The 57,671-nt window shown below is 32.9% G+C and carries 50 protein-coding genes, 2 tRNA genes and 1 pseudogene (2 of these 53 cut by a window edge); 33 read left to right on the top strand and 20 right to left on the bottom strand.

Annotation, left to right across the window (positions count from 1 at the left end; translation table 11 throughout):
* The 3 genes in view from ACZ0AH_RS04065 to ACZ0AH_RS04075 are tightly spaced (at most 20 nt apart) and all read left to right on the top strand, a layout consistent with a single transcriptional unit that may run on beyond the window.
* Nucleotides 1-231, top strand: partial view of a type II toxin-antitoxin system RelE family toxin gene (locus tag ACZ0AH_RS04065; protein ID WP_463474577.1) — the 3' portion only. It extends 36 nt beyond the left edge of the window; 231 of the gene's 267 nt are visible here — the last part of the coding sequence; the start codon falls outside the window, past its left edge; the stop codon is at nucleotides 229-231.
* Nucleotides 232-251: 20 nt separating this feature from the next.
* The gene (locus ACZ0AH_RS04070) at nucleotides 252-1,811 is read left to right on the top strand and encodes an NAD(P)/FAD-dependent oxidoreductase (protein ID WP_463474578.1); all 1,560 of its coding nucleotides are present in this window, start codon (nucleotides 252-254) and stop codon (nucleotides 1,809-1,811) included.
* Nucleotides 1,812-1,820: 9 nt separating this feature from the next.
* The gene (locus ACZ0AH_RS04075; RefSeq protein WP_463474579.1) at nucleotides 1,821-2,909 is read left to right on the top strand and encodes a DUF6630 family protein; all 1,089 of its coding nucleotides are present in this window, start codon (nucleotides 1,821-1,823) and stop codon (nucleotides 2,907-2,909) included.
* A 24-nt stretch (nucleotides 2,910-2,933) separates the two neighbouring features.
* Here the strand turns inward: ACZ0AH_RS04075 and ACZ0AH_RS04080 are convergent, their stop codons facing one another.
* The 5 genes from ACZ0AH_RS04080 to msrB form a co-directional block, all read right to left on the bottom strand.
* Nucleotides 2,934-5,096: a UvrD-helicase domain-containing protein gene (locus ACZ0AH_RS04080; protein WP_463474580.1), complete on the bottom strand. Its 2,163-nt coding sequence runs from the start codon at nucleotides 5,094-5,096 to the stop codon at nucleotides 2,934-2,936.
* Between the two features lie 376 nt (nucleotides 5,097-5,472).
* Complete coding sequence (locus ACZ0AH_RS04085; protein WP_463474581.1) at nucleotides 5,473-6,432, bottom strand: quinone oxidoreductase family protein; 960 nt, start codon at nucleotides 6,430-6,432, stop codon at nucleotides 5,473-5,475.
* Between the two features lie 265 nt (nucleotides 6,433-6,697).
* Nucleotides 6,698-8,113 (bottom strand): aminopeptidase P N-terminal domain-containing protein, encoded by a 1,416-nt coding sequence (locus ACZ0AH_RS04090; protein ID WP_463474582.1) that lies wholly within the window; start codon nucleotides 8,111-8,113, stop codon nucleotides 6,698-6,700.
* A 204-nt stretch (nucleotides 8,114-8,317) separates the two neighbouring features.
* Nucleotides 8,318-8,935: a peptide-methionine (S)-S-oxide reductase MsrA gene (msrA, locus tag ACZ0AH_RS04095; RefSeq protein ID WP_463474583.1), complete on the bottom strand. Its 618-nt coding sequence runs from the start codon at nucleotides 8,933-8,935 to the stop codon at nucleotides 8,318-8,320.
* Nucleotides 8,936-8,943: 8 nt separating this feature from the next.
* Nucleotides 8,944-9,507 carry a peptide-methionine (R)-S-oxide reductase MsrB gene (gene msrB / locus ACZ0AH_RS04100; protein ID WP_463474584.1) on the bottom strand — a complete coding sequence of 188 codons (564 nt, stop codon included), beginning with the start codon at nucleotides 9,505-9,507 and terminating at the stop codon, nucleotides 8,944-8,946.
* Between the two features lie 285 nt (nucleotides 9,508-9,792).
* Here msrB and idi point away from each other — a divergent pair, with 285 nt between their 5' ends.
* The 9 genes from idi to ACZ0AH_RS04145 all read left to right on the top strand — a co-directional run bounded on the left by idi (nucleotide 9,793) and on the right by ACZ0AH_RS04145 (nucleotide 13,988).
* A complete protein-coding gene (gene idi / locus ACZ0AH_RS04105; protein ID WP_463474585.1) occupies nucleotides 9,793-10,329 on the top strand; it encodes an isopentenyl-diphosphate Delta-isomerase in 537 nt (178 codons plus the stop codon).
* Between the two features lie 11 nt (nucleotides 10,330-10,340).
* On the top strand, nucleotides 10,341-10,754 hold the full coding sequence (locus tag ACZ0AH_RS04110; RefSeq protein WP_463474586.1) for a 6-pyruvoyl trahydropterin synthase family protein: 414 nt from the start codon (nucleotides 10,341-10,343) through the stop codon (nucleotides 10,752-10,754).
* Nucleotides 10,755-11,213 (top strand): peroxiredoxin, encoded by a 459-nt coding sequence (locus ACZ0AH_RS04115; protein WP_463474587.1) that lies wholly within the window; start codon nucleotides 10,755-10,757, stop codon nucleotides 11,211-11,213.
* Between the two features lie 57 nt (nucleotides 11,214-11,270).
* A complete protein-coding gene (locus tag ACZ0AH_RS04120; protein ID WP_463474588.1) occupies nucleotides 11,271-12,239 on the top strand; it encodes a type I phosphomannose isomerase catalytic subunit in 969 nt (322 codons plus the stop codon).
* A 57-nt stretch (nucleotides 12,240-12,296) separates the two neighbouring features.
* The gene (locus tag ACZ0AH_RS04125; protein ID WP_026982865.1) at nucleotides 12,297-12,563 is read left to right on the top strand and encodes a hypothetical protein; all 267 of its coding nucleotides are present in this window, start codon (nucleotides 12,297-12,299) and stop codon (nucleotides 12,561-12,563) included.
* A gap of 78 nt (nucleotides 12,564-12,641) precedes the next feature.
* Nucleotides 12,642-12,715 (top strand) — tRNA-Thr (locus ACZ0AH_RS04130).
* Nucleotides 12,716-12,820: 105 nt separating this feature from the next.
* Nucleotides 12,821-12,894, top strand: a tRNA-Thr gene (locus tag ACZ0AH_RS04135).
* 189 nt (nucleotides 12,895-13,083) lie between these two features.
* Nucleotides 13,084-13,539 (top strand): hypothetical protein, encoded by a 456-nt coding sequence (locus ACZ0AH_RS04140; protein ID WP_463474589.1) that lies wholly within the window; start codon nucleotides 13,084-13,086, stop codon nucleotides 13,537-13,539.
* Between the two features lie 125 nt (nucleotides 13,540-13,664).
* Nucleotides 13,665-13,988: a hypothetical protein gene (locus ACZ0AH_RS04145; protein WP_463474590.1), complete on the top strand. Its 324-nt coding sequence runs from the start codon at nucleotides 13,665-13,667 to the stop codon at nucleotides 13,986-13,988.
* A 63-nt stretch (nucleotides 13,989-14,051) separates the two neighbouring features.
* Here ACZ0AH_RS04145 and ACZ0AH_RS04150 read toward each other — a convergent pair whose 3' ends face one another.
* The 4 genes from ACZ0AH_RS04150 to htpG all read right to left on the bottom strand — a co-directional run bounded on the left by ACZ0AH_RS04150 (nucleotide 14,052) and on the right by htpG (nucleotide 19,218).
* The gene (locus tag ACZ0AH_RS04150; RefSeq protein WP_463474591.1) at nucleotides 14,052-14,771 is read right to left on the bottom strand and encodes a DUF4369 domain-containing protein; all 720 of its coding nucleotides are present in this window, start codon (nucleotides 14,769-14,771) and stop codon (nucleotides 14,052-14,054) included.
* 133 nt (nucleotides 14,772-14,904) lie between these two features.
* On the bottom strand, nucleotides 14,905-15,744 hold the full coding sequence (locus ACZ0AH_RS04155) for a hypothetical protein (protein ID WP_463474592.1): 840 nt from the start codon (nucleotides 15,742-15,744) through the stop codon (nucleotides 14,905-14,907).
* A gap of 136 nt (nucleotides 15,745-15,880) precedes the next feature.
* Nucleotides 15,881-17,146: a patatin-like phospholipase family protein gene (locus ACZ0AH_RS04160; protein WP_463474593.1), complete on the bottom strand. Its 1,266-nt coding sequence runs from the start codon at nucleotides 17,144-17,146 to the stop codon at nucleotides 15,881-15,883.
* A 188-nt stretch (nucleotides 17,147-17,334) separates the two neighbouring features.
* Nucleotides 17,335-19,218, bottom strand: coding sequence for a molecular chaperone HtpG (htpG, locus tag ACZ0AH_RS04165; RefSeq protein WP_463474594.1), 1,884 nt, complete (start codon nucleotides 19,216-19,218; stop codon nucleotides 17,335-17,337).
* 204 nt (nucleotides 19,219-19,422) lie between these two features.
* Between htpG and ACZ0AH_RS04170 the strand changes: the two genes are divergently transcribed.
* The 6 genes from ACZ0AH_RS04170 to ACZ0AH_RS04195 all read left to right on the top strand — a co-directional run bounded on the left by ACZ0AH_RS04170 (nucleotide 19,423) and on the right by ACZ0AH_RS04195 (nucleotide 24,727).
* Complete coding sequence (locus ACZ0AH_RS04170; RefSeq protein WP_463474595.1) at nucleotides 19,423-19,923, top strand: lipocalin family protein; 501 nt, start codon at nucleotides 19,423-19,425, stop codon at nucleotides 19,921-19,923.
* A 29-nt stretch (nucleotides 19,924-19,952) separates the two neighbouring features.
* Nucleotides 19,953-20,648: an OmpA family protein gene (locus ACZ0AH_RS04175; protein ID WP_463474596.1), complete on the top strand. Its 696-nt coding sequence runs from the start codon at nucleotides 19,953-19,955 to the stop codon at nucleotides 20,646-20,648.
* Nucleotides 20,649-20,754: 106 nt separating this feature from the next.
* Nucleotides 20,755-21,705 carry an ABC transporter ATP-binding protein gene (locus tag ACZ0AH_RS04180; protein WP_463478085.1) on the top strand — a complete coding sequence of 317 codons (951 nt, stop codon included), beginning with the start codon at nucleotides 20,755-20,757 and terminating at the stop codon, nucleotides 21,703-21,705.
* Between the two features lie 374 nt (nucleotides 21,706-22,079).
* Nucleotides 22,080-23,087 carry a 3-oxoacyl-ACP synthase III family protein gene (locus ACZ0AH_RS04185; protein ID WP_463474597.1) on the top strand — a complete coding sequence of 336 codons (1,008 nt, stop codon included), beginning with the start codon at nucleotides 22,080-22,082 and terminating at the stop codon, nucleotides 23,085-23,087.
* Nucleotides 23,088-23,530: 443 nt separating this feature from the next.
* A complete protein-coding gene (locus ACZ0AH_RS04190) occupies nucleotides 23,531-23,854 on the top strand; it encodes a GIY-YIG nuclease family protein (RefSeq protein WP_463474598.1) in 324 nt (107 codons plus the stop codon).
* A 201-nt stretch (nucleotides 23,855-24,055) separates the two neighbouring features.
* A complete protein-coding gene (locus ACZ0AH_RS04195; protein ID WP_463474599.1) occupies nucleotides 24,056-24,727 on the top strand; it encodes a copper homeostasis protein CutC in 672 nt (223 codons plus the stop codon).
* Nucleotides 24,728-24,817: 90 nt separating this feature from the next.
* Here ACZ0AH_RS04195 and ACZ0AH_RS04200 read toward each other — a convergent pair.
* Nucleotides 24,818-27,236, bottom strand: a pseudogene (locus ACZ0AH_RS04200) (TonB-dependent receptor).
* Nucleotides 27,237-27,557: 321 nt separating this feature from the next.
* Here ACZ0AH_RS04200 and argS point away from each other — a divergent pair.
* From argS to ACZ0AH_RS04215, 3 genes are all read left to right on the top strand, one after another.
* Nucleotides 27,558-29,339: an arginine--tRNA ligase gene (gene argS, locus ACZ0AH_RS04205; RefSeq protein ID WP_463474600.1), complete on the top strand. Its 1,782-nt coding sequence runs from the start codon at nucleotides 27,558-27,560 to the stop codon at nucleotides 29,337-29,339.
* A 709-nt stretch (nucleotides 29,340-30,048) separates the two neighbouring features.
* Complete coding sequence (locus tag ACZ0AH_RS04210) at nucleotides 30,049-33,279, top strand: SusC/RagA family TonB-linked outer membrane protein (protein ID WP_463474601.1); 3,231 nt, start codon at nucleotides 30,049-30,051, stop codon at nucleotides 33,277-33,279.
* 12 nt (nucleotides 33,280-33,291) lie between these two features.
* Complete coding sequence (locus ACZ0AH_RS04215) at nucleotides 33,292-34,794, top strand: SusD/RagB family nutrient-binding outer membrane lipoprotein (RefSeq protein WP_463474602.1); 1,503 nt, start codon at nucleotides 33,292-33,294, stop codon at nucleotides 34,792-34,794.
* 196 nt (nucleotides 34,795-34,990) lie between these two features.
* Here the strand turns inward: ACZ0AH_RS04215 and ACZ0AH_RS04220 are convergent, their stop codons facing one another.
* Nucleotides 34,991-35,893: a DUF6607 family protein gene (locus tag ACZ0AH_RS04220; RefSeq protein ID WP_463474603.1), complete on the bottom strand. Its 903-nt coding sequence runs from the start codon at nucleotides 35,891-35,893 to the stop codon at nucleotides 34,991-34,993.
* A gap of 104 nt (nucleotides 35,894-35,997) precedes the next feature.
* On the opposite strand from ACZ0AH_RS04220, the gene ACZ0AH_RS04225 reads away from it, so the two are divergent.
* The 7 genes from ACZ0AH_RS04225 to ACZ0AH_RS04255 all read left to right on the top strand — a co-directional run bounded on the left by ACZ0AH_RS04225 (nucleotide 35,998) and on the right by ACZ0AH_RS04255 (nucleotide 44,954).
* Nucleotides 35,998-38,109, top strand: coding sequence for a TonB-dependent receptor plug domain-containing protein (locus tag ACZ0AH_RS04225; protein ID WP_463474604.1), 2,112 nt, complete (start codon nucleotides 35,998-36,000; stop codon nucleotides 38,107-38,109).
* Nucleotides 38,110-38,124: 15 nt separating this feature from the next.
* Nucleotides 38,125-39,204, top strand: a complete 1,080-nt coding sequence (locus ACZ0AH_RS04230) for an HmuY family protein (protein ID WP_463474605.1) — start codon at nucleotides 38,125-38,127, stop codon at nucleotides 39,202-39,204.
* Nucleotides 39,205-39,576: 372 nt separating this feature from the next.
* Nucleotides 39,577-40,929, top strand: a complete 1,353-nt coding sequence (gene ffh, locus ACZ0AH_RS04235; protein WP_099709438.1) for a signal recognition particle protein — start codon at nucleotides 39,577-39,579, stop codon at nucleotides 40,927-40,929.
* A 129-nt stretch (nucleotides 40,930-41,058) separates the two neighbouring features.
* Entirely contained in the window at nucleotides 41,059-41,943 is an 885-nt protein-coding gene (locus tag ACZ0AH_RS04240) for a bifunctional 5,10-methylenetetrahydrofolate dehydrogenase/5,10-methenyltetrahydrofolate cyclohydrolase (RefSeq protein WP_463474606.1), read from the top strand.
* A gap of 651 nt (nucleotides 41,944-42,594) precedes the next feature.
* Entirely contained in the window at nucleotides 42,595-43,209 is a 615-nt protein-coding gene (locus ACZ0AH_RS04245; RefSeq protein ID WP_463474607.1) for a hypothetical protein, read from the top strand.
* A gap of 4 nt (nucleotides 43,210-43,213) precedes the next feature.
* On the top strand, nucleotides 43,214-43,510 hold the full coding sequence (locus ACZ0AH_RS04250) for a winged helix-turn-helix domain-containing protein (RefSeq protein WP_463474608.1): 297 nt from the start codon (nucleotides 43,214-43,216) through the stop codon (nucleotides 43,508-43,510).
* A 52-nt stretch (nucleotides 43,511-43,562) separates the two neighbouring features.
* On the top strand, nucleotides 43,563-44,954 hold the full coding sequence (locus tag ACZ0AH_RS04255; protein WP_463474609.1) for a DUF4153 domain-containing protein: 1,392 nt from the start codon (nucleotides 43,563-43,565) through the stop codon (nucleotides 44,952-44,954).
* Between the two features lie 71 nt (nucleotides 44,955-45,025).
* Here the strand turns inward: ACZ0AH_RS04255 and rluF are convergent, their stop codons facing one another.
* The 3 genes from rluF to ACZ0AH_RS04270 all read right to left on the bottom strand — a co-directional run bounded on the left by rluF (nucleotide 45,026) and on the right by ACZ0AH_RS04270 (nucleotide 47,536).
* A complete protein-coding gene (rluF, locus tag ACZ0AH_RS04260) occupies nucleotides 45,026-45,877 on the bottom strand; it encodes a 23S rRNA pseudouridine(2604) synthase RluF (RefSeq protein WP_463474610.1) in 852 nt (283 codons plus the stop codon).
* A gap of 147 nt (nucleotides 45,878-46,024) precedes the next feature.
* On the bottom strand, nucleotides 46,025-46,369 hold the full coding sequence (locus ACZ0AH_RS04265) for an antibiotic biosynthesis monooxygenase family protein (RefSeq protein ID WP_463474611.1): 345 nt from the start codon (nucleotides 46,367-46,369) through the stop codon (nucleotides 46,025-46,027).
* 15 nt (nucleotides 46,370-46,384) lie between these two features.
* On the bottom strand, nucleotides 46,385-47,536 hold the full coding sequence (locus ACZ0AH_RS04270; RefSeq protein WP_463474612.1) for a cytochrome P450: 1,152 nt from the start codon (nucleotides 47,534-47,536) through the stop codon (nucleotides 46,385-46,387).
* Between the two features lie 63 nt (nucleotides 47,537-47,599).
* Here ACZ0AH_RS04270 and ACZ0AH_RS04275 point away from each other — a divergent pair, with 63 nt between their 5' ends.
* On the top strand, nucleotides 47,600-48,280 hold the full coding sequence (locus ACZ0AH_RS04275; RefSeq protein ID WP_463474613.1) for an ArsR/SmtB family transcription factor: 681 nt from the start codon (nucleotides 47,600-47,602) through the stop codon (nucleotides 48,278-48,280).
* A gap of 162 nt (nucleotides 48,281-48,442) precedes the next feature.
* Here ACZ0AH_RS04275 and ACZ0AH_RS04280 read toward each other — a convergent pair whose 3' ends face one another.
* From ACZ0AH_RS04280 to ACZ0AH_RS04290, 3 genes are all read right to left on the bottom strand, one after another.
* Entirely contained in the window at nucleotides 48,443-49,300 is an 858-nt protein-coding gene (locus ACZ0AH_RS04280) for an alpha/beta fold hydrolase (RefSeq protein ID WP_463474614.1), read from the bottom strand.
* Between the two features lie 179 nt (nucleotides 49,301-49,479).
* On the bottom strand, nucleotides 49,480-50,259 hold the full coding sequence (locus ACZ0AH_RS04285; RefSeq protein WP_463474615.1) for a zinc ribbon domain-containing protein: 780 nt from the start codon (nucleotides 50,257-50,259) through the stop codon (nucleotides 49,480-49,482).
* A 3-nt stretch (nucleotides 50,260-50,262) separates the two neighbouring features.
* Nucleotides 50,263-51,357, bottom strand: coding sequence for a Nif3-like dinuclear metal center hexameric protein (locus tag ACZ0AH_RS04290; RefSeq protein ID WP_463474616.1), 1,095 nt, complete (start codon nucleotides 51,355-51,357; stop codon nucleotides 50,263-50,265).
* A gap of 175 nt (nucleotides 51,358-51,532) precedes the next feature.
* Between ACZ0AH_RS04290 and ACZ0AH_RS04295 the strand changes: the two genes are divergently transcribed.
* Genes ACZ0AH_RS04295 through lpxK form a run of 3 tightly spaced genes read left to right on the top strand, consistent with a single transcriptional unit; the run spans nucleotide 51,533 to nucleotide 53,065 of the window.
* Nucleotides 51,533-51,781: a DUF2683 family protein gene (locus ACZ0AH_RS04295; protein WP_463474617.1), complete on the top strand. Its 249-nt coding sequence runs from the start codon at nucleotides 51,533-51,535 to the stop codon at nucleotides 51,779-51,781.
* A complete protein-coding gene (locus tag ACZ0AH_RS04300) occupies nucleotides 51,757-52,038 on the top strand; it encodes a Txe/YoeB family addiction module toxin (protein ID WP_463474618.1) in 282 nt (93 codons plus the stop codon). The genes ACZ0AH_RS04295 and ACZ0AH_RS04300 overlap by 25 nt, the downstream gene beginning before the upstream one ends.
* Nucleotides 52,039-52,042: 4 nt before the next feature.
* Nucleotides 52,043-53,065 (top strand): tetraacyldisaccharide 4'-kinase, encoded by a 1,023-nt coding sequence (gene lpxK / locus ACZ0AH_RS04305; protein ID WP_463474619.1) that lies wholly within the window; start codon nucleotides 52,043-52,045, stop codon nucleotides 53,063-53,065.
* A 30-nt stretch (nucleotides 53,066-53,095) separates the two neighbouring features.
* Here lpxK and ACZ0AH_RS04310 read toward each other — a convergent pair whose 3' ends face one another.
* The 3 genes from ACZ0AH_RS04310 to lipA all read right to left on the bottom strand — a co-directional run bounded on the left by ACZ0AH_RS04310 (nucleotide 53,096) and on the right by lipA (nucleotide 57,240).
* Entirely contained in the window at nucleotides 53,096-55,267 is a 2,172-nt protein-coding gene (locus tag ACZ0AH_RS04310) for a tetratricopeptide repeat-containing hybrid sensor histidine kinase/response regulator (RefSeq protein WP_463474620.1), read from the bottom strand.
* Nucleotides 55,268-55,293: 26 nt separating this feature from the next.
* Complete coding sequence (gene gap / locus ACZ0AH_RS04315; protein WP_463474621.1) at nucleotides 55,294-56,292, bottom strand: type I glyceraldehyde-3-phosphate dehydrogenase; 999 nt, start codon at nucleotides 56,290-56,292, stop codon at nucleotides 55,294-55,296.
* A gap of 81 nt (nucleotides 56,293-56,373) precedes the next feature.
* Nucleotides 56,374-57,240 (bottom strand): lipoyl synthase, encoded by an 867-nt coding sequence (gene lipA, locus ACZ0AH_RS04320; protein ID WP_047774095.1) that lies wholly within the window; start codon nucleotides 57,238-57,240, stop codon nucleotides 56,374-56,376.
* A 328-nt stretch (nucleotides 57,241-57,568) separates the two neighbouring features.
* Between lipA and ACZ0AH_RS04325 the strand changes: the two genes are divergently transcribed.
* On the top strand, nucleotides 57,569-57,671 hold the 5' end (the start) of the coding sequence (locus ACZ0AH_RS04325) for a M48 family metalloprotease (RefSeq protein WP_463474622.1). It continues 776 nt past the right edge of the window; only the first 103 of its 879 coding nucleotides appear in the window; it begins with the start codon at nucleotides 57,569-57,571; its stop codon lies beyond the right edge, outside the window.

Below are 57,671 nucleotides of genomic sequence, written 5' to 3' on the forward strand. Positions count from 1 at the left end.
TTACTAAAAATTAATGATGAGACTTTAAAGAATAATTTATTTGAAGTTATCATTTTGCTAAAAGAAACCGAAAATTTAAATCTTCTATCGAATGTCAAAAAGCTGAAAGGTAATACTGAAGCCTATAGACTTAGGATTGGGAAATATAGATTAGGTTTTTTTTTCGATGGTGAAGTAATAGAACTTGCCCGATTTGCAAAACGAGAAGATATTTATAAATTATTTCCATAAGATTTCAGAACATATACAACATGCCAAAAGAACTTTTATTACAAGTTTCTCCCGATATAGCTGCAAATGAATTGTTGCTTAAAGACTATTTGTCTAAACAAATAAAGGTTTCTCCACCGGAAATTCAGCATATTACAATTTTAAAACGATCAATTGATGCGCGCCAAAAAGCGATAAAAATCAATTTGAAAGTTAATATATATTTAAAAGGCGAACCTTTTCAGGAAACTAAAATAGAGTTACCTATATATAAAGATGTTTCTTCGGCGCAGGAAGTGATCGTGGTTGGCGCAGGTCCAGCCGGACTTTTTGCTGCTTTGCAATTAATAGAATTAGGCTTAAAGCCAATTGTAATCGAACGCGGAAAAGATGTTCGTGGACGCCGACGTGATTTAAAAGCCATAAACGTAGAACATATCGTAAACGAAGATTCGAACTATTGCTTTGGAGAAGGCGGAGCAGGAACGTATTCTGACGGAAAATTATACACACGTTCTAAAAAACGTGGCGATGTTACGAGAATTTTAGAGCTTTTGGTAGCTTTTGGAGCTTCAGAAGATATTTTGGTGGAAGCACATCCGCATATTGGGACGAATAAATTGCCTAAAATCATTGAAGACATTCGAAACAAAATCATCGAGTTTGGTGGTCAGGTTTTGTTTGATACCAAAGTAACTGATATTTTGGTAAAAAATAATGAAGTTGAAGGAATCGTAACTCAAAGCGGAGACAAAATTCTGGCGAGTAAATTAATATTGGCAACCGGACATTCGGCGAGAGATATTTTTGAATTATTAGATAAAAAGAAAATCTTTATCGAAGCCAAACCTTTTGCTTTGGGAGTTCGTGCAGAGCATTCACAGCAATTAATCGATAGTATTCAATACAGCTGCGATTATCGTGGTGAACATTTACCACCGGCGCCATATTCTATAGTGAAGCAAGTTAACGGCCGCGGAATGTATTCATTCTGCATGTGTCCGGGTGGCGTAATTGCGCCTTGTGCGACAAGTCCGGGCGAAGTGGTTACAAATGGCTGGTCGCCATCTAAGCGTGATCAGGTTACAGCAAATTCAGGAATTGTGATTGAATTAAAATTGGAAGATTTTAAACCTTTTGCAAAATTTGGAGCTTTGGCCGGAATGGAATTCCAAAAAAGTATCGAACAAAAAGCGTGGCATTTGGCTGGAGAAACTCAAAAAGTTCCGGCACAAAGAATGGTCGATTTTACACAGAATAAAGTTTCTGCAGATATACCAAAAACGTCTTATGTTCCAGGAACAACTTCGGTAGAAATGGGACAAGTTTTTCCAGGGTTTTTATCGCAGATATTACGTGAAGGTTTTACTGAATTCGGAAAATCTATGCGTGGATATTTAACTAACGAAGCCATTTTGCATGCTCCGGAAAGCAGAACTTCATCGCCGGTTCGTATTCCGAGAGATCCTATCACTTATGAGCATTTACAAATTAAAGGTTTGTATCCGTGTGGAGAAGGAGCGGGTTATGCGGGTGGAATTATTTCTGCAGCCATTGACGGCGAGAAATGCGCTTTGATGATTGCGGAAACTTTGAAATAATTTAAGCGAATGAAAGACTTCTTTTCTAATTTATTTGGTCGAAATAATGACGCGAAATCTATTGCTTCTTTTGATATCATAAATGCCATTTATTCGTATTTATATAATGAAGAAGATCACATTCATTTCAAAATGAAAGGCGTTCACAATATTGTTTCGGCTAATTTATTTACTTTTCCTGGTTCATTTGATTACGACGAAGCCAGAAATGAAGTGGAGAAAAATGGTTTTAAAAATCCGTATGAACTTTTAAATGAACTTTATAAAAAAATAAATATCGGACCTATTTCTCAAGATCAAATTGAGGAAAGACTGGAATTTGATTATTTGCATATTCAGTTCTATTCTGAGCCGCCAGCGAGAATAAAAAAAGATCTAAAACATATTTTTCATAATTTCATTATCTTCTTTTGCTGTACAAATAGTTTAGAAACCAATGATTTCAGGATTCTGTACAACAATGACTATTTTCTGGATTATACAAAAGGAATTCTGAATACGGAGTATATTGATATAAAAGATCCCAAAAATGATCTTCAGGAAATAGGTTTTAAAGAGTTTGAAAAAGTGCTGCAAGCCATTTGTCAATATATAAATATTGAAATTCCTGAAAGTGTAGAACTTCCTTCATCAGAAAATTTAATCGAAACCGAAGAGGCTACAATTGAAACTTTTGAGGAATTTATTAAGTTGGTTTCCAAAGGAAATGTGGATGAAAAATTACTTCAGAAACAATCGAAAAAGCTTTTTAAGGATTTTAAAAAAGAAACAAAAGACTATCATGCAAAAGTAGAAGGGCATTGGAACTTTTTTGAAAGTGTGAATTGCTGGAACAGCGATTGGAAATTCGATCCTGAAGATGCTGAATATTTCATCTCAGAAATGATTGGCGAAGATCTCAATTTTGAATATCCCGAAGAAACGTATAGCCATGATTTGTTCCCTTACATTCAATTGGCTTTAGAGAAACATGATCTTGAATTGATGACTTATGATACGCAAGGAGATAATTATTTGTTTTTTGTGGCAAATAAAAATGATGTTGCCAGAATTTTAGAATTATCTGAATTGACAAAGATTGAGGTTAATCAGTTGTAGAGTTTTGTCAAAAACAACATTTTTTTAGTCTTCCGGGGAGCTTTTTTCAATAACTTTTTGTCCACAATATGGACAATAAACATGCAGCTTTTCTAGTTGACTGTAGCATTTTTCACAGATAATAACTTTCTCAACAATTGAATTAGATGTATCTGTTGTTCTTACAGTAAATGCTGATGGAATTTCTTTTAAAAAACTCGATTCATTACCTTTCTCGGTAATTAAAAACAATTTGTCTTTTGCTCTTGTAATTGCAACATAAAATAATCTTCTTTCTTCTTCTAATAATAAATCGTGATTTGCTTTCTTTATTACCTGAAAAATCCGGTCTTCAAGCCAAATGTCAGGAAAGCCACCATTGCCTTCTGTAAGACCAAGAATAAATACAATTTTTGCCTCAAGTCCTTTAGAAGCGTGGATCGTTTTTGCCTGAACTTTGACGCCTGCATTTTTAAATTTGGAAAAGTAGTTGTAATACATTTTACTTCTTCGATAAAGAAACAAAATCTCATCATTTTGGACACCATCTGCCAAAATCTCTTGTACTTTATTAAAGCAGAATTTAATATTTTCTTCCTCAGTGTTACCTGCATAAACCACAATCTTATGTTCAGATTTTTTTGATGCCTGAACTTCTTTGTCGACTTTAAATTTATTATGTTTAATAACTTCATTGCTAGCGCCAACAATATTTTGTGTGCTTCTGTAATTTAGATTGAGTTTGATTGTTCTCGCATTTGTAAAATGACTTTCAAATTCGACTATATAACTCACATTTGAACCTCGAAAACCATATATACTCTGCCAATCATCTCCAACACAAAACAATTGTGTCTTTTCTGTCAATAGTAATTTAATCAATTCTACTTGTAAATTATTTACATCCTGAAATTCATCAACAAGTATGTAATCGTATTTACTTTTATATTTATTTGCAATATCTGCATGATTTTGAAAAAGTGATGTACTACGTGAAATCAAGTCATTAAAATCTAAATATGATTTATCTGTACAATAAGATACGTATTTTTTTACTATCGGAATTGCCAGTTCATAAAAATGACGAACTCTTTCATGTTGGTCATTTCGTGCATTTTTTAAGACAAAATCGATATTTATATTTTCAACTTTAATCATGTCGGTTATTCGCATGATTTGCAAAACAAAATCTTTTACTTGTTCGTGGTGTCCTTGAAATTCTTCCCTAAAATTGAGTGACACATTTTCATTATGATTTGGAGACAGTCGGTTTTTTACAATTTGATCAAGAGAATGATTAAATAAAGCAGAATCGTGAGTCATGCCGTCAAAAGTTTTTACAAGCAATAAGTTTCCCTTTTGAAATTGCTCTTCTTTATTTTTAGTGGGAAAGCTTTTGTCACTGATATGTTCTATATAAAGATTTGCGGCGGGAATGTAAAAATCAGGATGAAATGTAAAATCTTTTACATTCAGTGTAGGCTCATATTCGTATTTAATACTATGTCTGTAAAACCAATCTGCAATAAATTGCTCGGATTTTGACCGAACGCGGTTTCCGTCAAGTGTAGTAAAATGTTTTCCATCTTTTGAGATGAATTTTTGATCGTTTTTTTGAAGATGTATTTTATCTATAAGATAATCCAGAATATATCTTTTGAGTTTTAATAAATAATTAGTATCCTCACATTGTTCAATAAGCAGTTTGTGTACAACCTCAAATACAGTTTCGGGTGCAACATGCTTTGAAAGTTCATCTTCTTCTTCTCTCTTTTCATCACCAATAATCCTAAACTTATTATCAAACTCGTTAACACCATAATTCCTTAATATACTATAACAAAAAGAATGAAATGTTTTAACAGTTAAACCATCAATCCATTTGTATTTTTTTTGTCGATTATAACGTTCTTTGTCTTTATCCGGCTTGTTTACTGTTTTGTCTAAAAGCAATTTTTCATATTCTCCAGTTGTATCGGCAGAAATGATCAATCTGTCAATCATTTCATTCGCTGCATTTTTTGTAAAAGTAATTGCGAGTATGTTTGAAGGACTAATGCCCTTTTCTTCAATTAGGTAAATAAGTTTTTGTAGAAGAGTTTTTGTCTTTCCTGATCCAGCATCTGCAAGAACCAAAAGACGTTTTTCTTCGCTTATAACAGCATCTTTTTGTTTGTCGTTTAATGCGCTTAGATCTATTTTTGTCATGCGAATAATGTTAAATGAATGTCACATGGTAAAAATAAGTTATTTCGCTCAAAAAAAATATTTTTTATATGATGTTCTTAAATATGAAAAATTATCATTGGGTCATAATTGGGTGTATGTCGCCATTATTTAATTAGGTAATGATATCAATTCTATTTTCCAATCCCAATACTAATCTTGTAATAGTTTGTAATTGAGGAACTAGCAACTGCTCTAACAAAATACACATTGATTTAGAAAAGTTAAGATTGCTTCGTTTCTAGCAAAGACTAAGCTTTGTGTATGTTAGAAACTCACTACTCAGGATGACAAACGAAATGAATACTTTTAATCAAAAATAAAATTCGTAAAAATTTGTGTAATTCGTGGCGAAAAATTAAGGAATCAAAATTATTTTCCCGGTACTTTTCCGGCTTTCAAGATAATCATGCGCCAGTTTACCTTCGGATAATTTGAAAGATGTTGGTGTTGAAAGCATTACTTTTCCTTCGATAATCCAATTAAATAATTGATTGGCTCTTTTGATTCTTTCTTCTTTCGAATTTAAATAACTCCATAAATCACCTCCGGTCAAAGTTTTAGAAGTATCCATTAACATTCTTGGATCTATAGGTTTTGGATCGCCGCCCGCCATTCCGAAGAAAACGACTTGCCCGCATTCTTTTGTGACTTCAAAACTATCTGTCAAAGTACTTCCGATACTGTCGTAAACGACATCAACGCCTTTTGGAATTGTTTTAAAAATCTCTGATTTCCAATCTTCATTGTATAGAAAAACATGATCAGCGCCTTGTTCGATGGCAACTTTTGCTTTTTCTGAAGATGATGTTAAACCAATAACATTCGCACCTAACAATTTGCTAATTTGCGTTAGAAACTGACCAACTCCGCCAGCAACGGCATGAATTAAAACGGTTTCGCCTTTTTGGGTTTTATGACTATCGGTTGCCAGATAATGTGCGGTCAAGCCTTGTAGTAAAATTGAAGCGGCAGTTTCAAAAGAAATGGCTTCCGGAAGTGGCAAAACATGATTGATGTTTACGGCAACCAATTCGGCGTTCGCGAAAGGAACATCGGCGAAAGCCACACGATCTCCAATTTTATATTCGGGATGATTATTGTTGTCAACTACAATTCCGGCACCTTCATAACCGGCTATAAAAGGCGGATTTCCTTTTAAATGATAGTTTCCTTTTCGTCTGTAAACATCGGCAAAATTTAATCCGATGGCTTTCATTTCGACTAAAATTTCATCGTTTTTTAATTGAGGATTCGGGATTTCTATATATTCTAAAACATCTGAATCTCCAAAAGTAGAGAAGGTAAGTGCTTTCATTTTTTATATTTTAGGAATACAAAGTACGGGAAAATTCAGGCTAGGTTTTGAAAGGTTGTCTTAAAACTGCATAAAAAAAACCTCGCTTTAGATGAAACGAGGTTTTGGTTTTTTATAGCCACAGATTATAAGATTAAAAAGGGTTTAAAATCCAGGTCAGTTTGCCACGAATTTCACGAATTTGCACTAATTAATTCGTGGCGATTCGTGAAATTCGTGGCGAAAAAAACATTTTAATCCTTACAATCTGTGGCTTGAAAATAAATTATATTTTAGGAAATTTCATTTCGTTGAAAGTGCTTTTTTGCGCTGCCAGTTTTTCAACATCCTCCCATTTTCTTGGAGATTCTACAGATAGATTTTCGTATGAATCTTTTTTGATAGCGATATCATCTTCGATACGAACACCAATATTCCACCATTTTTTATCGCATTTACTGTTTGCCGGAATATAAATTCCAGGTTCAACCGTAATAACCATGTTTTCTTTTAGAAAACTTGTTGGTCCGCTGTAATTTCCTTTATCGTGAACGTCAAGACCAAGAAAATGCGAACATCCGTGCGGGTAATACAGTTTTACATCTTTAGGATCTGTAATAATTCCTAATTTTATTAAGCCATTTGCTAAAACTTCCTTGGCTTTATTGTTTAAATCGGAAAGGGGAGTTCCTTCTTTACAAATAGTAAAAACAGCTTCCTGAGCGTCATAAACCAGTTGATAAATGGCTTTTTGTTCTTCGGTAAATTTTCCGTTTGCCGGAATTGTTCTGGTAACATCGGCAGAATAACCGTGATATTCAGAGCCAACATCCATCAATAATAACTGATTGTCGATTTTTGTGCTGTTGTTTTCGCCATAATGCAAAATGCATCCGTTTGCTCCGGCGCCTACAATTGGCGGATATCCTTCGCCTTCGGCACCATATCTTTTGTGAATGTAAGCGTGAATTCCGTCAGCTTCATTTTCGCTCATATCAGGTCCAACTGCTTTCATAACTTCGTTGTGGGCAACGCAGGAAAGTTTAACAGTTTTACGCATTAAAACCATTTCTTCGGGAGTTTTTATTTCACGAAGTGTGTTTGTAATCGTTCTGAAAAGTTCTAATGAAGCTTCGTTTTCTGTAATAATTTCGGCTTTAGTTTTAAAAGACTCTAATAAACCTGCCAGATCAAAACCGCTTTTGTCTCTGCCAATATCCGTTGGAATTTTATCATAAATGATTTTATCGAATTTTTTAAAATCAATAGCGAAATCCTTAAAATCTTTTCCGTTATAAACATTCGAAAATCCTAGTTTTGATTTCGCGCCTTCAACTCCAAAACGTCTGCCGGTCCACATTTCTCTTGCAGCATTTCTTTCTCTCACAAAAAGCACTTCATTGTAGGTTTCGCCTGTTCCTTGCGCTTCTTTAAAAATCAATAAAACGGCATCAGGTTCTTTGTAACCCGATAGGTAATACAGATCAGGATTTTGATGATAATTGTAATTGATATCTTTTGAAAAAACTCTTTCGGGATAGGAGAAAATCACGGCTACAGAATTGGCGGGCATGAGGTTTCTAAAAGCTTCTCTGCGGCCTTTGTGGAATTCTTTTGAAAGATAATCTGTTGGAAGGTTTTCCTGCGAATGAACGTGATTAACAGTGATTAAGAAAATAAACAATACGAATAAGTGCTTCATTTTTTGGTTTTTTGATGATTGGTTTTGGTTTTTTGATTGATGCAAATTACAAAAAATATAGATTGAAAATAGTTTGCCACGAATTGCACTAATTTTCACTAATTTTTTTGCAAACCGTTTAATTTGAATTGTGAAAATTAGTGCAATTCGTGGCAAAAAAAAAGCCGCTCATAAAATGAACGGCTTCTCAGGTGAATTAAAAAATTATTTCTTTTTGAGTTTGTCTTTGAAGACTTTTTCAAACTTTTCTATTTTGGGCTGAATTACCATTTTGCAATACGGTTGATTTTTGTTGTTTGCATAATAATTCTGATGATAATCTTCGGCTTTATAGAATGCTTTAAAAGGTTCTACTTTTGTGACAATTGGGCTGTTATAAACTTTTGCTTTGTTCAATTCTGCAATAATACTTTCGGCCGCTTTTTTCTGTTCAGCATTTTTGTAGAAAATCACCGAACGATATTGAGTTCCAACATCGGCACCTTGACGGTTTAAGGTTGTTGGGTCATGCACAGTAAAGAAAACCTTAAAAATTTCATTAATATCAGTTACGTTTTTATCATAAGTAATCTGAACCACTTCTGCGTGGCCGGTTGTTCCGGTGCAGACATCTTCATAACTTGGGTTAGCGACTGTTCCTCCTGAAAATCCTGAAACAACAGATTTTACGCCGTCCAGATTTTCGTAAACAGCTTCAACACACCAATAACATCCTCCGCCAAGTGTGATTGTTTCAAAATTTGATGCTGCTTTTGGTTTAGTGTTTTGGGCAAATCCGTTTAAGGATAAGGCAAAAAGGCAAATTGCAATTATATTTTTCATTTTATAAATTATTTAGAGTCAGGGATAAAATCAAGTGCGATCGAATTCATGCAATAGCGTTTTCCGGTTGGTTGCGGTCCGTCGTCAAATAAATGACCTAAATGTCCGCCGCAACGTCCGCAAAGGGCTTCTGTTCTTTCCATTCCCAGCGAATTATCGCTTTTATAAACAACACTTTTTTTATTGTCTTGTTCAAAAAAACTAGGCCATCCGCAGCTGCTTGCAAATTTTGCTCCGGATCTAAAAAGAAGATTTCCGCAAGAAGCGCAATAATATGTTCCTTTGTCGTCTGTATTCCAGTATTTCCCTGTAAAAGGTCTTTCGGTATCAGCTTCGCGCATTACGGCGTAAACATCTTCGGGAAGTACTTTTTTCCATTCGGTATTCGTCACATTCAGTTTTGTGGTATCTGTATTCGAATAATAAGGATTTCCGGGTTTGCTGATCTTATTTTCCATGATAATAGTTTTTGTGTCCTGTTTTTTTGTGTTTTGTCCGCACGCCTGAAAAATAAATAGCGGAATTAAAAAGCAAAGGCAGAAGAATTTAGTTATTGTTTTTGTAGTTTTCATGTGGCTTTATTTTGTATTTCAAAGGTACGACGAGAGTTTGTTTTGAAATGTCGTGTACCTTACAATTGAGTTTTTTTTAAGTATGATTTAACGTTTTATTATCTACGTAAAAGTTATCTGTTTAGTTTTTAAGCTTATTTTTAAAGGTTTTTTGATGAGAAGCAAATCTTAGGTTGTTGTAGATTAAGAATTTACAAAATATATACGTAGTTAAACTTTTCACAATCTCTTCTGAGATTTTCAAAGCATTTCTTTTTTCGTATTTTTGTTAGTTCAATATGTTATATGATAGAAGAAAACGTAATATTAGTTAATCAACAAGATGAGCAAATTGGCTTAATGCCAAAACTGGAAGCACACGAAAAAGCGCTTTTGCACCGTGCCTTTTCGGTTTTTATTTTAAATAGTAAAAACGAAATTATGTTACAGCAGCGTGCTCATCAAAAATACCACTCGCCTTTACTCTGGACTAATACCTGCTGCAGCCATCAGCGCGAAGGTGAAAATAATATTGAAGCAGGAAGCAGAAGATTGTTTGAAGAAATGGGTTTTAAAACCGAATTAAAAGAGCTGTTTCATTTTATATACAAAGCGCCTTTTGATAACGGTTTGACAGAACATGAGCTTGATCACGTGATGATTGGGTATTACAACGAAAATCCGGCTATTAATTTAGAAGAAGTAGAGGATTGGAAATGGATGAAAATTGAAGATGTAAAATTAGATATTGAAAAGCAGCCCGAAATTTATACCGTTTGGTTCAAAATAATTTTTGATGAATTTTATCATTATTTAGAAGACCATAAATTTAACCAATACTAACCAAAAACCTAATGAAAGTAACCATATCAAGAAAAGCGCATTTTAATGCTGCACATCGATTGCACAGAAAAGATTGGACATTTGAAAAAAACGATGCTGTTTTTGGAAAATGTAATAATCTCAATTTTCATGGTCACAATTATGGGTTAACAGTAAGTGTTACAGGTAAAATTGACCCGGAAACTGGTTTTGTTTTAGATGTGAAAGTATTAGCGGATATTATACGCGATGAAGTAGAAATACCGTTTGATCACAAAAACCTGAATCTGGATGTTCCGGAATTTCAGGATTTGAATCCAACTGCAGAAAATATTGCTGTTGTGATATGGAATAAAATTAGAAAAAGAATTCAACCCGATTTTGATTTAGAAATTGTTTTGAATGAAACGGACCGCAATTTTGTAACTTATAAAGGAGAAAATTAAATGTCATTAAAAATAGGAGATATAGTTCCGAATTTTACTGCAAAGGATAGTCATGGTGAAGTTTTTGATAGCAAAAGCATTTTGGGAAGAAAACCAATCGTGATTTATTTTTACCCAAAAGATAATACCCCGGGTTGTACAACAGAAGCTTGCAGCTTTAGGGATCAGTACGAAGATTTTAAAGATTTAGGAGCCGAGGTAATCGGGATAAGCAGTGATAGTGTAAAATCACATCAAAAATTTGCCAAAAAACATCAATTGCCTTTCATTTTGTTATCAGATCCTGATAAAAGAATACGTCATCTTTTTGGCGTTCGGGATAATCTCTTTGGTCTTTTACCGGGAAGAGTAACGTATGTAATAGATCGAAATGGTGTTGTCATTTATATTTTTGACAGCATGAACGCCGCCAAACACATTCCGAAAGCCTTAGAAACAATAAAAGAATTAGTATTATAAATCACAAAAATAGTATTACATCACTGTTGAATAAATAGTGATATTAGCCAAAAAAATATGAGTCAGAAAACATATCCATTACAATTTGAGCCCATTTTGAAAGACAGAATCTGGGGAGGAGAAAAACTTAAAACAATTCTTAATAAACCTATTACTTCTAAAATTACAGGTGAAAGCTGGGAATTATCTACCGTAGAAGGCGACGTAAGTGTTGTTGCAAATGGTACATTAAAAGGCAAATCGTTGATGGAACTTATTGACGAAAATCCAAATGAAATTTTAGGAACAGAAGTTTACAAACGCTTTGGAAAACAATTTCCGTTGCTTTTTAAATATTTAGATGCGAGAGAAGATCTTTCGATACAAGTTCATCCAAATGATAAATTAGCAAAAGAACGTCATAATTCATTTGGAAAAACCGAAATGTGGTTTGTAACCCAAGCTGATCCTGATGCCAGAATTATTGTTGGTTTTAAAGAAAATTCAAGTAAAGAGGAATATCTAAAACATTTAAATGATAATACATTAGTTTCTATTTTAGATGATGTAAAAGCAAAAGCCGGAGATGTTTTCTTTCTGGAAACCGGAACCGTTCATGCAATTGGAGCAGGATTAGTAGTTGCCGAAATTCAACAGACATCTGATATTACCTATCGTTTATATGATTTTGATCGTGTAGATGCTCAAGGAAATAAAAGAGAACTTCATGTAGATTTAGCGCTTGATGCTATCAATTATAATAAAGTTGAAACTCAGAAGAAATACGATTCAAAAGCGAATACTTCAAATGAAGTAGTTGATTGTCCTTATTTTACCACCAATTTTTTACCATTAGACGGCAAAGTTGATGTTTCTAAATCAGGAGCATCATTTACGGTTTATATGTGTATCGAAGGAAGTTTTGAAATTGAATATAATGGGTTTAAAAATACGTACATAAAAGGTGATACTGTTTTAGTTCCGGCTGAGATAAATGCATTTATTTTGAACGGAAAAGCTTCAATTTTAGAAATTTACATTTCATAGGGCTAAATATAAAGATTATATGTACTTTTGCAGACGCAAATTAAAATAAAAATAAAAATGGCAAACGTTAAAAATTTAAAGAAAGATATCAATTTCGTATTAGGAGATATTATTGAGGCAATTTACTTATTCGAAATGTCTACAACAGGAAATCCTACTCCAGAAACGAATGCTTTGATCGATCAGGCTATCGCAGCTTTTGATACTTTGATCACTAAAGTGAATGCTAAGAACGTTGAAAACAAAAAAGCGCACTTCAAACAAATCAATGTTGAATTGGAAGAAACTGCTAATCAATTGATTGCTAAAATCAACGAATTGTAAGCAAAAAAAAGTATAAAAAAGTGCAAATTTATTTTGGTAAAACGAAAAACCGCTTTATATTTGCACCCGTAATGAGTCGCCAGCGTAGCTCAGTTGGCTAGAGCAGCTGATTTGTAATCAGCAGGTCGTGGGTTCGAGTCCCTCCGCCGGCTCAACATAAAACCATCACTTTTAGTGGTGGTTTTTTTATTAAATAAACTTGTAAATTTATTTTGGAAATACAAAAAACCACTTTATATTTGCACCCGTAATGAGTCGCCAGCGTAGCTCAGTTGGCTAGAGCAGCTGATTTGTAATCAGCAGGTCGTGGGTTCGAGTCCCTCCGCCGGCTCAACGTAAAACCATCACTTTTTAGTGGTGGTTTTTTTATGCCCGAAAGTTAAAAAGGAAATTCCAATTTTTAAATTCCAAATCCCAACTTACATCATTTTGTGTTTTGTGTTTGGAATTAAAATTTAGAATTTCACTTTCAATCATTTAATTGTCTATGTTTGTTTCTTAACCAGAAAAATTATTACACATGGAAGAAACTTCAGTTTTTGAAAAATTTGAATTGCAGCTTGACCAAACTGCAAAAGACTTTTTAAGGGAAACCGCCAAATGGGCTTATTTTTTAGCAATTCTTGGATTTATAGGAATTGGTCTTATTGTGGTAATTGCAATTTTTGCAGGAGCCATTTTTTCTACATTACAAAATATGCCTGGAATGGCAATGTATGGCGGTTCATTTGGCACGATCATAAGTGTTGTTTATTTCTTAATGGCGGCTCTTTACTTCTTTCCGGTTTATTACTTGTTTAAGTTTGGTTCAAATGCAAAAAAAGCTTTTAAGGATACTGACTCTGAAGCATTAACCGCATCTTTAGGATACTTAAAATCACACTATAAGTTTGTTGGAATCCTGATGATTTCGATTTTAGTATTATATGGTTTGATTCTTGTTTTTGCTGTTTTAGCTGGGCTTTTTGCCAGATAGATAATATATTAGATTCTAAGAAACGTCCCGAATTTCGGGACGTTTTACTTTTATAAGTAAAAGATCTAAATTATATTTTGAATTAAAATTCTTACATTTGTAGCGAATTACAAAAACGTTACGAAATGGAAGATGCTGTAGGATTTGAAGAAATCAAATTAAGGAAAGATGAATTTGCAAATGATTACATAAAAGAAGAAACAAATGAGCCTAATCTTTTATCTGTCTTTGGTTTTGTTGGTTTTGGTTTAGCGGTTTTTACAGCACTTATTAAAATGCTGGCAGAGCCTTTCCTGAAAATGTTTTCGTTTTCTACTGATTATGATGCAATTCCCGGAGTAGCAAGCACATTTGGACTTGTATTTGCCGTTTTTTGGTTTATTTGCGCAACTTTACTTCTTTTCTCTCTGGTATTTAAACTTTGCTATAAATATTTAAAAGATCTATAAAATAATACATAAAAAAATGCCCTGAATATTATTCAGGGCATTTTACTTTTTATATTTCAAAAACTAATTTTGAGGTTGCTGCTTTTTAATATCAGCTACGTATTTTATTAGTTTTTTTCCGTAAAGAGATTGTGCAACTTTTGGAGTCATCGATTTTTGAATTGTATCCAAAAATTTAATGTTGATATCATAAATTTCAGCTAAAGCAATATAAGGCGCTATTTCGTGATCTTTGTTGTTGATGGCAAAGTTCGTAGCGTATAAATATTTTCTTTTGATATTAGATTGTTGTTTTAGATCTAAACTATCAATAGCTTTTTGATCCTGTCTTTTTATGGCTTTAAATTTCGCTTCAACCATAGAAAGGTTTTCATCCGTAAAACGAGAATTTATTTTTTGATATTGCTCGTATAATTCCTGATTTTTAGATCCTGTAACTTTTGCACTAAAGATAAAATTGTCAAGATTTGTATCAATATTGATGTTTCCCGGTTCTGCAAAAAACAAAATATTATTGTCTAATGAATTTGTTACACCGCGATCCAGGTATAAATAAAGCATTTCTGGTGACTTTAATTTTATGTCGGTTTCAAAAGCTGAATTTCCATCTATTTTGATGCTGTCAATAGCAACAAGAGAAGTGTCAACAATTCTTTGAATGTATAAAGTTCCTTTTTTTAATCCTTTTATATTTCCTGTAATGTGCAAATTGTCAGCAGATTCTTTTTTGCTGCACGATGCTAAAAGCACAAGGGCAACAAAGGCAATAATTGATTTTTTCATTGGTTTTTTAGATTTTGGTGCAAAATAAAGAAAATAGTTTAAATGTATGGAAGTAGGGTTTAAATTTTACAAAAAATAAATCCCAATCTATTTCTAAATTGGGATTTGTAGTATTTTTTATAAATTAATCATTCTACATTAGTAATTGATATACAGATCCGTTTTCGTGCGTATAAGTGTATTTGCTATCGCAGTCATTGTTGCCATAATCAATAACTCCGTTAAAAAGACCTCCCTCAACTTTTAGTTTTCCTTTAGAAACAAAAGTGCAGGAATATTTTTTTACCAGTGTTTCCAGAACAGTCAAAGTCAATGTCCCTTTAACTGAAGTTACCATAAGACTTCCATCGATCATTTCGTATACATTATCATCTAAAATAAAAGGAGTATCGACACCTGCAGTTTGCTGAACTGTGTGCATACCTGAATTTGTGTATACTCTTCCTTGCAAATCTGTAAGTTTTCCGTTTGTTACTTTTCTGGTCCATTTTGGTACTGCAGGAACTGTTGTAACATTTGTATATTCAATTGTCCCTTCTAATTTTAATCCGTTAATCGAATAATCAATTCTTTGAATTGTCATTTTACTTCCGGTTGCAGCTACAGGACCTGAAAGTGTAATTTCTAATTTTCCCTTTCTGGTAAGCTGATTTGTCGTACAGCCTGTCGTTCCGTAATCTAGCGTGTATACTCTTGGGTAAGTATCTGTTGTTGGTGATACTGTAATTGTAGCGCAAATTCCGGGTGTAGGAGTTTCAGTTGTTTTTCCTGTTGTATTTACAGGTTTTGATACCAATAATCCAATATTAATATCCATTTCGTTTACGGCATCAATAGCTACCGAAGCGCCAACTGTTGATAAATCAGTCTGGGGCGTATTATTGTCGATAAGATTATCATCGCTGCTGGAGCATGAAACATACATTAGTGCTGTTGCACAAATTGTTAAGATTGAAAAGATGGTTTTTTTCATAGTAATATTTTGTTTTAAGTGAGATTGGGTATTCAAATGTAATAAAAATGAATGCAATAAAAAAATCCTTCAAGCTGAGCTTAAAGGATTTATAAACGAAATTATATAGAAAAATGTTTTATGAATAGTTCATTTTTTAGACAGTTTGATAATATTCACTTTTAGCTTTTCGGATTTTTTTGTATTCTTCCCAATCAAATTTATTTAAAAATTCTGCCGCTTTTTGTGCGCCACGTATAAAGAGATCAATTTTTGCATCTTCTGTAAGATTGAAATTAAGCCAATTATGACTTCCGGTATCAATATATCCAATTAAGTTTCTGAAATCCGGGTTCTTTCTTAAAAATTCCGAATCATATCCATATCTCGCCGTATCGAACATTGAGCTTACAACGTTGGTTATTTTCTCGTTTTTATTAATTTCATTTTTATCATATCCCAATTTAACACCAAAAGTAGGAGAGGCGGGAACAGTTAAATTTTCATGAAAAATATCAATAGGGAAATTTGAAATTATACCGCCATCCATAAACATAACTTCTGCCGGAACAGATGTTCTTAAACAAGTTGCTTCGTTCCATTTTTCCCAGGCTTCAACTCCGCCGGGAATATTTTTAATTTTGAAAGGCGTAAAGAAAAGCGGAATAGACATTGACGCCCTGACAAAATCGGCTGGGTTTTGAACATCGGGATTTGAATAAAATAAATCAATCATTTTTGGAAAAATAATTTTGCTTTCAGTGGTAATATCAGCAGCAATAATTGCCATTTCGCTCCAGTGATCTGGTCTGTCGTAATCTTCTTTATCACCAAGTTTTACTTTATTGATTCGGAATAATTTATTTTGGTCCGAAACTCCTTTTAGTCTAAGCGCTTTTAGATCAGCATAATTTTTGATTCCTTTTTGAGAAAGTAAATTCGTCATCCATTGATGAAAATTATTTCCGGGATTCAATCCCAAATCATCTTTAAAATTATCCACAACCTGACATCCTTTCATAATCAGTTTAAGATTGCTTGCATCACTTAATAAAGCATCAATAAATTCGCGTGCATCATGATCGCCATCAACAAAATCATATAAGTTTTTATTGCACAAACAATCTAATATCCATTCTGATTTTTCAATATCAATTGTGCCGGCTGCCGCCATGAGCATAGTATTAATACTTCCGGCTGATGTTCCGGCCAAACTTAAAAAACGGATGCCCATTTTTTCTAAAACATACACATAACCCACCAAAGCAATTCCTAATACACCACCGCCTTCCTGAACTAAATCAACGTATTGATAATTGTTAGAATCTACAATGTCTGAGAATTTCTTATCCTTAATGTCATCTTTTAATTCTTTTAGAATAGTTAAGATTTCTCCATTTTCAGTAAATTTTTTTTTATCCATGATTTTTTATAATTAATATTGATAATCAGTTATTTGTATTTTGAGGGGTATAAAGTTATAGCAATAGGTTTTGTCAAAAAAGGGGGTAATTACCCGTTTTTGAGCGCATTAAAACCGGTATAATTTACAGGGATAAAAAAATCCCGTAAGTTCACTTACGGGATTTATAGAGCGATTTTTAGAAAATCTTATTTAATCATTTCAAAACTTCTTTTTACAAAAGCAGTTAAAGCTTCACCTTTTAATAGGTTTTGCGATAATTTAGCCAAGTCTAAAGCTTGTTTTACTAAATGTTCCTGATGTGTTTTGTCTTCCGTATTTAAGATGCTTGTCGCCAAATCAGAATTAGTATTTACAACCAGATTGTACATCTCAGGCATATTTCCCATTCCGAACATTCCGCCACCACCAGACTGGCTCATTTCTTTCATTCTGCGCATAAATTCAGGTTGCGTGATAATGAAAGGAGCAGCTTGGCTATCCATAGCTTCTAATTGTACAGAATATGCTTTTGGAATATAAGCTTCTAATGAAGTTTTAAGCGTTTCTTTTTCTTCATCAGATAATTTAGAAATCGTGTTTTCGTCTTTTTTGATTAAATTATCAATATGATCAGAATCGACACGAACGAAAGTTACATCTTTATTATCACCTTCAATTTTTTGAATCAAATGCGAGATAATCGGAGAATCTAAAAGTAAAACTTCGTATCCTTTATCTTTTGCTGTTTGAATATAAGAGTGTTGTGCATCTTTATTTCCGGCATAAAGAACAACTAGTTTTCCATCTTTATCAGTTTGGTTTTCTTTTAATTTCTCTTTTAATTCTTCAAGAGTAAAATAAGTATCATCAACTGTTGGGTATAATACAAATGCACCGGCTTTTTCGTAGAATTTATCTTCAGAAAGCATTCCGTATTCTAAAACAATTTTAATATCGTTCCATTTTGCTTCAAAATCAGCACGGTTTTCTGTAAATAAAGCTTTCAGTTTATCTGCAACTTTACGGGTAATGTAGTTAGAAATTTTCTTAACCGCGCCATCTGCCTGTAAACCAGAACGGGAAACGTTCAACGGAATATCCGGAGAATCAATTACACCTTTTAACATCGTCAAAAATTCAGGTACAATTCCTTCTACGTTATCAGTTACGTAAACCTGGTTTTGGTACAATTGAATTTTATCTTTCTGAATTTGCATATCAGATCCTAACTTAGGAAAATATAAAATTCCGGTTAAATTAAAAGGATAATCTACATTTAAATGAATGTTGAATAACGGCTCTTCAAATTGCATTGGATACAATTCTCTGTAGAAATTTTTATAATCTTCATCAGATAATTCAGTTGGCTGTTTTGTCCAGGCTGGATTTGGATTGTTGATGATATTATCAATTTCAACTGTTTCATTGATGTAATCTTCCGGAGCATCTTCCGGTTTTGGAAGTGTTTCTGTTTTTGTTCCGAATTTAATTGGAATAGGCATAAATTTATTATACTTATTCAATAATCCGCTGATTTTAGAATCATCTAAAAATTCAAGTGAATCTTCAGCAATATGAAGGATGATTTCTGTACCACGTGAAGTTTTGTCAGCTGGTTCTAAAGTAAATTCAGGGCTTCCGTCGCAAGTCCAGTGCGCAGCTGGTTCATCTTTATAAGATTTAGTAATAATTTCTACTTTTTCTGCAACCATAAATGCAGAATAAAAACCAAGACCAAAATGACCAATAATTCCAGAATCTTTTGCAGAATCTTTGTATTTGTCAAGGAATTCTTCAGCTCCAGAAAAAGCAACCTGATTGATGTATTTTTCAACTTCATCAGCCGTCATACCTAAACCCTGATCAATAATGTGGATTTTTTTTCCTTCCTTATCAACCTTGATTTCGATTACCGGATTACCGTATTCTACTTTAGCTTCGCCAATGCTAATTAGGTGTTTTAATTTTAAAGTAGCATCAGTTCCGTTTGAAACCAACTCACGTAAGAAGATTTCGTGATCGCTGTACAAGAACTTTTTGATTAAGGGAAAGATGTTTTCTACCGAAACATTAATTTTACCTGTTGTCATATTTATTTTAATTTTTAGTTTAATGTGATGATACTCATTTCTTCAAATAGAATACCAATTGTTTTTTGGGCGACAAAATGGCAGAAGTGTTAATTTTGAAAGAAAATAATTAGATTTTAGAACTTAAATTATTGTTATGAGTTGTATCTTTGTTGTATAGCAACAGCTATATTATGTAAGTATTAACTTAAAAATATGTATAAAATGAAGAAAATTATTTTCATTTGCATGATTGCCACGATGTTATTTGCGTGTAAATCATCTTCGTCTACAGCTTCAACAGAAGCAACTACGCTTTCGACCAAACTTGATAAATCGACTCAAGTAGCACTAAAAGGAGACTGGGTTCTTACCAATGTTTCATATCCAGGTTCTGAATATATTAAAGTAACTTCATTTGATCTTGCTGATTCTAAATGTTTTATTGGCAGTACATGGAAATTTATTTCAAACAATAATAAAGGAACAATGACTTTAAATGCACCAAGTTGTACTGCATTTACCTCTCCTATTGTTTGGAGTATCAATAATCAGGGACTTTTAGTACTTAAAATTGTAGATCCGGGAGTAAAATCGAAAAATGTTAAATCAGGTTATTTGCTTAAAGTAGCCGGAGTAACTGATAATTCATTTCAGTTAATTGATAACATTAACGTTGGTGGACAAACTAAGGATGTAACGTACGATTTTCAGAGAGCGAATTAAAAGCCAATTAATAATAAAAATATATACACATGAAAAAGATAACAGTTTTAGGGTTGAGTAGTTTACTTGTATTGGTAAGTTTCTTTGCAAGTTGCGATTCAGTAAAAAACGCAAATAATACACAAAAAGGAGCAGGAATAGGAGTAGTTGCCGGTGGACTTATTGGTGGTATTTTAGGAAATAATTTAGGCCACGGTGGTAATGCTGCTTTAGGTGCTGCCATTGGTGCTGCCGTTGGTGGTGGAACCGGAGCTTTGATTGGAAATAAAATGGACAAACAAGCCCGTGAAATTGATCAGGCTTTACCAGGCGCTGACGTAGAAAGAGTTGGTGAAGGAATTCACTTGACTTTGAACGAAAATGCCGTTCGTTTTGATACTAATAAATCAACTTTGACATCTCAGGCAAAAGCAAATTTAGATAAATTGGTTCCTGTATTCAATGATTACGGAGATACTGATATTCAAATTTTTGGTTATACTGATAATACAGGAAAACCCGAATATAATTTGACACTTTCCGGACAAAGAGCTGCATCTGTGCAATCTTATTTAGTTTCTAAAGGATTAAAATCTAGCCGTTTCAAAACTTCAGGTTTGGGAATTGTTGATCCAATTGCAACAAATGATACTCCGGAAGGAAGAGCGCAAAACCGTCGTGTAGAATTTTCTATTACTGCAAATGACAAAATGGTAAATGATGCTAAAACCGAAGCTGGAAAATAATCTTCAGATAAAATAAAATATAAAAAAAGCTGTTTCTTAATTGAAGCAGCTTTTTTTTTGACTTTAGAAATTAAACATTGTAAATTTGGACTTTCAAATACAACCCATGCTCGACATTCAAAATATTTCTTTTTCGTATACCGATAAACCCGTCATAAAAGACGTTTCTTTTACCATTAATAAAGGTGATAATATTGCCATTATTGGTGAAAGCGGCTGCGGAAAAAGTACGCTTCTTAAACTTATATACGGTTTATATGATCTGGACGAAGGCAAGATTTTTTATAATGAAAAGCCAATCTTAGGTCCAAAATACAATTTGATTCCCGGGATGCCCTATATGAAGTATCTGGCGCAGGATTTTGATTTATCTCCTTTTGAAACGGTTGCTGAAAACGTAGGTAAGTTTCTTTCGAATGGTTTTGCCAACATGAAAAAACTTCGCGTTCAGGAATTATTAGAAATGGTAGAAATGGAATCGTTCTCGAATGTAAAAGCAAAATTTTTAAGTGGAGGACAACAACAAAGGGTAGCGCTGGTAAGAGTTTTAGCATTAGAACCGGAAGTAATTTTATTAGATGAACCTTTCAGCCAGATTGATGCTTTTAGAAAAAATGCTTTACGCCGAAATTTATTCCGATACTTAAAACAAAAAGGAATTACCTGTATTATCGCCACGCATGATAGCACAGATGCTTTGTCATTTGCAGATGAAGCGATCGTAATGCGAAACGGAGAAGTTATCGTAAAAGATAATCCGACAAAAATATACGAAGATCCGCAAACTAAATATGTGGCTTCCCTTTTTGGAGAAGTAAATGAAATTCCGACCCATTTATTATTGGATTACGAAGATCAGACCCATAAAACATTAGTTTATCCGCATCAGTTTAAGATGGTTTCAGAATCGAAATTACCGGTAAAAATTAGAAGAACTTATTTTAGAGGAAATCATTATTTAATTGAAACTGTTTATAAAAGACAACTGGTATTTTTTGAAAGTGAAATCGATTTGCCTCTTGAACAAGAGATATTTTTAGGTTTGAATTATCTGTAAATTAGGTAATGTGTCAATTAGAAAATTAGATATTTTTTTAATGCTATAAAACAAGAAACCCGATAGTTTTTAAACTATCGGGTTTCTTGTTTTATGGTTTGCTTTGTAAATATTTGTCTTTATGGGTTTGAAAAAATGGTATTCATAAATGTTTGTCTAAGGTACCTTAGTCTTGTTACATTTTAGGTGTTATTTTTCATTGTTTTCATTGTTTTGACTAAAAAACTGTTTTTTCAGAATATAAATAGTTTTTATTAAAGGTATAATTAAAGTATATTAAATTGCTAATTACGAAAAAAAGAGTAATTTGTACGCTTATGTTTTAAACAATACTTAAATTTGCATTCCAATTTTTTAACAAATAATAAAAGAATATGTATCATTCAAAAATAGCGGGCTTAGGATATTATGTTCCTTCAAATGTTGTGACCAACGATGATTTGTCTAAGTTAATTGATACCAATGATGAATGGATTCAGGAACGTACCGGAATTCAGGAGCGCAGACATATCATTCGTGGAGAAGATACCACAACTACAATGGGAGTAAAAGCAGCTAAAATTGCTATAGAACGTTCTGGCATAGCCAAAGAAGATATTGATTTTGTAGTTTTTGCGACATTAAGTCCGGATTACTATTTTCCAGGTCCCGGAGTTTTAGTGCAACGTGATTTAGGATTAAGAACAGTTGGAGCATTAGATGTTAGAAACCAATGTTCGGGATTTGTTTATGCAATTTCAGTTGCAGATCAATACATTAAAACCGGAATGTATAAAAACATTCTAGTAATTGGTTCTGAAGTTCATTCAACAGGATTGGATATGACAACCCGAGGACGTGGTGTTTCGGTAATTTTTGGAGATGGAGCAGGAGCGGCAGTTTTAAGCCGTGAAGAAGATTTGACAAAAGGAATTCTTTCAACACATTTACATTCAGAAGGACAACATGCCGAAGAATTAGCGTTACAGGCACCAGGAATGGGAGCACGCTGGGTAACGGATATTTTAGCTGATAATGACCCGAATGACGAAAGTTATTATCCATACATGAACGGGCAATTTGTATTTAAAAATGCAGTAGTTCGTTTTGCAGAAGTTATAAACGAAGGTCTGGAAGCAAACGGTTTACAGGTTTCAGATATCGATATGTTGATTCCGCATCAGGCAAATTTGAGGATTTCACAATTCATCCAAAACAAATTCAAATTGAGCGACGATCAGGTTCATAATAATATCCAGAAATACGGAAACACAACCGCAGCCTCTATTCCGATTGCTTTGACAGAAGCTTGGGAACAAGGAAAAATCAAATCAGGCGATACAGTTGTTTTGGCTGCTTTTGGTAGTGGTTTTACCTGGGCAAGTGCTATTATAAAATGGTAATTTAGTTCATCTTAATATTATATTTTAAAGACCTGCTCTTTTTAGAGCAGGTTTTTTTGTACCTGATTATAAAGCTGTGCGTAGTTGTATGTTAGGCTGAGCGAAGTCGAAGCCCAAGTTCCAATTGGTGCGCCCTTCGACTTCGCTCAGGGTGACTTGTTTATTTCAAAGTTATCTAGTAAGCATGAGCGTAGTCTTATGTCAGGCTGAGCGAAGTCGAAGCCGCGTTCCAATTGGGGCGCCCTTCGACTTCGCTCAGGGTGACATGTGTATTTAAATCTTGTAAGTATGAGCGAATTTATATGTTAGGCTGAGCGAAGTCGAAGCCCGCGTTCCAATTGGGGCGCCCTTCGACTTCGCTCAGGGTGACAATGAGAATGTGATACAATACGTAATAATTTGAAATAAATTTCTTACTTTTAAAAATTTCAAATTAAAAAAAAATGAAAAGGTATTACGTCTATATATTAAAATGTTCTGATAATAGTTATTACACAGGAGTTACAAATGATATAGAAAGGAGATTAAATGAACATAGTTTTGGTTCAAATAAAGAGAGTTATACTTATAATAAAAGGCCTCTTCAACTAGTTTTTTGTACTGAGTTTAATGATGTAAATCAAGCAATTTTATTCGAAAAACAAGTAAAAGGCTGGAGTCGAAAAAAGAAAGAAGCTATAATAAATGATAGATGGGAAGATTTGAAAAAACTTTCAGTATGTTTAAATGAAACAACACATAAGAATTTAGATAGAAAGAACGTTTAGTATTAAATAAGCCTTCGACTCCGCTCAGGATGACAGTTGTTTTCAATTGATGCTTTGTGCCCGAGTTTGTCAGGCTGAGCGGAGTCGAAGTCCACGTTCCAATTTACATGTTTTCTAATTCACTCATTATACTTAGCTTTCTACCAATATTTTTAGTAATTGCTTAGGTCGAATTAATTCGAAACTTATTAATTTAGTAAAATGAAAAAAAATCAACTCGAAATAGCGTGTTTCAATTACGAATCGGCACTGATTGCGCAAGAAAGCGGAGCTGATAGAATTGAGTTGTGCGAGAATATGAAACTTGGAGGAACAACTCCTAATTATATTTTAGCTGTAAAAGTTCGGGAGGAGTTAATGATTAAGATGCACGTTATCATCAGACCCCGGGGCGGAAATTTTATTTATACCGATGAAGAGTTTACAGAAATGAAACAAGACATCAAACAATTCAAGAAATTGGGCGTAGACGGTTTTGTTTTTGGAATTTTAAAAGAAAATGGACGGATCAATAAAAGACGCAATAAAGAATTGGTCAATTTGGCGCATCCGCTTTCATGTACATTTCATCGCGCTTTTGATGTAGTAAAAGACGTTAAAGAATCTCTCAAAGATATAATTGATTGTGGTTTTAAAACCATTTTGACTTCCGGGCAAGGTATAAATGTTGAAGAAGGAATTTTTGCTTTAGAGAAAATTCAAAAATGGGCAAAAGATAAAATCGAAATTATGCCCGGCGGAGGTTTGCGATCTTCGAATATTAAATTGTTACAGGAAAAATTAGAACCCACTTTTTATCATTCATCAGCCATTACAGACGAAACTGAAATCGCGAATCCGGAAGAAATAAAGGAATTAAGAAATTTTTTATAAAGAAATAAATAAACAAAAAAGCCTGGAGTTGGCATACTCCAGGCTTTTCTTTTCTACAAGAACTATTAAAATCTACTAATAAAAGTGGGATTAAAACATTCCACCACCACCTTTGTTAGTGTTATCTTCTCTTTGTTTACGCTGCAGGTTTTTAATTTTTGCACCTCCAAAGTTATAGGTTAATCCTAAATAAACGGTTTGACTTTCCCAAGAAAACTGACCTGTTTGAGGATAAGGATAAATTCCGTCAAAAGCGAATCTCATGGTATTGAAAACGTCATTAAAACGAACGCTTATATTCATTTTGTTGTCTAATAATGTATAACGTGAACCTATGTCAATTTTGTACATTTCTTTTCTGTGTTGTTGAATTTCATCAACAGGACCTTCTGTAAAAACCGAATAATAAAAAGCTTAAACGTTTTGTAGGCTTGAAGTTTGAGTTCATACGAGCATTAAATGCCGAAGTTGTAACGCTGCGTTGAAGCGGTGAACTTGTACTTGTTGCAGGATCAAACACAAAAACTACACCTTCCTGGTTTATACTCGAAAAATCAATAGATGGCTGAATATCCCACCATTTTGTAAGTTTATAATTTAACGAAAGATCAAAACCATAAGCACTGTTGTGATCGTAGTTTGTGAAACTTAAAATTTGTTTGTATCCAGATGCATCATTAGGATCAGGACTTAAAGTTCTGCTAATTTGATCGTTAATGCTTCTTACGAAAACACCACCGGTAATACTTCCTTTTTCAAGGGTTTTAGTATAATTTACTTCAACAGAATTGGTAAACTGAGGTCTTAATTCAGGATTTCCGTATGAAGTTACTAACGGAGTAGAAAACTCACGAATAGGTTTTGTCTGCTCTAAACTTGGTCTGTCTACACGACGGCTATAACTTAATTGAAAAGTGTTTTTCTCATTCAGATTATACGTTAAATAAGCTGATGGATATAAGGTAATATAATCATCGTCAAATTTTGTCTGACCATGATTTAAGTTTGCAGCAACTTTATAACTCTCAAAACGAGTTCCTAATTGGTAACTGAATTTTTTGAATTTCTGACCAAAAGTTACATAAGCAGAGTAAATATCTGTATCATAAGTATAATTTGAAATTTGATCTTTAACCGCAACCGCCGGATTACCTGTATTGTAATCATTATCTGTTCTTGTTATTCTGGCTTCAGCACCAGCTTCAAGAGTCGTTTTATCGTTTAACGGATTAACATAATCAATGTTTAAAGTTCCTAATTTTCTATCGTCGCCAATAAAATCTTTATAAGCAATAGTATTAGTTGTATTAGCAGGGCTTGTTGTTGTAGTTTCAAAACTTGCATTTTGAGTAGCATCAGTTTTGCTGTAATTTCCTTCGAAATCTAAAGTATGACCTTCTTTTTTAAAGATGTGTTTGTATGCTAAATTATAAGTTCCGGTTGTATTTGGTCCTTGATATCTTCCTTTTTGAAAAATATTCTTAATATTTGGATCATCATTATTGTAATCAATATCAGTATTTACATTTCCGGTTCCGCTAGATTTATTCTGATTGGTATAAATAGATAAAGTATTGTGATCATCAATCAAATAATCCATCCCCACTTTATACAAATAATTATCGTTTTCATTAGAAATCTTTAATTTTTGATTAACGTCCTGATCTAATCTTTGGATTCGGCCATTGTTAAAATAGGTACCGAAATTATTACCGGCATTTCCAAAGAAATTTACTTTTCCGGTTTTGTAGTTCAAATCTAATGATTGATTATATTTGGCAGTTTCTCCAAAAGTAATACCGCCACTGTAACTTCCGTTGAAACCAGTGTTTGCATTTTTATGCAGAATAATGTTGATAATTCCAGACATTCCTTCCGGATTGTATTTTGCACTCGGATTCGTAATCAACTCAATTTTTTTGATTGAAGTCGACGGAATTTGTTTCAACAATTGTGCAGGATCAATATTCGAAGGTCTTCCGTCAATCAATACACGAACATTATCGTTTCCACGAAGCGAAAGTTTTCCGTCCTGATCTACGTTTACAGACGGAATATTACTCATAATATCAGATGCAGAAGCTCCGGCAGTAGTCAAATCTTTTCCGACAGTAATTACTTTTCGGTCAATTTTTTGTTCCATAGTCGAGCGTTCCGCTACAATATTTACCCCTTTTAGCTGCGTTGCTTCTTCTTCAAGAGAAACTTTAACAATTGCGTCTTTTTTATTATCGCTTAAAATTACAGAGCCAATATATTTTCTAAATCCAATGTATTGAATTTCGATTGTATAGTTTTTTAAAGCTAAATTTTTGATGGTAAAATCTCCGTTATCATCCGTATTAACGCCAGAAACTACTTTTCCGTTATCTTTAATCGATACCGTTGCGTAAGAAATAGGCGCGTTATTAGATTTTTCGGTAATTTTCCCGGAGACTGTTCCGGAATTCTGGGCTTGTGCTGTTCCAATTACACCCAGTAATGCGAACAGAAAGAATTTTAATTTCATAATTTGGTGCTTGATTATTTTGATTGATTGATGATGATTGTTTTTGTTTTTGTTAGATTTTTTTTCTTTTTGAATAAATTCAAAGTTCCTATTAAGACTCTTTTACAGTCGATATGTTACAGAAAAATAAATAAAAAAATATCTTTTTTTTCTGATGTTCTGTTTTATAGTAGATTAGCGTTTTAATTTTTTGATAATTTTAACATTCAAAACAATTTGGTTTTTAAGAAATTCTAATCGTTTTCTTGTATTTTATATCTTTTTCATTTTCTCTAATTGATGAATAAGCAGTATCTTTGCTCACTTTAAAAATAAGTTTACATGTCATTATCACAAATTCTTACCCCTTCTATACAAAAAGCAATACAAGCATTATTTGATGTTACTGTTGATAAAATTGAATTTCAAACTACCAGAAAAGAGTTTGAAGGCGATATTACAATGGTAATTTTTCCTTTATTAAAAGTGATTAAAAGCAATCCTGCCGAATTAGGAAATAAAATTGGAAATTATCTGGTTGAAAATGTTTCTGAAGTAGCACGCTTTAATGTAGTTTCAGGATTTTTAAACATTGTAATTGCAGATAGTTATTATCTGAATTTCTTTAATGAAATCAAAGACAATTCTAAATTTGGATATGTAACGCCAAATTCGGATGATAAAGCTATTATGATCGAATATTCTTCACCAAATACCAATAAGCCTTTGCATTTAGGTCACGTTCGTAACAATTTGTTAGGATATTCTGTAGCTGAAATTATCAAAGCTTCAGGAAAAAAAGTATACAAAACTCAAATCATCAACGATCGCGGAATTCATATTTGTAAATCGATGCTTGCGTGGGAAAAATTCGGAAACGGAGAAACTCCTCAAAGTTCAAATTTAAAAGGAGATAAATTAGTTGGAAAATATTATGTTGAGTTTGATAAAGCTTACAAAGCAGAAATCAATCAACTGATAGAAGCTGGTAAAACAGAAGAAGAAGCTAAAAAGCAAGCGCCAATTATTGTTGAAGCGCAAGAAATGCTTCGTAAATGGGAAGCCGGTGATGAGCAGGTAATTTCACTTTGGAAAAAAATGAACCAATGGGTTTATGATGGCTTTGCTACAACTTATACCAATCTTGGAGTTAATTTTGATAAATATTATTATGAAAGTAATACTTATTTATTAGGGAAAGATGTTGTTCAGATAGGTCTTGATAGCGGTGTTTTCGAAAAAGACCCTGATGGTTCGGTTTGGATTGATTTGACAGATGAAGGTTTAGATCGTAAAATCGTATTGCGTTCTGACGGAACTGCGGTTTATATGACACAAGATATAGGAACTGCGATTCAGCGTGTAAAAGACATGCCGGATGTTGGCGGAATGGTTTACACAGTTGGTAACGAACAGGATCATCACTTTAAAGTTTTATTTTTAATCCTGAAAAAATTAGGTTTTGATTGGGCTTCAAGTCTTTATCATTTATCATACGGAATGGTTGATTTGCCTTCAGGAAAAATGAAAAGCCGTGAAGGAACGGTTGTAGATGCAGACGATTTGATGCAGGATATGACAGATACAGCCAAACAAATTTCTGAAGATTTAGGAAAGTTAGACAGTTATTCGCCAGAGGAAAAAGCTAAATTGTATAAAACAATTGGTCTTGGAGCTTTAAAATATTATATTTTAAAAATAGATCCTAAAAAACGTATTTTATTCAATCCGGAAGAATCTGTTGATTTTGCCGGAAATACAGGCCCGTTTATACAATATACATACGCGAGAATTCAATCAATTATTCGTAAAGCCGATTTTGACTATAATGTCACACTGAGCGGAGTCGAAGTGCTTCACGAAAAAGAAAAAGAGTTGGTAAAACAAATCGAACTTTTTCCGGAAGTAATTCAGAATGCGGCACAAAATCATAGCCCGGCTTTAATTGCAAACTATACATATGATTTAGTAAAAGAATACAATTCATTCTATCAATCGGTTCATATATTAGGAGAAGTTGATCTAACTAAAAAGATATTCAGAGTTCAGCTTTCGCAGAAAGTAGCCGAAGTTATAAAATCAGCGTTTACTTTATTAGGAATTGAAGTTCCGGAAAGAATGTAAGTTACAATTATACTTAATAGAAAAATTTAAAGCCAATAGTTTTGTAACTATTGGCTTTTTTTGATACTAATTTGACGTATAATTCTATTGTAAGAGAGAATCGCTCAGTATTTTTGTATCAAATAAATAAAGAGTTTCTTTAGTTGTTTAGAAACAATAAATAAGAACATAATTTATTTAAAGTTAAATAAAAAGTTTTTGTAGGAAAATTGATTTAATTATATTAATTTTCTTACTTTATTTAAAACAAGAGATAATTACTTGAATTCAAGTTTAGGCTCTTTTCATTAAAAGGATAAATTTCTAACAATACCTTCTTATATTCATTTTTGACTATTTTGAATTAGTAAGCTTTTAGTAAAAAAAATTGTAAGAAGATTAAACCGTCTAGACATGATTTAGGCGGTTTTTTTATTTCCAAAAAACTTTTCTACCATTTAATTTTCAATTCTCGATAATTACTGAAAACTTAAAAATATAACATTTTAGTTTTTTGTTTAGGAATTGGGCTTTTGAATTCATCTCTGCAAAAACAATTCAATCTCTTTAGATAACCATCTTCAAATCAACGACTTTTCTTACTTTATTTTGCGATCAAACCTAAATAAGTAAGATTAATATTATATTTAATAATGTTAAATTAAATAAAATTCTTGTTAAAATTATAATTTTGTGATAAGTTGCACCAATAAATCAAAAAATCAAAATAATGAAACAAAAATTAAAAAGATTTGTGGTACTGTTTTTTGTACTTGCTTTGCAATTGACATTTGCCCAGGAAAAAGTTATTACAGGAATAGTTTCTGACAATGCCGGAATACCTTTACCAGGGGTTAGCGTATTAGTTAAAGGAACTAAATCAGGAACACAAACTGATTTTGATGGAAAATATGCTATTAAAGCAGCATCAAACCAGATTATTATATTCAGCTATATTGGAATGAAAACCCAGGAAATGGCTGCTAGTTCTTCTGTTGTTAATGTAAAACTAAAAGACGATTCTGTAGAATTGGAAGGAGTTGTAGTAACAACAGCTTTAGGAGTAAAAAGAGAGAAAAAATCGCTTGGATATGCGTCTCAGCAAATTTCAGGAAATGACTTAGTAAATAGTGGGGCAGGAAATACAAACGTAGCCAATCTTTTGTCAGGTAAAGCTGCGGGAGTTGAGGTTTCCAGAAATAATAATTTTGGAGGTTCTACAAATGTTGTTATTCGTGGCAACAAATCGCTTACAGGGAATAACCAGGCGCTGTGGGTAGTTGACGGCGTTCCGCTTGATAACTCAAACTCTAATACAACCACTCAAAGTACAGGAAGAGGCGGTTATGATTATGGTAACAATGCAGCAGATATTAATCAGGAAGATATCGAAAGCATCAATATTCTTAAAGGTGCTGCCGCGACTGCTTTATACGGATCAAGAGCAGCAAATGGAGTAGTAATGGTTACGACTAAAAAAGGTAAAAAAGGAGACGATAATAAAGTTGGTTTTACTTTTTCAAGCAGTATGACAGTTGGAACGGTTGATAAAACTACGTTTCCTAAATATCAAAATAAATATGGATCAGGTTATGGTTTTGGAAGCTCTTTTCTGGATTCCGAAAGTTCTGTTCCAACAGTAGATACTTCAAATGATGCTTCATATGGAGACGCTTTTACCGGACAGCCAGTTTACCAATGGGATTCTTTTACTCCATATTCACAAAATTATAATAAACCTACTGCCTGGAGTGCAGCTAAAAACGGGCCTATTTCTTTTTTCAAATCAGCTATAACAAACACAAACAGTATTTCTCTTGAAAAAGCAACCGAAAGATCAAGTCTTTCAATGTCATATGTTAATACAATTCAAACAGGAATATTGCCAAATAGTGAATTAAAAAAGAATCAGTTAAGTGCACGTTTCAGTCAAAAAATTACGGATAAACTTACCGCAAATGCTTATGCCGCTGTAACATTGCAAAATACTGTAGGCAGAAACTCTACGGGTTATAATGATAATATAATGGGAACTTTTAGACAATGGTGGGAAACCAATGTTGATGTAAAAGAATTGCAAAATGTATATAATGCATCCGGAGGTCAAAATATAACATGGAATTGGGCTGATCCAAATGCTTCTGAATTAAAACCTGCCTACTGGGATAATCCTTATTTTACCCGTTATCAAAATTATTCTTCAGATAATAAAACACGTTTGTTTAGTTATGCGTCTCTTAATTATGAAATTACAAGTTGGTTAAGTGCATTAGGAAGGGTTTCTTTGGATACTTACAGACAACTTCAGGAAGAAAGAAGGGCTGTAGGATCTACTGCAACCGGTTTTGGATTATCTCCAGTTGATGAAAATTCAGGTTATCAAAGATATGATGTCAATTTTCAGGAAATTAATTATGATTTCATGTTAAACTTCAATAAAAAATTCGGCGATAATCTAAGCTTAACGGGAGTTTTGGGTTCAAATATTAGAAGAAACAAAAAAGATAACATTCTGTCTTCTACAATAGGAGGTTTGGTTGAAGCAGGAAAATATGCATTATCTAATTCCAGATATGAATTGCCTTTTCCTACTGAAAACAAAGTTGACTGGGGAGTTGATGGAATTTATGCTCAAGGGTCTATAGGTTATATGGATACTTATTTTGTAGATGCTTCAATAAGAAGAGATGTTTCTTCGACATTGCCAAAAGAAAATAATACCTACGTTTATCCGGCAATCTCAGGATCTTTCCTGTTCTCTAATTTAGTAAAAGCAGATTGGCTGAACCTGGGAAAATTTAGAGTAAACTATGCTGAAGTTGGTAACGATGCAGAGCCTTTAAGTTTGGTAAATACATACACTAGAAGTTCAAACTTTAACGGACAGCCTATGTATACTCTACCAAACACAAATAAAAATCCTAATCTTAAACCCGAAAGGACAAAATCTTTTGAAGTTGGATTAGAAACCAGCACTTTTAACAGACGTTTGGGGTTAGATGTTACCTATTATAAAACCAATACAGTAGATCAAATTGTATCTGGAGCAGTTTCAGGAGCTTCAGGATTTACATATGCATGGATTAATGGTGGAAACATTGAAAATAGAGGATTAGAAATTCAACTTACAGGAACACCTGTAAAAACAGAAAATTTTAGTTGGGATATTACGGTGAACTGGTCTAATAATAAAAGTAAGGTTGTCTCTTTACCGGGAGAAATTGACAATTTAGAAATAGCTTCTTTTCAAGGAGGAGTTACAGTAAACGCGACTAAAGGAGAAGCATACGGAGCAATTAAGGGGACAGATTACATTTATACAAATGGACAACGAACTGTAGACCAAAAAACTGGGAAATATTTGATATCCGGAACATCAGATAATACTATTGGAAATGTTACACCAGACTGGATTGGTGGTGTTAGAAATAAACTTACGTATAAAAATATTTCTATGAGTTTTTTAATTGATACTCAAAAAGGAGGCGATATATTTTCATTAGACATGTATTATGGTCTTGCCAACGGTATATATCCGGAAACAGCAACAGGAAATATTAGAGAAAAAGGTATTTTAAATTCTGGTGTTTCTCCTGATGGAACTAAAAATACAGTTCCAACAGTAAATAATAATAATCTACCGAGTACTGGTCCAGGTGCTTATTCTAATAATTACGGCTATCTGGCAGCGCCTGCTAAAGCTTTTATTTATGATGCATCCTACGTAAAATTGAGAGAAGTTTCAATTTCATATAATTTTCCTAAAAAAATGTTTGAAGGAACGTTTGTTAATGCTGCAACATTAAGCTTATTAGGGTCAAATTTATGGATAATAAGCAAAAATTTACCTTACGCAGATCCTGAAAGTGGATTGTCATCAGGAAATAAATCCAGAGGTTATTCTGTTGGATCGTTGCCTACAACAAGAGATATAGGCTTCAACTTAACATTTAAATTTTAATAAAGAAATATCATGAAAAAAATAATTTATTTTTTAAGTATCGTTTTACTTGTAAGTTCTTGTAGTGATTTGAACGACTTAAATAATGATGAAAAAAATTCGTCAAAAGTACCAGCTAGTTCATTGTTTACAAGTGCAGCAAAAGGTATTGCCGAGCAAGTTGTAAATACAAGTGTAAATAAAAATATTTTTAGGTTAGTTAACCAGCAATGGACAGAGACAACTTATACGGATGAATCAGTTTATCAATGGACAACCCGAAAAATATCTGATAATCATTGGGGAGCCTTTTATGCGGGTACAAGTACTAATGACGGTTCTCTTGATGATTTATCTAATGCAAGGAAATTTATAGAAAGTGAAGAAATTTTAGCTTCAGATCCTCAATTTGCTGCTAAAACATTTGTCAGGAATAATCAACTTGCCATGATAGATATTCTGACTGTTTATTCGTTTCAGATTTTAGTCGATACTTTTGGAGATGTACCTTATTCAGAAGCTCTTAAAGGATCTGAAAACTATTTGCCCAAATACGACAAAGCAATAGATATCTACAAAGATTTAATTGTACGTCTTGATAATGACATTGCAAAAATAAATACATCATATCCCGGTTTTGGAAATGCAGATGTAATTTATGGTGATAAATTGACGCAATGGATAAAATTTGCAAATGGTATTAAGTTGAAATTAGGGATAAACCTTAAGGCTTCAGGATTAGAAAATGCTATTGCTGATGCGGCTATTATTTCAGCTTCACAAGGAGTTTTTACTTCAAATGGAGATAATGCAAAAATTTCATATCAAGTTAGTGTTCCCAATACAAACCCGGTTTATGTAGAATTAGTTTTTGGAGGAAGACATGATTTTGTCCCTGCAAAACCTTTTGTAGATGCATTAGTTGCTAAAAACGATCCGAGAACAAAAGTTTATTTTGCTCAAAATTTAAAAGATGATGATGGGAGTCCGTTACCTTATAAAGGCGGGGTAGTAGGAATTAAAAATAGCTTTGGAAAATTTACGCATGTGGGTGATACAATTCAGTTGCCTGATTTTAAAGGAACATATTTAGATTATGCTGAAGTTGAATTTTTATTGGCCGAAGCTGTTGAAAGAGGAGTTGCAGTAAGTGGAAGTGCAGAATCTCATTATAATAATGGAATCAAAGCTTCAATGAAAGATTGGGGAATAACACAAGGAGATATTGATACTTATTTAACACAATCAACAGTTGCATATGCAAGTGCAACCGGAACCTGGCAACAAAAAATTGGAGAGCAAGCTTGGTATGCGATGTATAACAGAGGTTTTGAAGGATGGACATTTACACGAAGACTGGATTTTCCGGTTCTTTCTCCGCCATCAAATGCTGATGCTTCTGCAAATGGTCAAATTCCGTCAAGAATGACGTATCCAATTAGAGAGCAAACCTTAAATGCTACTAATTATAACGCAGCTGCGGCAGCAATTGGAGGTGATAAATTATCTACAAAATTATTCTGGGATAAAAATTAAATACGGTTTTATTCGTTATAGTATAACAAAGAATAAACCTTATATCGTTTTTAATTATTTTGAATTAGTAAGCTTTTAGTAGAAATAATAAAAAGGTAAACCGTCTGGATTCAATTTCAGGCGGTTTTTTATGGAATAGAAAAAAGCCGATAGTTTCAAAAACTATCGGCTTTTTTACAACTAACACAAATATTTTTTATTTTACGAACTTGTTGATGATAGCATCAGTTTCTGCTTTTGTAGCGTCTGGTTTTAAATCAAACAAAAGAGAATAAAGTGGTTTTCTATCTACTTTAGCTTCTAAGTTTAAGTCTTGGTGTCTGTCAAAAAGAGTTTGCCATTTGTCACGAACATTTTTCCAAAGTGCATTATTGGCAACCCACCATTTTTGTGCAGCGACACATTTTACATCCGGAACTTTAGTATAAACATCCATTCCTTTTTCCTGCGCTAATAATACATCTTTTCCACTCTCATCACGAACTAATTTGTCGTTATCTTGTTCATGATTCCATCCAGTAGAAGTGATTTCGTGAATGTTTCTTCTTTTCAAAACATTGTAATCATTACGTTTTGTTTGCTCTCTTCTTGGTAGAGGTGCATCCGCCACATTTGCCCAATAATCTTGTCCATCAACATGTACCCAGGTTGAAGATCCTTCATAACGAGGACTATCATCTACTTGATATACTTTTTGAGTCCATTGACCTTTTACCGCTTTCTTGTCCAGTTTTTTGTATTTCCAGGAAGAACCTTTATCAAATGAATATAAGTCAGTGTTTTCATATAACCAATCCTGTCTCCAGTGTTTGATAATCATATCGTCACTTACAATCAATAAATGTTGCATTACGATTTTGTTTGGAGTGTCCTCTACTAATTCTACCCATTCTAAACCAGATTCATGTTTCGTTTCAGAAGGTTTATAAGCAGCAGAATCTTTAGGATACTGAAAAGTTTCTGTAAAATTAAATTTCACTTCGTAACAACCACACATTGATTTGATTGACTTAATGTCTTGTTGTTTTTTGTCCTGACTGAAACCAAGGCTGCATGTCAAAGCCATAACGGCTGAAAAATAGAGGCTTTTTGAAATCATAACGTATTGTTTTGTTTTTAAATTTCGGCAAATATATAAATTTTATTTAGAACAATTAAAAATAGTTATATATTTGCATCGATTATTAAGACTGAATAAAAATAATGAAAATAAAAATTACCCTTTTTACAGCTTTTCTTTTTTGTCAAATTTCTTTTGCGCAGGAGAAAGATTCCACAGCTGTAAATAAACTTTCTGAAGTTGTTGTTACCGGACAATTTGAACCACAATCAATAAAAAAATCGGTTTTTAATGTTCGTGTGATTTCGAGTGCCGACATTCAAAATTTAGCAGCCACAAATTTAGCAGATGTTTTAAATCAATATTTGAATATAACAGTTCGCCCAAGCAGTACTAGCGGACGTTCTACTATTTCTCTATTTGGTTTGGATGCACAGTATTTTAAAATTCTGGTAGATAATGTTCCGTTGGTTAATGAAGCAGGTTTGGGAAATAATATTGATTTATCTCAGATTAACCTGAATGATGTAGATCATATTGAAATTGTAGAAGGTTCTATGGGAGTTAGTTATGGTGCAAATGCTGTAAGTGGTGTTTTAAATATTATCACAAAGAAATCTTCAAAATATAAATGGGCAATTACAGCCTCAGTTCAGGATGAAACCGTTAATAATGAATATGCTCTTTTTGATGAAGGACGTCATATCCAGTCCTTAAAGGTTTCACACACTTTCAATAAAAATTGGTTTATTTCACTTGGGGCAAATCGTAATGATTTTCAAGGTTATCTCGACGATAAAAACGGAATAGATTATACCGAAAATGATGGCACACGAGGATATAGATGGTTGCCAAAAGACCAATTAAATGGTACGGCATTAATAGCGTATCAAAAAGATAATTTCCGTATTTTTTATAAGTTCGAATTTTTAGATGAAAATGTAGACTACTATAATAGTACTGTACAATCAGGTTTTAATAGCACTTTGGGATCATATCGTTACGCAAGTGACAAGAGATATTTAACGGATAGATATTTTCATAACTTAAATGCAACCGGAAAACTATTTTCTCAATTAAATTATAATGTTTCGCTTTCACACCAAAAGCAAGCACGTGATGTAGAAGATTTTAGATATTATTTAGCTACTAAAACCGAAGCGAATAATGTTACTGTAAAAGATCAGTCTATGGAAGTTCTTTACTCTACGGGAACTTTAAATAACTTTTTTTCAGACAAAACTGTCGATCTTCAATTAGGATACGAATTCGTAAATAACAAAGGATATTCATTGGTTCAGGAAGCCAATAACATTTTTACACCTGTTCGTAAAACGCTGGAAAACTATGATTTCTTTGCTTCTTCTGAAATTATGGCAACAGAAAGATTTTCTATTCGGCCAGGATTAAGATTTTCTGCCCAATCACAATTTGATAATCAATATGCATCCTCTCTTGGACTACGATATTTATTTGATAAAGGAATTGAACTTCGCGGTTCGTACGGAACCTCATTTAGAACTCCAACTTTTGAGGAGCTATACTCAAAACAAATTTTTGACGGACATTTCTTTACAGGAAATGAAAATCTTATTCCTGAAACAAGCTCTTCTTATGAAGCGAGTCTTAAAAAATCGTCTCTATTTTCTTCAGGAGGTCAACTTTCAAACACATTTGCAGGAAGTTATTTAAATGTTGATGACAGAATTAGTATGGCATTGGTACGATTTAATCCAGATACAGGAAATCCTGAATACCAATACATCAATATCAGCAAATACAAAATGTGGAATTTCTCTACAATGAATCAGTTTAGAAAAGACAATCTGACATTCAATTTTGGGGCTGCATTAATTGGAGTTTCACAGGAAATAAAAAATCAGGTATTTGTTTCAGATGATAGATTTCTTTATTCATTCAATTTAAACGCCAGCGTTTCCTATACAGTTCCTAAATGGAAGACGGTACTTTCAGGATATTATAAATACAATGGAAGAACCCAACAATTTATAGAAGGCAGTTCCTCTTATGTTTTGTCAGAAGTTGATCCAAGTAATTGGCTTGATGCAACTGTTAGGCAAAATTTTTTCAAAGATCATTTTGAAGTAACTGTTGGAGCAAGAAATATTCTTGATATAACAAACGTAACCCAAACCGGAACAGGCAGCGCTGCAGGTCACGCCGGAACTGGAGATGTAATGCTCGCTTATGGACGTTCTTATTTTTTAAAATTAGCATATAACCTTAATCTTTAATATAAATATAATACAATGAAAAAACTTTTATTTTTATCAATCGCTTTATTATCACTTGCAGCATGTTCAAGTGACGACGATACCACTGTTGAAATCCCAACAGTTGGAGCAACTTTACAGCCTACAGTAGGTGGACCAAATCAGCCAAATCAGGTTTATCTTGACTTAAGCTCTAAAGAATCTAAATCAGTAAACAGAACTTCTTGGGATTTCGGATTCTCAACTGGTGCAGAATTTAGAGTAATTCTTAATGGTTCTGTGAAAATGGCAGCTAAAAAATTAGAAACTTCAGATATTACCTTACCACAAACAATTGATGCAAATGTTTCAGTTGGAGCAGGAGAAAGCCCTTCTTCTAACGGATATGTTGATAATCCAACAGGAGTTTTAGCTGGAGCCGGAGCAGGAATTGGAACTGCAATTGCTGAAATTTCGGCTACAGATGCAGATAATAAAGTATACTTAGTAAATCTGGGATTTGCTGTTTCAACGGCAAAACCAAATGTTGGTTCTGTAAGTGTTGACGGAGATGCAAGAGGATGGAAAAAGGTTAGAATTTTAAGAAGCGGAAATGGATACAAAATTCAATATGCTGATTTAACTTCTGCAACTTTTACAGAAAAAACGATTTCTAAAGATGCGGCTTTCAATTTCTCATTCTTTAGTTTGACTACAGGAAACACTGTATCAGTTGAACCTGAAAAAACAAAATGGGATTTAAATTTCACAACTTTCACAAACTATTTGCCTGGAGCTGTAGAAGTAACTTATGGTTATTCTGATTTTATTGTTTCAAATGCAAAAGGAGGAACACAAGTTTACCAGGTTTTAGTATCTACTGGTGGATCTTATGCTGATTTTACAAAAGCAAAAGTTGTTGAAGCTAACTTTACAGCTTCTGTAACGGATCAAAGAGCAATTGGATCTAACTGGAGAAGTGGTGGTGGACCAACTACTTTACCAAGTATCAGAACAGATCGTTTTTATGTAGTGAAAGATGCTGCAGGAAACTACTACAAAGTTAAATTCCTTGCTATGACAAATGACGCAGGAGAAAGAGGTAACCCTACTTTAGAGTACGCCATTTTACAATAATTTTAAGTTGAAAAACTTTAAAAATAATAAAAATTGTTTTCACTCTGATTGCGGGTGAAATTATAACAATTAATATTTATTAATTTCATTTAATATAAGTAACAGTCTATTGCGGATTAATCTATGCTTTGAAAATCAATTATACAATCAACAGCATTAAAATTTAGTTAATCATTAGCTTTGTTTTTTTTATTTTTTTTTGATAAAAGAGGTTAGATTCGTCTAGCCTCTTTTTTTGTGAATTTAATTTTTAGAGACTTTCTTTTTTAAGAAAGAAAATAAAAGAGATTTAAACTTTAAACCTTTGCGCCTTTGAATCTTTGAAACTTTCTAACTTTGTTCTATATTTGCAACTTCAAAAAAAACAATACTATGTTTGATAATTTAAGCGATAAATTAGATAAAGCCTTCCATATATTAAAAGGGCACGGTAAAATTACTGAAGTAAACGTTGCCGAAACCTTAAAAGAAGTTCGTCGTGCCTTGCTTGACGCCGATGTTAACTTTAAAATCGCTAAAGATTTTACTGCCAAAGTAAAAGAAAAAGCAATTGGACAAGACGTTTTAACAACCCTACAGCCAGGTCAGTTATTAGTGAAGTTAGTAAAAGACGAACTAACCGAATTAATGGGTGGCGATGTTGCGGGAATTAATCTTTCCGGAAATCCAAGTATTATTTTAATGTCTGGATTGCAAGGTTCTGGTAAAACAACTTTCTCAGGAAAATTGGCTAACTTTTTAAAGACTAAGAAAAACAAAAAACCACTTCTTGTAGCGTGTGATATCTACCGTCCTGCGGCGATTAATCAGCTTCATGTTGTTGGAGATCAAATAGGTGTTGAGGTTTACTCAGAACCAGAAAATAAAAATCCTGTAGAAATTGCCCAAAATGCAATCAAACACGCAAAAGCAAACGGTTTCAATGTCGTTATTGTCGATACAGCGGGTCGTTTAGCAGTAGATCAGGAAATGATGGATGAAATTGCTCGTGTTCATAAAGCAATTCAGCCACAGGAAACCTTGTTTGTTGTTGATGCAATGACAGGACAAGATGCTGTAAATACTGCAAAAGCCTTCAACGATATCTTAAACTTTGACGGAGTTATTTTAACAAAATTAGATGGAGATACACGTGGTGGAGCCGCAATTTCGATTAAATCGGTTGTAAACAAACCAATCAAATTTGTAGGTACAGGAGAAAAGATGGAAGCAATTGATGTTTTCTATCCGGATCGTATGGCCGAGCGTATCTTAGGTATGGGTGACGTTGTGTCGCTTGTAGAAAGAGCACAGGAACAATTTGATGAAGAAGAAGCCAGAAAACTTCAAAAGAAAATTGCTAAAAATGAATTTGGTTTTGATGATTTCCTAACTCAAATTCAACAAGTAAAGAAAATGGGTAATATGAAAGACCTGGTTGGAATGATACCAGGAGCTTCAAAAGCCATGAAAGATGTAGAAATAGAAGATGACGCTTTTAAACATATTGAAGCAATCATTCACTCGATGACACCAATCGAAAGAAGTAAACCTGCCATAATCGACGTAAAAAGAAAAGCCAGAATCGCTAAAGGTTCCGGAACGAAAGTCGAGCAAGTAAATCAGTTAATGAAGCAATTCGACCAGATGAGCAAAATGATGAAAATGATGCAAGGTCCGGGCGGGAAAAACCTGATGAAAATGATGGGAGGCATGAAAGGAATGCCAGGCGGAATGCCGAGATAAAGAAAAATTTGTTTAAGGTTTAAAGTTTCAAGTTGTTTGGAATTTTAAACCTTAAATTTTATAACTATATTAATAATAGAGAAGCAGTTAACTTCTCACTTTTAACTCAAAACATTTAACTCAAAAGAAATGCAACTACTAGACGGTAAAAAAACAGCAGATGATATTAAAAATGAAATTGCAGCCGAAGTTCAATCTATAAAAGCAGCCGGAGGAAAAGTTCCTCATTTGGCAGCTGTTATTGTTGGAACAAATGGAGCAAGTTTAACTTACGTAGGAAGTAAAGTAAAATCTTGCCAGCAAATTGGCTTTGATTCAACTTTAGTGAGTTTACCAGAAACGATTACGGAAGCTGAGTTGCTGGATAAAATTAAAGAGTTAAATGAAGATGATGATCTCGATGGTTTCATCGTACAATTGCCTTTGCCAAAACATATCGACGAGCAAAAGATTTTAATGGCAATTGATCCAGATAAAGATGTTGATGGTTTTCACCCAACAAATTTTGGTAAAATGGCTTTAGAAATGGATACCTTTATTCCTGCTACACCATTTGGAATCATGCAATTATTAGAGCGTTACAAAGTAGAAACTGCCGGAAAACATACCGTAGTTATTGGAAGAAGCCACATCGTAGGCCGACCAATGAGCATTTTGATGAGCCGTAAAGGAAATCCAGGAGATTCAACCGTTACCTTAACACACAGCAGGACTAAAAATATAGAAGAGTTTACTAAAAATGCTGATATTATTATCACAGCTTTAGGAGTTCCAAATTATTTAAAAGCTGATATGGTAAAAGATGGCGTTGTCATTATCGACGTTGGAATTACAAGAGTTGACGATGCTTCAAACCCAAAAGGATATGTTATTACTGGTGACGTTGATTTTGACGAAGTAAGCAAAAAGTCATCTTTTATTACACCGGTTCCAGGTGGAGTAGGACCAATGACAATTGCAATGTTACTTAAAAATACGCTTTTAGCAAGAAAAATGAGAAGCGCAAAAAAATAATTATTGTTTTTCATAAACAAATAAACAAAGCCCTTTCGAAAGATTGGGCTTTTTTTAATTCAGCTTTTGGTGTATTTTTATTCAAACGCAGAAGATGGTTTTAATAAAAACAGTTAATTTAAAACATAAAAAAGTCTATTCAATCCGAGTAGACTTTTCGTTTTAATATATTGGGCGTGACCGTATCCCGATGAGAGGGCAAATTTATTTTGTGTGTATTCGCCCTCTTATCGGGATACGGTCGGGCTATCCACGCTACTTCGGTAGCCAGCTTCTATCCCTCACGCAAATCTCAAACCTTAAGACTTACTCATTCTTGCAAGGTTTTCAAAACCTTGTAGTAATAATTTTTTATATAAGAATTAATGTAGTCCTTACAGAACAAAAAAGAATTGTCAATTGTTTTTACCAATATTTAATCTCTACGAGATATTAGTTAGGATTTATATACAATAATTTAATATTCACAAATACTCCGTTAGGAGTTACATATTGGTAGAAAAACGGTACACACAACATCAAATGTCCCGTAGGGATTATATATTTTATCACCATCCAAATTCATTCAATAAAATGAATCAAAATAAAAACCAATTTTTTATTTGTCAATTCAAAATAAATAATAACTTTGTAACTCAAAGTACTTTTATTATGAATCAGAAACATCAAGAAGACTTATCGCATATTCGTTCCATGATGGAACGTTCTTCAAGGTTTATATCCTTAAGTGGACTTTCAGGTGTGTTCGCCGGATTATCTGCTTTGATTGGCGGATTGTATGTTTATCAACTGTTTAAAATAAACGGAGTCGATTATCTGGATGGAAAACACATCATAATCAATAATAATTTAGTTTCTGAATTAGTAATTAGCGGTATCGTTATTCTGGCATTTGCTTTAATTTTTGGAATTTTTTTTACAATCAGAAAAAGTAAAAAGTACGATTTGCCTATTTGGACGACTGCAACAAAAAAGATGCTTTTCAATTTAGCAATTCCTATAGTTGTTGGAGGCATATTTTGTTTGGCACTTATATACCATCAAATTTTCGTTTTGGTAGCGCCAACTACTTTAGTATTTTACGGATTAGCCTTAATAAACGCTGAAAAATATACTTTTTCAGATATTAAATACTTAGGTTTTTGTGAACTTATTTTGGGTGGTATTTCATTGTTTTTTGTTGGATATGGTTTGATTTTTTGGATAATAGGATTTGGAATTTTGCATATCTTGTACGGACTAATAATGTTCAAAAAATACAAATAAAGCAATGGGAATCATTGATAAATTAAATAAGGATTTCGAAAGTCGCGTCAGGTTAGGTATAATGTCTATTCTGATCGTGAATGAGTGGATTGATTTTACGGAGATGAAAACACTTTTGAATATCACAGATGGTAATTTAGCAAGCCATTCTTCTGCCTTAGAAAAAGCAGAATATATTGAAGTAAAGAAAGAATTCGTAGGCAAAAAACCCAAAACATCATATAAAGTGACCAATAGAGGGCGTGCAGCCTTTAAAGAACACCTTAATAGCCTTGAAAAATTAATGAAATCTAATAACTAAAATTTTTTTACCTAAATACTTTGAATTGCAAAGTGCTTTTAAATTAAACATTATGAAAAAACATCACATTATCCTAGCTTGCAGTTTGATTTTTACACTGCTATTTTACAAAGAATCATTAGGCGTTAATCTGGCTATTTTTGGCTTGGTATTAACGGGTTTAATTTGTTACTTCTTCCAGGATCGGTTTACAGACAGGTCACATTTAATTCTTGTAGTTACATCAGTTTTATCTTGTCTTGCATTTGCCTGGTATGGCGATTTTGCATCTTTTTTAGCATTAGCGATGTCCGTTCTCTTTTTACAATTTAAAACGCAGGACAATAAGCTTAAAATAATACAAATTTTTCCTCTTGTATTTTTAAATGGAATTACTTCTATTGGCCGTATTTTCATGTTCAATCAATGGATTCCGGAGCAGAAAGTCAATAACAATTTTGCTAAAAAATTAATCGCTTATTTTTTGATCCCAATTGTATTTCTATTCATGTTTTTAATAGTGTATTCTTTCGGCAGTGATCATTTCTCTTCTTTATTTCAATATAGGTTAGATCTTGATTTTTTTGAAGTCGTCCTAATAAGCATACTTGGATTTTATATCTCATTTAGCTTCTGGAATTATTGGGTTCCAGATGTTTGTTACGATAAAAATTCCCTGCTGGATAATGATTTTTCTAATATCGCCGAAGTCAAAAACCAGAATACTTTTTCTTTTCTTGATCTTGATTTCGAAAGAAAAAGTGGTGAAATCACGTTATTATTATTGAATATTATGCTTTTAGTTTTTATAGCAACGTATAATTATGAGCAGTTTTTCGAAGTAACTTCAAATACGCAGTCTCAACTTAGCGCCGCAACACACGAAAGAGTAAATTCAGTAATATTTTCTATTTTAATGGCTGTTGGTGTAATCTTATTTTACTTTAAAGGCGGATTTAATTTCGATAAAAAAGCAGCCAATCTTAAAAAACTGGCCACAATCTGGATTTTTCTAAACGGAATCTTAATCATAAGTACCATGATTAAAAACTCAGAATATGTTTCATTCTTCGGATTAACCTACAAACGATTAGGAGTTTATGCTTTCCTTATTCTTGCAATTATCGGATTAGTTTATGCTTTTTTAAAGATCAAAAAACAAAAAACAACTGCTTATCTTTTTAATCAAATGGTTTGGTATTTCTACGGAACGGCTCTTTTGTGCAGTTTTGTAAATTGGGGAAATCTAATTACCAACTATAATATAGCAGTAAACAAAGGAGTAGAACCAACATTTTTAAGCGATTTGAATTTTAATGATGAAGCGCGTAGCGCCTATTTTTCTCTTCATAAACTTGACGGAAAACAAAATGAAATTTCAAAAGAAAACCAAATAGACAGTTACCAAAATAAATCGTTTCTATCAAAAGCTTTGTATTATGAATTTATAAATACAAAGAAATAATTCAGATGAAAATCAACAATAATTTATTTTAAAAAAAAGGCTCGTTATGAAAATAACGAGCCTTAGATATTTTAATAATCTCCTTTTTTCTTAAATCGGGGATCATCTTTTGAGATAAAATCTGTTCTTCGTTTCGGAACATCATCTTTCGATATAAAATCTGTTCTTCGTCTTGGAGCTTCAGGTTTTGGTAAACTTGCTTCTTCGGTTTTGCTTGACGGTTCAATTAGGTGATTTAATTCCTTAATTTCATCATCCGTTAAATCTCTGTAACGCCCAGTCGGAATATCCAATGAAATATTAATAATTCTGATACGTTTCAAAGCCGTAACATCATAACCCAAATATTCCGTCATTCTACGAATCTGACGGTTCAAACCTTGAGTCAGGATAATTTTGAAAGTGAATTGGCTGATTTGTTCCACTTTACATTTTCGGGTAACCGTATCCAAAATCGGAACACCATTTCCCATGCGTTGTATAAAACGTTCCGTAATTGGTTTATTTACTGTAACTGTATATTCTTTTTCGTGATTGTTTCTGGCACGTAAAATCTTGTTTACGATATCACCATCATTCGTCATAAAAATCAAACCTTCGCTGGCTTTATCCAATCTTCCAATCGGAAAAATACGTTTAGGATAATTAATATAATCCACAATATTATTTCGAACTTCAAGATTGGTAGTGCATTCAATTCCAACAGGTTTGTTAAATGCCAGATACACCAATTTTTCATGTTTCTCCACAATCAATTTTCCGTCAATACGCACTTCGTCGTTTTGCGAAACTTTAGTCCCCATTTCCGGCACAACACCATTTATTGTTACGCGTCCTTCTTCAATCAATTTATCAGCTTCACGACGAGAACAATAGCCAGTTTCTCCAATAAATTTATTCAGACGTTTTAAATTCTCTTCCATCTTGCAAAAGTAAGCAAAATTTAGACTTCTTAGATTTTAGATTATTAGATCTTTAAATTGTTGGATTATTTTGAATTCTAAAAGTTCTCTATTAAAAAAACTTAGCAACTTAGCAGCTCAGAACCTTAGAATCTAAGAATAAAACCTTTATTCATGAAACTCAGAACTATCTTCGGGCGTTTCTTTTCTGTCAAACATTCCGTAATCGCGAACAACAGTTGCAATTCTTAAATGATAATCCTTAAAAACTTCATTCCGTCCTTTTGCTTGTGCATGACGATGCGTTTCGAGATTTCTCCATTGTTGGATACTTTGTTCATCTTTCCAAAACGACAATGACAAAACCTTTCCCGGATCACTAAAACTCTGAAAACGTTCTATCGAAATAAATCCTTCTATATGATCTAATTCAGGTTTTAATTTTGCGGCGATATCAAGATATTCTTCTCTTTTTCCTTCATTCGGAATAACTTCAAAAATTACAGCTATCATATTTTATTGTTTAATTTATTGTATGGATATCCAAAGGTTTTTCGGTAATCTGGCATTGACTAAAGGGTCATATTGAATATTATTTTCTAAAATTGTAATTTCTTTATAATGATCAAATAAATACAATAAAGCTTCGGTTGCTAAATTAATAGAGAAATACTTTGCCAAACACATATGCCCGCCAATTCCGAAAGTTAGATTTTCGTTATTATTTTTTCTTTCAATATCAAAATCCATTGCATTTTTAAATTTTTTCGGGTCACGATTTGCCGATGCAAGTACAACTACTATTAAATCATTTTTTTTAATGTGGCTTTCGCCGATAATAAAACCTTCATTTGCAATTCGTCTTGTATTATGAATTGGCGGGTCAAATCGCAAAGTTTCAATAACTGATTTTTGAATTTCTATTTTATCAGAAAAAGTTTTGTTGTCAATAATCTGCAATAATGAATTACTCAGAATTCCTCTTCCCGCATCATAACTCTGAATAAATAATCCAATTAAATTACTTACTATAATGATCCGAATTTGATTTGAATCAAGAGTGTATTTTTCTGAAATTTTAGAAAACAAAGATTTGTAAAATGATAAAGAAAAAAGATGTTTTTCTGTTATTAAATAGATTGTTTCTGAAATTTCATTGATATGTTTAACCTCTTCTTCCGTTTTCTTTGGAAGCATTATTTTGACTAAAGATGCTATTTTTTCCGAAATAAAAAGACAGTCATTTTTCGCAAAACCAAAACTTTTCAATAGAACCAAAATGGGTAATTTTTTGCAAACCGAATTAACCCAATCAATTTTATTCTCAATTAAATCATTTTGTAATAGTGAAGAAATAATTTCATTTATAGCAATTGATTTCATGTTTATAAATAACAATTCAGCCGTTTCTCTTGCAATTTCATGTTGAATTCCATTTGATAATCGGGTTAAATTATTCAAAATATCTAATGCATATTTATTCAGCTTTTGCTCATTATTTGAATTTATAATTGGAATTTCAGCATGAGAATTTTTTAAGATTTCAGCACAATATTCATAGGAATAGATTGCCCAGATTTGATTGGTTTCATCCCAATAAACTGGATTTTTATCCAACATTGATTTATATATGAAATAAGGATCAGAAACATCAGATTGGAGAAATAAACTGCAAGGCATATCGATTTGTTTTTAGTAAAGTTATTTAACTTTACAAATCAATACTTCATTCTGCACTTAACTATGGAAGATCAATTTGTAAAAACGGCGGCATTAATTGGCGATCCAACAAGAGCTTCAATTTTATGGACTTTGCTCGACGGAAGAGCTTTTACTGCAACCGAATTAGCAGTTGTAGCCAATACATCTCCGCAAAATATAAGCATGCATTTAGGGAAACTTCTTGAAGCTGATTTACTTTCTGTAGAAAAACAAGGTCGCCATAAATATTATAGATTTTCGAATAAAGAAGTGGGTTATGCAATTGAAGCAATGGCGAATCTTATGCCGAAGCCAGATATTCATCCAAAAAAAGAAACAAATAATTATCCGCCCATAAAATATTGCAGAACGTGTTACGATCATCTTGCAGGAAAAATTGGAGTTGCCTTAACGGATAGTTTACTAGAACAAAAAATACTTATCGAAAATAAAAGCATTTTTGAAATCACTTCTGAAGGGAAAAAGTGGTTTTCAGATTTCGGAATTAATTTAGAAGAAGCTCAAAAACAAAAACGAATATTCTTAAAACCTTGTCTTGATTGGAGCGAAAGAAGAAATCATCTCGCAGGTTCAGTAGGAGCTATGCTTTTAAATAAAATGATTACCGAAGATTGGCTCAGAAAAACAGCAAATTCAAGAGCCATAATCATTACCGGAAAAGGCGAAAAGGAATTGTTGCGGTATTTTAAGATAGTTGTTTAGAATTTAGATTTTCTTACATTTTTGTCATCCTGAGCGAAGTCGAAGGAACACAAGAAACTCCTCACAGCAAATCGTCAATGTTTGGCGAGTTACTTACGCTCATTCGACTTCGCCCAGGATGATAGAAGTATTTTCTCAAAAAGGAAAAACTTAGTGTCTTAGTTACTCAGAATCTTTAAATAGAAATTCAATCACTTTCGCATACAATTCATCGTCATGCATTCCGTGGCCTAAACCTTTCGTTTCAATAAACTGACTATTTTTCCAATTACTGGCAATTTTTTTTCCTTCTTCAAAAGCAACAATTTTATCTGAAGTATCATGTGCAATTAAACCAGCGACATTAAACTCCGAAGCGAATCTTTGTCCTGAAAAATCATCTAATTTAAAATTGAATTTAGTCATGAATTTACTTTCTAAAAGCGAAAACATTCTGGCGTTTAAACTTAACATCGAGATATAATTGTCAATCAAGGTTTTCAAATCTGAGGGCGCGCCAAGAATCACCATTTTGTTAATACTCGTATTCGGAAACAAATATTGATGATAAACGCAGGCAGCGCCGCCAATAGAATGTCCAATAATAATGGTAGGCTGATATTTTTCTACGGCTTTGTTGATGAATTCAGCATAAAGCGGAACATTAAATTCTTTTCCGCTGCTTTGTCCGTGCGCCGGAGCATCAATGGCAATAATCGTACTTCCTGATTTTTGAAGATGCGGTAATGTTTTTTTCCAGCGGGCAGCATTACTTTCCCAACCATGAACCAAAAGAATTTTGGTTTCATTCCCTTTCCAGATATACGTCTGAAAATGATGTTCATTATGATGAAACATTTCTGTTTCTGCGTTTTTTAAAACTTTAGGTAAATCATCTTTTTGTAGTCTTCCAATTCTGGGCTGGCTAAAAAGTGCGTAAGAAAGTGCAGCGGCTTTTTGTGGTCGAACGTAACTCAGAAAGTTAATGTATGATCCAACTGATTTTAATGTAATGAAACGAATTCCTTTTTTGATTCCCAAAGCAAACGGTTTAAAGATAAAATATAATTTTTCGAAACGGGATCTAAAAAGTATCGCCACGAATTACACAAATTTAGCACGAATTTTTATTCTGAGGATTTAAAAATTAGTGAAATTAATGAAATTCGTGGCGGAAAATTTTAGCAAAAAAAAATCCCGATTTGATCGGGATTTTATATTTAGAATTTAGAGAACAATTGTTCCATTTTTTCTTTTTCTTCTTCGGCTAGTGCGCTGTCAACTAAAATTCTTCCAGAGTGCTCATCAGTAATGATTTTCTTTCTTGAAGCAATTTCTACCTGAGTTTGTGGCGGAATAGTAAAGAATGATCCTGCAGATGCTCCTCTTTCGATAGATACAACTGCTAATCCGTTACGAACACTAGTTCTGATTCTAGTGTAAGCAGCTAATAATCTATCTTCAATCTGAGCAGAAAACTCAGCTGATTTCTCAGATAAGAAGATTTCTTCTTTTTGAGTTTCAGCCATAATAGCGTCTAATTCAGATTTTTTATGTTTTAAATGCGAACTTTTTGCGTCAAGTTTTTCTTTTAAATTAGAAATAACTTCTTTCTTATGTTCGATAGAAGCTTTCATTTCTTTGATTTGCTTTTCAGCCAATTGAATTTCTAATTCTTGAAATTCAACCTCTTTAGTCAACGAATTAAATTCTCTGTTATTACGAACTGATTCTTGTTGTTTTGTGTATTTTTTGATAACCTCTTTGTGCTCATCAATCGCATTTTTTTTCGATTTGATAAGATCCTCGATAACCTCAAGTTCACTTTTCAGTTTTTCTGAACGCGTGCTTAAACCTGCAACTTCATCTTCTAAATCTTCCACTTCTAAAGGAAGTTCACCTCTCACGTTTCTGATTTCGTCAATTCTAGAGTCAATAAGCTGTAAATCGTATATTGCTCTTAACTTGTCCTCAACACTTAATTCTTTCGTATTCGCCATATTCTATAAGTACTTAACTGGATTTGTATTTTCTTCTGATAAAATGATGGCAAAATTAAGGATTTTTTTTCGAAGATAATCAACAATATAGTTTTTTGTATAGCGTTCACTCTCAAAATGACCAATATCGGCTAAAAGTAGTCGGTTTTCTGCTTCGTAAAACTGATGGTATTTTAAATCAGCAGTCAAAAAAGCATCGGCTCCGGCCATAATTGCATTTTTGATGGCGAAACTTCCGGAACCTCCCAAAACAGCAACTTTCTTTATTTTTTTTCCTGTAAAGACAGAATGCCGAATGCCGCGGGCAATCATTTTGTCTTTTACAAAAAGCAGAAAATCTTTTTCATCCATTTCAGTTTCAAATTCACCAATCATTCCCAAACCAATATTTTGATGTGAATTTTGAAGATCATAAATTTCATAAGCTACTTCTTCATAAATATGATTGGTAAAAAGTGCTTTTAGAATTTTAGATTGTAAGTGTTTTTCGAACGTAACTTCAATTTTTATTTCTTCTGTTTCAGTCAATTCATGACGTTTTCCAATTACGGGATTACTGTTTGAATTGCCTTTGTAAGTTCCGGTTCCGTTTGAATTAAAACTGCAATTTTCATAATTTCCAATCGTTCCTGCGCCGGCGTCAAATAAAGCCTGACGTACTTTTTGAGCGTTATCAGGAACGGTAAAAGTCACTAATTTTTGAATAAAATTCTGCTTCGGAATCAAAACTTTTGTATTTATCAAACCTAAAGCATCACAGAAGATTTTATTAACTCCAGCCGAATGATTGTCTAAAGCGGTGTGAACGGCATAAATCGCAATATCATTTTTAATGGCTTTTAAAATCGCGCGTTCGACATAATTCTTGCCCGTAATTTTTTTGATTCCTGAAAATAAAATCGGGTGAAAACAAACCACCAAATTGCAGTTTTTTGCAATAGCTTCGTCAATTACATTTTCCAGCGCATCGTGACAAACTAAAACTCCGGTACTTTCTGTTTCAGCATTTCCGACTAAAAGTCCAACGTTGTCAAAATCTTCGGCGTAAGCCAAAGGTGCCATTTCTTCGAGAACTTTTATTATATTTTTGATTTTCATTGAATTTTGTTTCAGGTTCAAAGTTTTAGGTTTCAAGTTTTTTGTGTAATGTAAAACCTTAAACAAATTAACGAAAAATATTATACTTATTTAGTTTGAAGAAGTATGTATCTCATTTAAATTAGATATAGAAATGATATGTATTTTGTATATTTGTAGTTCTAAACCTAAAGTTATGACTACAATAAAAATTAACGAACAAACGAAGACAGGAAAAGCATTTATGGAGATGTTTGAAGCTTTTTTTAAAGGTGTAGAAGGTATTGAGATCGTTGAGCCAGCTTATGGACAGGTAAATGAAGAACGTAGTATTTATAGTTCTGAATTTATTGAAAAAGTTAAAAAAGCAGAAGAAAATATTAAGAATGGCGAAACTACAACGCTAGATCCAAATGATATATGGGGAAGTTTAGGGTTGAAGTAACTAAAAGCGCAAATCAGGATATTGAAAAACATAAAAAATCAGGAAATAAAATTTCTATTAAAAACATTACTAGAATTTTAATTGATCTAACAGAAAATCCATACGAAGGATTTGGTAGTCCTGAGCAATTGAAATATGAATATTCAGGATTATGGTCAAGAAAAATTAATCAAAAGGATCGGTTGATTTATCGTGTTGAAGTTGAAGTTGTAACCGTGTTTGTAATCTCAGCCATGGGACATTATTCTGATAAATAACTTTATGAAATTACTTCGAATATTACTTTTCCCTTTCGCCGTTTTATACGGACTTATTACTTCATTTAGGAATTTTCTTTTTGATAAAGGAATTCTAAAATCGACTTCGTTTGATATTCCTGTAATTGCAGTTGGAAATCTAAGCGTTGGCGGAACCGGAAAAACACCTCAAATAGAATATCTAATTCGATTATTATCTGATAAATATAAAATCGCTACGTTAAGTCGTGGTTATAAACGTAAGTCAGAAGGTTTTGTTTTAGCCGATTCTACTTCAAATGCTGAAATTTTGGGTGATGAACCTTTTCAGTTTTATCAAAAATTTCCAAATATTCAGGTTGCGGTTGATGCAAACAGAACAAACGGAATTACACAATTGCTTTCGCAGAATGAAAAACCACAAATAATTTTGTTGGATGATGCTTATCAACACCGAAAAGTTAAAGCTGGTTTTTATATTTTACTAAGTTCTTACGACGATTTATATGCCGATGATTTTATGCTGCCAACCGGAAATCTTCGTGAGAGTAGGAGCGGAGCCAATAGAGCCAGTATTGTAATTGTAACCAAATGCCCAAAAGATTTATCAGATACAAAACAAAGCGAAATTCGCTTAAAGTTAAAGCTGAGCAGTTCGCAGCAATTGTATTTTACTTTTATCGATTATGATAATGCTATTTATAGTAAAGATGAAAAAATTGCGGTTAATGAAGTCAAAAGTGAATCAAAATTGCTTTTGGCGGGAATTGCAAAACCAAAACCGTTTTTTGATTTTCTAAAAGATGAAAAGAACGAATGTTTGACTTTTCCGGATCATCACCATTTTTCTGATGAAGATTTAGATTCGATTCAGAATAAAGCAGAAGGCAAAAAAATAATTACAACTGAGAAAGATTATGTTCGTTTAAAAGATTCTAAATTGGTTTCGCAATTGTATTATTTGCCAATAAAAAGTACTTTCATTAATCATCAGCAAAGTTTTGATGCGACAGTTTTAGAGTATGTCAAAAATAACTTAGAATCTTAGCAGCTTAGTACCTCAGAATCTTAAAAAAAATCAATTGAAAAACTTAGCAATTGTACTATAGAATTCATCAGGAGCAAAAGGTTTTGTAATTACATCATTCATCCCGAAAGACAAAAGCATATCTCTGTTTTCGTCAAGCGAAATAGCTGTCAATGCGATAATTGGAGTCATTTTGTCAAATTCCCTGATTTGTTTTGTAGCTGTAGTTCCGTTGATTCCTGGTAAGTGAACATCCATAAGAATCATATCAAATCGCTTGATTTTTAAAAGCTCGACAGCATCCTCGCCATTATCTATAATTTCGCAGCAAATGTCTTTGTTTTCCAACATTTTTCGCGTAATCATCTGATTGATTTTGTTGTCTTCAATCAATAAAATCGATTTGTGTTTGAGTTGTTTGTCGTTGTATGGTTTAGTTTCTTCAACAATTTCTAAAGGCTCCTTATTGATGCTGAAATTTAATTTGAAGGTAAAAGTAGAACCTTTTCCAACCTCACTTTTTAGTTTTATCTCGCCGCCTAAAAGCTCAATTAATTTTTTTACAATAGTAAGTCCCAAACCGGTTCCGCCATATTTTCTGTTTACTTCTATCGATCCTTGCGAAAAACTTTCAAAAACAGATTGTAATTTGTCTTCAGGAATACCAATTCCGGTATCAACAATTTCAAAATAAATCGTCGCCGTTTCTTCTTCTAAAGCATATAATTTCGCAATAACATTTACATTTCCATTCTGCGTAAATTTTAATGCATTGTTGATTAAATTTAGGATAATTTGAGATATTTTGGTAGGATCGCCAAGTAAATTATCAGGAATTGCTTTGTCTATTTCAAGATTAAAATAGTTTTTATTGGCAGTGGCTAATTCTATCAAAGAGGTTTGAATATTGAATAAAAGCGCTTTTAAATTGAAAGAAATATTTTCGATTTCGACCTTAGTAGAATCTATTTTATTAATTTCAAGAATCTCATTGATGAAAGTAGTAAGGTAATTTCCGGAGAATTTTAGAGATTCAAGATATTTTAATTGTGTCTTTTTGGGATTGTCTTCAAGAAGCAAATGTGTGATTCCGTTAATTGCATTTAGCGGAGTCCGGAGTTCATGACTTACGGTCGATAAAAATTCTGATCTGGCTTTTGATGCTTTTTCGGCTTTGTTTTTTGCCAGAATTAGTTCTTTATTTTTTTCTCTTAAAAGTAAATTATTCTGATTCCGAATAATATTGTTTTTATATAAAGCTAAACTCAAAAGAGATAAAATAGAAATAAGAGCAATCGCTAAAATACTTACGAGTTTAGAATATCGGTATGTTTTAAGCTGAATTTTTTCTTCGTTTTCGCGTTTGATCGTATTGTTTAAAGATTGATTTTTTTTGAATTTTTGAAATTCATTCAAATCAAGCTTCGCATTTTTTAGTTTTAGAATGTAATTCTCGATTTGGTAATGTTCATCGAGATAGGAATAGGCGAGGTCAAAGTTTTTATTTTCTTTGTAATATTCACTAATCGCTAAAATGATTTTTGATTTCTGAACTAAACTATTCGTTTTCTCATTGTAATCTAAAGCTTTATCAAAATATATAATAGCCGAATCATTTCGTTTTAGTTTTGTTTCGATTAAGCCAAGCTGATAATAAGAATCTGTTTTTGTTTTTAAAAGAGAAGGATTATCCGGTCTTTCAATTATTTTTTGGAAGAACTTTGCAGCTTCGGGTAAATTATTACTTCTTTTTAATACTATTGCCTTTTGGTAATTTAAAACTTCGGCATGGTCAACAATGTTTAATTTTTTTAAAAGATCGGCTGCTTTTTTGTAATAAATGTCAGCAGTTTCATCGTTGCCTTTTGCAGTATTGGTTACGCCAATATAATGTAATGCTAAAACTTTGGTACAGGTTGGATTTATTTTATCGAAGAGAAAAACGCTTCTATGAAAATTTTTTAACGCTTCGTCATACTTTTTTTGCCCGTAATATATCTTTCCAAGTTTAAAGGTTTGATTGGCTAAGTTTTCAGCTTTGTGGTTGGTTTCGCAAAAATCGATTGATTTTTTTGTGTAAAAAATAGCCTGATCGTATTTCTTTTTATTAAGGTTTGAGTTTGCTAATTTGTTATAATAGAAAATACTATCTGTATTCTGTTTGGTTTGAGAATACAAAAACGAATTAAAAAAATAAACAAGAATAAAAAGGTGGTATTTCATGTATGGCAATGCTTTTACAATGAATGCTATGTTTTTCTTATCAGTAAAATCAAATCTATTAATCTTGATGAATAGCCAATTTCATTATCGTACCAACCCACAACTTTTACCATTTTATCGATAACGGATGTTAGTTGTGCGTCAAATAAGCACGAATGTGTATTGCCAATTATATCAACAGAAACTATTGGATCTTCTGTATAATCTAATATTCCTTTTAAATTTGTTTTTGAGGCTTCTTCAAATGCTTTATTAATTTCTTCAATCGTTACAGCACGTTTTACATTAAATGTAATATCTGTCAATGAGCCATCCGGGACTGGAACGCGAATTCCGCAACCTCCGATTTTCTCATGCAATTTAGGGAAAATTTTCGTTAATGCCTTAGCAGCACCTGTAGTTGTTGGAACGATGGACTGACTTGCACCTCTTGCGCGGCGTAAATCTTTATGTGGCTGGTCGTGAAGACTTTGATCTGTTGTGTAAGAATGTATGGTTGTAATATACGCTTGCTCGATTCCGCACAATTCATCGATGATTTTGATCATCGGGGCGGCGTTATTTGTTGTACAGCTTGCATTCGAAACAATAGTTTCTGTTCCGTCCAGAATATTTTCATTTACACCAAGAACAACTGTTTTTATAGTCTCAACTTCAGACGGGGCAGAAAGAATCACCTTTTTTGCTCCGGCTTCAATATGTCTGTTTAACTCTTCGTGCGTTTTATATTTTCCCGTAGATTCTACTACAAAATCAATATTATGGCTTTTCCAGTCTAAATTTAAAATGTTTTTTTCATGGAAAAACAAATAATGCTTTTCATTAACAATAATTCCTTTTTCGTCGTGACTTACTTTAAAAGGTAAAACACCGTGAATACTGTCGTATTTAATCAAATGCGACATCGTTTTGTTATCAGCAATATCGTTAATAGCAACGACTTCAATATCAGGATGGTTTAAAAGAAGACGAAATAAATTTCTGCCAATTCTTCCAAAACCATTAATAGCAATTCTAGTTTTCAATGTTTTTTTATTTGTTTAATCGTTCAGATGTTTAATCGTTTAATTGTGTGTACGATTAAAACGATTAAACAAATAACCTTTTTATAAAATGTGTTTTTGTGCTTTGTAGGAAGAACGAACTAAAGGTCCGCTTTCGACGTGACGGAAACCCAACTCAAGACCAAATTTTTCATACTTTGCAAATTGATCCGGTGTAATAAATTCTTTTACAGGTAAATGTTTTTTACTAGGCTGTAGGTATTGGCCAATAGTAACAACGTCAACATTTGCATTACGTAAATCTGTCATAGTTTGAAAAACTTCTTCTTCAGTTTCTCCAAGACCTAACATAATACCAGATTTGGTTCTGTTAATTCCTTTTTCTTTCAGATAACGCAAAACTTCAAGACTACGGTCGTATTTTGCCTGAATACGTACTTCGCGTGTTAAACGACGAACGGTTTCAACATTGTGTGAAACGACTTCAGGATTTGCTTCAACAATTCTGTCAATGTTTCTTTCGATTCCCTGAAAATCAGGAATCAAAGTTTCAAGCGTTGTATTAGGGTTCATTCTGCGGATTGCTTTTACAGTTTCAATCCATATAATAGAACCGCCATCTTTTAAATCATCTCTGTCAACACTTGTAATTACAGCGTGTTTAATGTTCATGATTTTTATAGAACGCGCTACTTTTTCAGGTTCGTCCCAATCTACCGTTTCAGGTCTTCCGGTTTTTACACCGCAAAATCCGCAAGAACGTGTACAAACGTTTCCTAAAATCATAAAAGTGGCTGTTCCTTCTCCCCAGCATTCTCCCATATTTGGGCAGCTTCCTGAGGTACAAATGGTATTTAAGCTGTATTTATCAACTAAACCACGAAGTTCAGTATATTTTTGTCCAATTGGAAGTTTAACCTTTAACCATTTAGGTTTTCCAGTTGGTATATTTTCAATGACTGTTTCCATATATCAAAATTCAAAGTACAAAGATAAGCAATGTAGTTTATTTGGAGATTCGTTTGCCATTTAATTTGGTATTCAAGTGTTGACGTTTTCTAAAACTGATTTGATGATAAAATAGTTAAGATGTTAAAATGTTACTTTTAGAGTAAGTCATTTAATTAAAGTGTGCTTTTTTCTTTTGTTTATCGAAAGAGAAAGAATAATTATGATATCTGATTGATTTTTACTCATTTAAAATTTATATCTTTATTTGTTAAAAAATAGTCTTTAACAAATTGAAACGGCATTAATCTTGTACTACATTTGCTGTTAAATTGTAATAATAAAAAACATGAAAAAGAAATTTATCGTATTGGGAGTTTTATTTGCCACATTTGGTTTTACTAAGATGAACGCGCAAATTAATTTGGGAGATAAAGCTATAGGAGCGCTTC

The sequence above is a fragment of the Flavobacterium sp. AC105 genome, from assembly GCF_979258495.1.

Coding starts and splice junctions, on each gene's coding strand:
- ACZ0AH_RS04070 (WP_463474578.1), top strand. CDS start 252: ATGCCAAAAGAACTTTTATTACAAGTTTCTCCCGATATAGCTGCAAAT.
- ACZ0AH_RS04075 (WP_463474579.1), top strand. CDS start 1,821: ATGAAAGACTTCTTTTCTAATTTATTTGGTCGAAATAATGACGCGAAA.
- ACZ0AH_RS04080 (WP_463474580.1), bottom strand. CDS start 5,096: ATGACAAAAATAGATCTAAGCGCATTAAACGACAAACAAAAAGATGCT.
- ACZ0AH_RS04085 (WP_463474581.1), bottom strand. CDS start 6,432: ATGAAAGCACTTACCTTCTCTACTTTTGGAGATTCAGATGTTTTAGAA.
- ACZ0AH_RS04090 (WP_463474582.1), bottom strand. CDS start 8,113: ATGAAGCACTTATTCGTATTGTTTATTTTCTTAATCACTGTTAATCAC.
- msrA (WP_463474583.1), bottom strand. CDS start 8,935: ATGAAAAATATAATTGCAATTTGCCTTTTTGCCTTATCCTTAAACGGA.
- msrB (WP_463474584.1), bottom strand. CDS start 9,507: ATGAAAACTACAAAAACAATAACTAAATTCTTCTGCCTTTGCTTTTTA.
- idi (WP_463474585.1), top strand. CDS start 9,793: ATGATAGAAGAAAACGTAATATTAGTTAATCAACAAGATGAGCAAATT.
- ACZ0AH_RS04110 (WP_463474586.1), top strand. CDS start 10,341: ATGAAAGTAACCATATCAAGAAAAGCGCATTTTAATGCTGCACATCGA.
- ACZ0AH_RS04115 (WP_463474587.1), top strand. CDS start 10,755: ATGTCATTAAAAATAGGAGATATAGTTCCGAATTTTACTGCAAAGGAT.
- ACZ0AH_RS04120 (WP_463474588.1), top strand. CDS start 11,271: ATGAGTCAGAAAACATATCCATTACAATTTGAGCCCATTTTGAAAGAC.
- ACZ0AH_RS04125 (WP_026982865.1), top strand. CDS start 12,297: ATGGCAAACGTTAAAAATTTAAAGAAAGATATCAATTTCGTATTAGGA.
- ACZ0AH_RS04140 (WP_463474589.1), top strand. CDS start 13,084: ATGGAAGAAACTTCAGTTTTTGAAAAATTTGAATTGCAGCTTGACCAA.
- ACZ0AH_RS04145 (WP_463474590.1), top strand. CDS start 13,665: ATGGAAGATGCTGTAGGATTTGAAGAAATCAAATTAAGGAAAGATGAA.
- ACZ0AH_RS04150 (WP_463474591.1), bottom strand. CDS start 14,771: ATGAAAAAATCAATTATTGCCTTTGTTGCCCTTGTGCTTTTAGCATCG.
- ACZ0AH_RS04155 (WP_463474592.1), bottom strand. CDS start 15,744: ATGAAAAAAACCATCTTTTCAATCTTAACAATTTGTGCAACAGCACTA.
- ACZ0AH_RS04160 (WP_463474593.1), bottom strand. CDS start 17,146: ATGGATAAAAAAAAATTTACTGAAAATGGAGAAATCTTAACTATTCTA.
- htpG (WP_463474594.1), bottom strand. CDS start 19,218: ATGACAACAGGTAAAATTAATGTTTCGGTAGAAAACATCTTTCCCTTA.
- ACZ0AH_RS04170 (WP_463474595.1), top strand. CDS start 19,423: ATGAAGAAAATTATTTTCATTTGCATGATTGCCACGATGTTATTTGCG.
- ACZ0AH_RS04175 (WP_463474596.1), top strand. CDS start 19,953: ATGAAAAAGATAACAGTTTTAGGGTTGAGTAGTTTACTTGTATTGGTA.
- ACZ0AH_RS04180 (WP_463478085.1), top strand. CDS start 20,755: ATGCTCGACATTCAAAATATTTCTTTTTCGTATACCGATAAACCCGTC.
- ACZ0AH_RS04185 (WP_463474597.1), top strand. CDS start 22,080: ATGTATCATTCAAAAATAGCGGGCTTAGGATATTATGTTCCTTCAAAT.
- ACZ0AH_RS04190 (WP_463474598.1), top strand. CDS start 23,531: ATGAAAAGGTATTACGTCTATATATTAAAATGTTCTGATAATAGTTAT.
- ACZ0AH_RS04195 (WP_463474599.1), top strand. CDS start 24,056: ATGAAAAAAAATCAACTCGAAATAGCGTGTTTCAATTACGAATCGGCA.
- argS (WP_463474600.1), top strand. CDS start 27,558: ATGTCATTATCACAAATTCTTACCCCTTCTATACAAAAAGCAATACAA.
- ACZ0AH_RS04210 (WP_463474601.1), top strand. CDS start 30,049: ATGAAACAAAAATTAAAAAGATTTGTGGTACTGTTTTTTGTACTTGCT.
- ACZ0AH_RS04215 (WP_463474602.1), top strand. CDS start 33,292: ATGAAAAAAATAATTTATTTTTTAAGTATCGTTTTACTTGTAAGTTCT.
- ACZ0AH_RS04220 (WP_463474603.1), bottom strand. CDS start 35,893: ATGATTTCAAAAAGCCTCTATTTTTCAGCCGTTATGGCTTTGACATGC.
- ACZ0AH_RS04225 (WP_463474604.1), top strand. CDS start 35,998: ATGAAAATAAAAATTACCCTTTTTACAGCTTTTCTTTTTTGTCAAATT.
- ACZ0AH_RS04230 (WP_463474605.1), top strand. CDS start 38,125: ATGAAAAAACTTTTATTTTTATCAATCGCTTTATTATCACTTGCAGCA.
- ffh (WP_099709438.1), top strand. CDS start 39,577: ATGTTTGATAATTTAAGCGATAAATTAGATAAAGCCTTCCATATATTA.
- ACZ0AH_RS04240 (WP_463474606.1), top strand. CDS start 41,059: ATGCAACTACTAGACGGTAAAAAAACAGCAGATGATATTAAAAATGAA.
- ACZ0AH_RS04245 (WP_463474607.1), top strand. CDS start 42,595: ATGAATCAGAAACATCAAGAAGACTTATCGCATATTCGTTCCATGATG.
- ACZ0AH_RS04250 (WP_463474608.1), top strand. CDS start 43,214: ATGGGAATCATTGATAAATTAAATAAGGATTTCGAAAGTCGCGTCAGG.
- ACZ0AH_RS04255 (WP_463474609.1), top strand. CDS start 43,563: ATGAAAAAACATCACATTATCCTAGCTTGCAGTTTGATTTTTACACTG.
- rluF (WP_463474610.1), bottom strand. CDS start 45,877: ATGGAAGAGAATTTAAAACGTCTGAATAAATTTATTGGAGAAACTGGC.
- ACZ0AH_RS04265 (WP_463474611.1), bottom strand. CDS start 46,369: ATGATAGCTGTAATTTTTGAAGTTATTCCGAATGAAGGAAAAAGAGAA.
- ACZ0AH_RS04270 (WP_463474612.1), bottom strand. CDS start 47,536: ATGCCTTGCAGTTTATTTCTCCAATCTGATGTTTCTGATCCTTATTTC.
- ACZ0AH_RS04275 (WP_463474613.1), top strand. CDS start 47,600: ATGGAAGATCAATTTGTAAAAACGGCGGCATTAATTGGCGATCCAACA.
- ACZ0AH_RS04285 (WP_463474615.1), bottom strand. CDS start 50,259: ATGGCGAATACGAAAGAATTAAGTGTTGAGGACAAGTTAAGAGCAATA.
- ACZ0AH_RS04290 (WP_463474616.1), bottom strand. CDS start 51,357: ATGAAAATCAAAAATATAATAAAAGTTCTCGAAGAAATGGCACCTTTG.
- ACZ0AH_RS04295 (WP_463474617.1), top strand. CDS start 51,533: ATGACTACAATAAAAATTAACGAACAAACGAAGACAGGAAAAGCATTT.
- ACZ0AH_RS04300 (WP_463474618.1), top strand. CDS start 51,757: ATGGGGAAGTTTAGGGTTGAAGTAACTAAAAGCGCAAATCAGGATATT.
- lpxK (WP_463474619.1), top strand. CDS start 52,043: ATGAAATTACTTCGAATATTACTTTTCCCTTTCGCCGTTTTATACGGA.
- ACZ0AH_RS04310 (WP_463474620.1), bottom strand. CDS start 55,267: ATGAAATACCACCTTTTTATTCTTGTTTATTTTTTTAATTCGTTTTTG.
- lipA (WP_047774095.1), bottom strand. CDS start 57,240: ATGGAAACAGTCATTGAAAATATACCAACTGGAAAACCTAAATGGTTA.